Here is a 53301-nt window from a genome sequence, read left to right on the forward strand (position 1 = left end):
CTCGCGGTGCCCATGCTGGCGCTGGCGGTCACGGTGCCGCAGGCGGCGGCGATCCTGATGCCGGTGCTGCTCCTGATGGACCTGCTGGGCCTGGCCGCCTTTCGCCGCGACTTCGATCGGTCGCTGCTGTATTTCCTGATCCCCTTCGGCCTGGTGGGCACGGTGGTCGGCACGGTGCTGTTCCGGGCGCTGCCCGCGCACACGGTGGCCGGCGTCGTCGGCGTGTTCACGCTGCTGTTCCTGGCGCAGCGGCTGCTTTTCCCGCCGCGCGCGGACGCACCGCCGCCTTCCAAAACCACCGGTGCCGTTTTGACGGCCATCGGCGGCTTCACCAGCTTTATCGCGCATGCGGGCGGCCCGCCGGTCAATGCCTACGTGATCCCGCTGCGCCTCACGCCGGTGGCCTACACCGCGACGCTCGCCTACTTTTTCTTCGTGGTGAACCTGAGCAAGTGGCTTCCGTATGCCTGGCTCGGCCTGCTCGATTGGCGCAACATGGCGACCTCGCTGGTGCTGCTGCCCATCGCGCCGCTGGGCGTCTGGGTCGGTATCCGCATCGCGCGCCGCATCGATGCGGTCTGGTTCTACCGCTTCGTCTACCTCGGCATGCTCCTGACCGGACTCAAGCTGAGCTGGGACGGATTCATGCCCTGACCAGGAAACACAGCTTTTGACATAGGCCTAATCGGCCATGTAATGCAAAGCTCTACGATTGCCGCGTGCTCCTCGGGTGTGCAAAATTTCACACATGTCCGAATCGATGACGACGCCCGCCGCACTCGAGGATTCCGAGCTGCAAACCCTGGCTGCCGAGTGGCGCATCCGCGCCATGCAGGGCGACCAGCTGGCGCATCGCATGGCGCAGGCCCTCGAGGCCGAGCAGCGCCGCCGCATTCGCGACACCGGCCTGCAGCCGCTGCCTCCGGCACGTTCCTCCGCTTCGGGGCCGTGGTGGAAATTCTGGTGAGCTCGTCGCACGCATTTTCCTGACGGCTGCTGGGCGATTCGATCTCGCCGCCTCGGCGTGCGGCCGGGCGCGCGTCCCGGTCAGTGGTAGATCTTCTGAAGCAGCCGGATCAGCGTCTCGCGCTCGCGCGTCGTGAGCTTGGCGCTGGCATCGGCCTCCAGTTCGACCACGGTTCGCTCGGCGTCACGCACCAGCGTTTCGCCGGCCGGCGTCAGGTACAGGCCGATGGCGCGGCCGTCGTAGGGGTGGGGGCGCCGCTCGATGAGGCCGCGGCTGTCCATCGCGGAGATCAGGCTGACCAGGTTGGGCGGCAGGATGTCCAGGGTGGCGCAGAGCTGGCGCGAGGTGGCGCCGGGATTGTGGGCGAGCAGCGAGAGCACGGAAAAGTCCACCTGCTTGAGCCCGTAGACCGCCATGCGCTCCGCGAACACCGTGCTCACCGCCAGCCAGGCGCGCCGGGCGTTGTAGCCCACCAGGGCTTCGAGGACGCGGGTGTCGAGCCGGTCGGGGCGCGACGGCGGGACGGAGACGGGGACGGCGGCTTTCTTGCGCGGAGCTGGCATGGCCCCGAGGGTAACTGCGTTTGCGCGGGCCGGCGTAGGGGCGTGCCCCCTACGCTGCGGCGCCGGGCGACAGGACGGCCTCGCAGGCGCGCTTGACCATGCCCAGGCGCATCTCGAACTCCGGCAGCACGAAGCGGCGAAAGGCCGCCGCAGGTGCCGTCCAGCGCGGGATCTCCGGCGCGACGTTGCCGATGCGTGCGCAGGCCCAGGCCATCAGGGCGATCGCCACGACCCGCAGGTAGTCGTCGGCCACCTCGTGCGCCAGCGCAGGGTCGCGCTGCGCCGCGAGGGCGATCGTGGTGCCGAGATAGCGAAGCTGGGCGAAGCGGCGCTGCACCTCGGCGTCGAACTCGCGGGAGGCATCGAGCTCGTCGCGCAGCTCGACCAGCAGGCCCGCCATGGCGGCGCCGCCGTCGGGCAGCAGCTTGCGCACGACCAGGTCGATGGCCTGGATTTCGTTGGTGCCCTCGTAGATCATCGTCACGCGGGCGTCGCGCAGCACCTGCTCGATGCCCCATTCGCGCACGTAGCCGTGGCCGCCGAAGACCTGAAGGCAGGCGCTGGCGCCATCGAAGGCCTGCTGCGTGCAGGCGGCCTTCAGCACCGGCGTGATCAGCGCGCATGCGCGTTCGGCGCGCTCGCGGCGCGCGGGGTCGGCATCGTGGCGCGCGATGTCCAGTTGCAGCGCGGTGCGGTAGGCCAGCAGGCGGGCGCCGTCGATCCAGGCGCGCTGCGTCTCGAGGATGCGCCGCACCGCCGGGTGCTCGGCGATCAGGTCGGCGCTCTCGGCGCCGCGGCTGGCCGGTGCCGGGCCGGGCGCGCGCATCTGCCGGCGCTCGCGGGCATAGGCGTCGGCCTTCTGCCAGGCTGCGTCCAGCAGGCCGATGCCCTGCAGTGCCACATGCAGGCGCGCCGCGTTCATCATCACGAACATGGCGGCCAGGCCCCGATGGGCCTCGCCGACCAGCCAGCCGGTGGCGCCGTCGAAGCGCATCACGCAGGTGGGGCTGCCGTGCAGGCCCATTTTTTCCTCGATGCGCTCGCAGTGCACGGCGTTGCGCGCGCCGTCCGGCAAGAGTTTTGGCACGAGGACCAGCGACAGGCCCTTGGGCCCGGCCGGTGCCTCGGGGAGCCGGCACAGCACCAGATGAACGATGTTCGGCGTGAGGTCGTGCTCGCCGCCGGAGATGAAGATCTTGCCGCCGCTGACTTGAAAGCTGCCGTCCGGCTGCGGCACCGCGCGCGTGCGCACCTGGCCCAGGTCGCTGCCGGCATGGGCTTCGGTCAGGCACATGGTGGCCAGCCACTCGCCGCTCGCGATTTTCGGCAGGTAGCGTGCCTGGAGGGCCTCGCTGCCGTGGTGCCTGATGCATTCGTAGGCGCCGTGCAGCAGGCCGGGCGCCATGGTGAGGCCGTGGTTGGCGGCGCTGAGCCATTCGAAGAGGATGGCTTCGAGGACGGCCGGCAGCCCCTGCCCGCCGTCTTCCGGCGCCGCGGAGAGCGCGAGCCAGCCGCCTTCGACCAGGCCCGCATAGGCCTCGCGGAAGCCCGGCGGCGTCTGCACCTCGCCGTCGCCGAAACGGCAACCCGTCTCGTCGCCCGTGCGGTTCAGCGGCGCGATCACCTCGGCCACGAACTTGCCGGCCTCGTCCAGCACCTGGGCCTGCAAGGCGTCGTCGAATTCGGCGAAAGGGCCGAGCGCGCGCAGGCGTGGGGTGGCGCCGAGCACGGCCTCGAGCAGGAAGCGCTGATCGTCGGGGTGGGGCTGGTAGTTCATCGGCAGGCGAAGCTGGAAGCGGCTTCGGTATCGCCGCCGGTGTAGGTCGCGACACGCGGATAGGGGCACAGCGGGCGGGTGCGGCGGGGCGACCAGTCGGCCGGCACCTCGGCATTGACCACGGGAGCGCCCGGTCCGCGCGCGCTGGCGGTGACGGACTGCGGCGCCCGGCCTTGCTCGACCCAGTCCACCAGGGCGCTCAGCATGTCGAACTGGTCGGCGGCGGGGCCGCCCGAGCAATGGTTCATGCCGGGCACCGGGAAGTAGCGGGCGAACGAGGCCGCATCGCCGCCGTGGGTCGCCTGCAGGCGCTCGTACCAGCCGGCCGTGTCGTCGGAGGAGAACACCGGGTCGCTGGTGCCGTGATAGACGATCATCTTCGCGCCGCGCTCGCGCAGCCGCTCCAGCTTCGTCGCTTCCGGCGGTGCCATGAAGGCCATGGACGACTCGCGGTAGCCGCCGCTCGCGGCCTCGATCAGGGGCGCATCGCGGTCCATGTCGAAGCCCAGCGCGAAGGGCAGGCCGCCCGGCCGCTCGGCCAGCGGCGGCGTGCTGAAGATGAAGGCCACCGCACCCGCGTCGCGTGTCTGCGGGCTCGCGAACTTCCACTCGCGCCAGTTGGCGCCCGAGATGCCGGCGTCGAAGGGAAAGCTGCTGTAGAGCGGCTTGCCGGCGCTGTTGCGCGCACCGGCATGAACGTTGGCGAGCGCGCTCTTCTGCGCCGGGGCGAGGCAGCTGCCGTCGCGCGCGCCGGTGCAGGTGGGCACGTCGGTGTCGAGGCGAAAGCGGGCCTGGCAGGCCTTCACGTCGGAGACGATGCCGTCGGCCAGCCCGTCGAGGGCATCGCAGCGCGCGAGCACGCGGCGCGCCACCAGCTGCAGCTCCGCGGGCGTGAAGGCGCTCTGCAGATCGGGCTGGCCGGCGCTCGTCGTGGCGCTCGCCACCTTGGCGTACTGCTGCGCGCCGTAGAGCTGCGCCACCGCGGCCTTCGGCAGCTGGAAGCCGGGGTTGCCGGCGAGGATGCCGTCGTACTGGGCCGCCGAGCGGGCGGCTGCCACCATCGCATGCCGGCCGCCGTTGGAGCAGCCGCCGATGTAGGAGCGGTCCGGGCCGCGGCCGTAGGCCTGCGCGATCAGGTTCTTGGCCATGGGCGTGAGCTGGGCGACGGCGTTGTAGCCGTAGTCCTGCCGCGCCTGCGGATCGAGGCCGAAGCGCGGGCCCATCGAGCCCGCATGGCCGGCGTCCGAGCTGATGACGGCGAAGCCCCTCTGCAAGGCGGTGCTCGCGGGACCGCCGCCGCCGATGCCGCCCATGGCCGGCACCACGGCGCCGTCCAGCCCGCCATTGGCCTGGTGGAAGAAGCGGCCGTTCCAGGCGCGCGGCAGGCGCATCTCGAAGCCGATGGCATAGCGCTGGCCGTCGACCGCGCTCACGCGCTCGTTCATGCGGCCCTGCACCAGGCAGTGCGCCGGCGCGGGCACGCCGGCGTTGCCGACGGTGACGGGGCCGGCGGCGACTTCCACCGCGCTCGTGTAGACCGTGTCCGGCCGGGCCGCCTTGGCGGCGAGCTCGGTGCAGGACAGCAAGGGGCCCGGCTGTGCCGCCGACAACTGCGGGGTCCGCGCGCCCGGGCCGGAGGAGGTGCAGGCCACCAGCGCCGCGGCGAGGCCCAGGACGCCCCGGCGCAGTGCGCCTTCGAAAGCGCCGCCGGCGATCATGACTCTGCGGTGAAGCCGATTTGCTTGACCAGCGGGCCCCAGCGCTCGTACTCCGCCTTCTGGTCGGCCGCCATTTCCTGCGGCGTGCTGCCGTTGGCCACCAGGCCGACCAGTGCCAGGGCGTCGATCACCGACTTGTCCTTCAGCGCGGCGGTGATCGCGGCATTGGCCGACGCGATGGTGGCGGCCGGCGTCTTGGCGGGGGCGTAGAAGCCGAACCACTCTTCCGAGGTCACGTCCGGGTAGCCCAGCTCGGTGAAGGTGGGCACATCCGGCAGATAGGGCGAGCGCTTGCGCCCGGAGGTGGCCAGCACGCGCACGCGGCCGGTCTTCATGTACTGCAGGTAGTCGCCGCTGGGGTTCATGGCGGCGGCGATCTGGCCGCCCACCAGGTCGGTGATGCTGGGCACGGTGCCGCGGTAGGGCACGTGCTTGAGCTCCACGCCTGCGCGCAGGCCGAGCAGCGCGCCCAGCAGGTGCGGCATCGAGCCGGCGCCGGGCGAGCCGTAGCTGGCCTGCGCAGGGTTGGCCTTGGCCCAGGCGAGGAAGTCCTTGAGCGTCTTCACCTCCGCCGGCACCGCCGGGCCGACCGCCAGGCCGTGGAACATGATGGCGCCGATGGACACTGCGGTGACGTCCTCGGGCTTGTAGGCGAGCTTGGGATAGATGTAGGGATAGACCGCGAGCGCCGACACCGGGGCCAGCGTGAGCACCGAGCCGTCGGCCGGCGAGTTCTTCAGCGTCTCGACCGCGATGCGGCCGCCCGCGCCGGGCTTGTTCTCGACGAAGCCGGGGTTCTTGCTGTAGGGCGTGCCGCCCAGCTTCTCGGCCACGCGGCGAGCCACGCTGTCGCCGGCGCTGCCTGCCGGAAAGCCGTACATGATCTTGACCTGGTCCAGCCCCTGCGCCAGGGCCGAGAGGGGCGACAGCCCGCCGAGGACGGCGGCGCTGCCCAGGGTGTGCAGGAATTGGCGACGGTGTTGCATGGCAATGTCTCCTTGATGAATTCGGAATGCGGGAGCCGAGGACGCGAAGCCTTCACGTCCCCTGCCTCCGGATGTTCGGATGGCCGTCTTCTTCAGCGCGGCGCCATGCGCAACGCGCCGTCGAGGCGGATCACCTCGCCGTTCAGGTGGCCGTTGGTCACGAAGTGGCAGGCCAGCTCGGCGAACTCCGAGGGCTTGCCCAGGCGCGGCGGGAAGGGGATCGAGGCGGCCAGCGACTGCTGGACGGTCTCGGGCAGCTCCTTCAGCAGCGGCGTGGCGAACAGGCCCGGCGCGATGGTGCAGACGCGAATGCCGTGCTGCGCGAGGTCGCGCGCCATCGGCAGCGTCATGCCCACCAGCCCGCCCTTGGAGGCGCTGTAGGCCTGCTGGCCGACCTGGCCGTCGAAGGCCGCGACGGAGGCGGTGAACATCAGCACGCCGCGCTCGCCGCCTTCCAGCGGGTCGAGCTTCGCGCATTGCGCCGCGTAGAGGCGGCTGATGTTGTAGGCGCCGATCAGGTTGACGTTGACCACGCGCACGAAGTCTTCCAGCGGCGCCGGGTTGCCGTCCTTGCCGACGATGCGCTTGGCGCTGCCGATGCCGGCGACGTTCATCAGGATGCGCGCCGGGCCGTGCGCGGCGGCGGCCTTTTCGAGCGCGGCGTTCACGCTGTCGGTGTTGGTGATGTCGCAGGGGCATGCGATGCCGCCGATCTCGCCCGCGACCTTCTCGGCCAAAGCGGCGTTGAGATCCAGCACCGCCACCTTGGCACCCAGGCGCGCGAGCTCGCGCGCGGTCGCCTCGCCCAGGCCCGATGCGCCGCCGGTGACCAGCGCGGCTTGTCCTTCGATCTTCATGGTTTGTCTCCTCGAGGTGTGAGCGTGAAAGGCAGGCTGCCGGCGTGGAAGGCCTCCACGGTATCGGCGCGGTGCTTGAGCACGGAGCGCTGGTTGACGGAGCCCTTGTCGGTGACTTCGCCCCGGTCGATCGAGGGCGGCTCGTGCTCCAGGTGCAGGCGCGCGATGCGGTTGGCGCTGCCGGTGGCGGTCTTGGCCAGCGCGTCCAGCACGTTCTGAAAATGGGCCTGGACGGGCGCGCTCTCGACGACCTCGCGCATACCGGCATCGGCGGGGAGGCCGGCCAGTTCCCGGACCTTCTGCGTCGGGAAGATCAGCGCGCCGACCTCCTTGAGGTTGAGCCCGGTCAGCACCGCGTCCTGCACATAGGGCGCCCCGGCCGCGATGATCTTCGCGCGCAGCGGGCCCACGCTCACGAAGGTGCCGGTGGCCAGCTTGAAGTCTTCCGCGATGCGGCCGTCGAAGCGCAGGCCGCGGTGGATGTTGTTCTCGTCGATCCACTTCACCGCATCGCCGGTGCAGAAGAAGCCTTCCTCGTCGAAGGCCTCGGCCGTGGCCTCGGGTGCGCGCCAGTAGCCCGGCGTGATGTTGGGGCCGCGGTAGCGCACTTCGGTCTTGCCGTCGGTGTCGATCAGCTTGATCTCGATGCCGGCCGCCGGCAGTCCCAGGTCGCCCGACTTGACCTCGGGGCCCGTGACGTAGAGCGCGAAGGGGCCCGATTCGGTCATGCCCAGGCCGGTGCCCATCACGATGCGCTCGCCGATTTCGGCCTCCTGCGTGCGGTGCAGGCTGTCCCACACCGGCTGTGCCAGGGCAGCGCCCGAGTAGAAGAACATCTTCACGCGGGACAGCAGGTTGCGGCGCAGCACTGCGTCGCTTTCCATGGCGTGGGCGATGGCCTCGAAGCCGGTCGGCACGTTGAAGTAGATGGTGGGCGCGATCTCGCGCAGGTTGCGCAAGGTCTCGGCCATGCCGGCGGAGGTGGGCTTGCCGTCGTCGACGTAGAGCGTGCCGCCGTTGTCCAGCACGATCCCCACGTTGTGATTGCCGCCGAAGGTGTGGTTCCAGGGCAGCCAGTCCACCAGCACCGGCGGCTCCTCGCCCAGCGCCGGGATCGACTGGCGCAGCTGCTGCTGGTTGGCGCACCACATGCGATGGGTGTTGATCACCGCCTTGGGCAGCTTGGTCGAGCCCGAGGTGAAGAGGAACTTGGTGATGGTGTCGGGGCCGGTGGCCTGCATCGCGGCGTCGATGGCGGGCGTGGCCGGGGTGGCGGCCAGCTGCGCGAGGCTGGTGGCAGGGCGGCCCTCGATCTCGCCCTCGCCGAACACCAGTTCGATCTCGGCCGGCACGGTGGCCTTGATGGCGCGCTCGAAGCGCTGGGCGTCGGCGGCGAACACCAGGCCGGGCGTCAGCGTGTCCAGCACGTGGCGCAGCTTGTCGAAGTCCTGGCTCACCAGCGAGTAGGGCGGCGAGACCGGACAGTAGGGCACGCCGGCGTAGAGGCAGCCGAGGGCCAGGAGCGCATGCTCGATGCCGTTCTCGCTGAGGATCGCAACCGGGCGCTCGGGGCCCAGGCCGCGCTCGAGCAGGGCCTGGCCGATGCTGCGGGCCTGCCGGTGCGCCTCGGCGTAGCTCACGCGGATCCAGTCGCCCGTGCCGCCGCCGGGCAGGCGCTCGCGGCGGGCAATGAAGGTGCGATCGGGCGCCGCCTCGGCCCAGTGGCACAGGCGATCGGTCATGCGCTCGGCGTAGGGCGCAAGCTGCGTTTCGGCACGCAGGTAGCGCGTGCCCGGTGCGCCTTCGCGCAGGACGGCCCGCGTCACGCCGAAGGCGAGGGGGCGATAGCGGACTGAGGTGTTCATTCCTTCGTCACCTTGTTGGCGCGGCCTTCGAGGAAGGCGCGCACGCGTTCCTTGGCCTCGGGTGCGGCCTGGACGATGCCGGAGATCAGCGCCTCGGTGAAGAAGCCATGATCGGCCGGCTGCTCGCTGATGCGCGGCAGCGCATGCATCAGCGCGTAGTTGGTCAGAGGCGCATTGCCGGCCACCTTCTGCGCGAGTTCGAGCGCCTTCTCGTAGGAGCGGCCCTCGGCCACCAGGTACTGCGCGAAGCCGGCACGCTCGCCGGCCTCGGCGTCGTAGACGCGCCCGGTCATCATCATGTCCATCATGCGCGCGGTGCCGATCAGCTTGGGGATGCGCACCGAGCCGCCGCCGCCGACGAAGATGCCGCGCGAGCCCTCGGGCAGTGCGTAGAAGGTGGTGCTGTCGGCCACGCGGATGTGGCAGGCGCTCGCCAGCTCCAGCCCGCCGCCCACCACCGCGCCGTGCAGTGCCGCGATCACCGGCACCGGGCCGCTTTGGATGACGTCGAGCGCCGCGTGCCAGAGACGCGAGTGCTGCAGGCCCTGGCCGGCGTCGCGCTCCTTCAGCTCGGAGAGATCGAGGCCGGCGCAGAAATGCGGGCCCTCGCCGTCGATGACCGCCGCCCGTACCGTCGAAGGCAGGTTCTGGAAAGTGTCTCGCAGGGCGAGGATGAGGGAATCCGACAACGCATTGCGCTTCGCGGCGCGCGTCAGGCGGATGATGGCGATCTGGTCGCGGATTTCGAGTCGAAGGTCTGTGGTGGTCATGTTGCGCTCCCGGTTAGGATCGATTATGGTTATGGAAGATAACTAATTCAAGCCGAGACTACGGGCTCGGCACCCGGACTTACCCTTAGTTGTTAGCAGCCTGGAGACAAGCCCATGGACCACCGCAACCTGATCGCCATCGACACCCACACGCACGCCGAAGTGAGCTGCTGGAATCCCTTCGACAACTACGGCGAGGAGTACGACCGCGCGGCCGACAAGTATTTCAGGTCCAGCCGGCGCCCGACCATCCAGGAAAGCATCGACTACTACCGCGAACGCAAGATCGGCCTGGTGATGTTCATGGTCGACGCGGAGTCGAACCTCGGCCGGCGCCGCATCCCGAACGAGGAGATCACCGAGGCGGCGCAGAAGAACAGCGACATCATGATCGCCTTCGCCAGCATCGATCCGCACAAGGGGAAGATGGGCGCGCGCGAGGCGCGGCGGCTGATCGAGGAGCACGGCGTCAAGGGCTTCAAGTTCCATCCGACGGTGCAGGGCTACCACCCCTACGACAAGATGGCCTGGCCGATCTACGAGGTGATCGCCGAGCATGGCCTGCCGGCCGTGTTCCACACCGGCCACAGCGGCATCGGCTCGGGCATGCGCTGCGGCGGCGGCTTGAGGCTGGAGTACAGCAACCCGATGCACCTGGACGACGTGGCGATCGACTTCCCCGACATGCAGATCGTCATGGCGCACCCCAGCTTCCCCTGGCAGGACGAGGCGCTGAGCGTGGCCACGCACAAGCCCAATGTCTGGATCGACCTGTCGGGCTGGAGCCCGAAGTATTTCCCGAAGCAGCTGGTGCAGTACGCCAACACGCTGCTGAAGGACCGCATCCTGTTCGGCAGCGACTACCCGCTGATCACGCCGGACCGCTGGATGAAGGACTTCGAGGAGGCCGGCTTCAAGCCCGAGGTGATGCCGGGCATCCTCAAGGGCAATGCGGTCCGGCTGCTGAAGCTGGACGCTTGAGCCGGTACCCGCGGCGCACGGCCCTTCACGAAACGGGCTCCTCCTCTTCCGCCGCCAGGTTCCAGTCCTGCCCCGAGCGCCGCTTGCGCTCGTCGCGCTCGCGCGCGATCTGGTCCTGGAACTGCTGGCGGCCTTCCTTCGAGACCGCGATCAGCTTGGCGCGGTCCTTGTAGTGGGGATAGAGCTCGTGCATGAGCTCGATGTTGCGGCGGCGAAAGCGCATCGCGGCCTCGCGCGCCTCGTACGCCGGCCAGCCCAGGCCTTCCAGCACCGAGCGGGCGCTGCGCAGCGAGGACTCGAAGAGCTCGCGCTCGATGAACTCGACCTTGCGGTCCAGCAGCTGGTAGAGATGCCCCACGTTGCGCGCGCGGGCGATGATGCGCGCGTTGGGGAAATGCTCGCGCGCCATGTCGACGATGGCGAGCGACTGCTCCACATCGTCGACCGCCACCACCAGCACCTTGGCGGTGCCGGCTCCCGCGGTGCGCAGCAGGTCCAGCCGCGTCGCGTCGCCGTAGAAGACGCGGAAGCCGAAGTCGCGCAGGTTCTCGATGGTGTCGGGATCGTGGTCGAGCACGGTCAGCTTCAGCCCCTGGGCGCTCAGCATGCGCCCGAGGATCTGGCCATAGCGGCCGAAGCCGCAGATCAGCACCTTGGCGTCCTGCTGCTCGGAGATTTCCTCCATCGTGACCGGCTGGCCGGCGCTGTGGCGCGGCAGCACCCACTTGTCGAGCGCGACCAGCAGCAGCGGCGACAAGAGCATCGACAGCGCCACCGCGCCGACGAGGAAAGAGGCCACGCCGGCCGGCAGCACCTGCGGGCCGGCCGCCTGAAAGACCACGAAGGCGAACTCGCCGCCCTGCGCCAGCAGCAGCGTGAACACCGGCCGCTGCTGGTAGGGCAGGCCCATCAGCTTCGCCAGCGTGAAGATCACCACCGCCTTCAGCAGCATGAAGCCGAGCACGACCAGCGCCATCAGGCCCGGGCGGGCGAGCAGCACGCCGAAGTCGATGCTCATGCCGACGGCGATGAAGAACAGGCCCAGCAGCAGGCCCTTGAAGGGCTCGATGTCGGTCTCCAGCTCGCGCCGGTACTCGCTCTCGGCCAGCAGCACGCCGGCAAGGAAGGCGCCCAGCGCCATCGACAGGCCGACGAACTGCATCAGCGCGGCGATCGCCACCACCAGCAGCAGCGAGGCGGCGGTGAAGATCTCGGGCGTGTCGCTGCGCGCGATCCAGCGCAGCAGGGGCCGCAGCACCAGCCGGCCGCCCAGCACGATGCCGCCGATCACCGCGACGATCTTCAGGCCCTCGAGCGCCCGGTCGGCGCCTGTGAGGGCGGGCCCCGTATCGGAACCGACGGCCAGGAGGGGCAGCAGCGCGAGGATCGGGATCGCCGCCACGTCCTGGAACAGCAGGATCGAAAAGCCGGCCTGGCCGCTGGGCGTGGGCAGCAGGTTGCGCTCGCCCAGCACCTGCAGCGCGATGGCGGTGGAGGACAGCGCCAGGCCCAGCGCCGCGACCAGGGCCACGCGCCAGCTCGCGCCGCCGGCCCAGCCGGCCAGGAAGAGCACGACCGCGCAGCCGAGGACCTGCGCCGAGCCCCAGCCGAAGATCGGCCGGCGCAGGCTCCACAGGCGCTTGGGCTCCAGCTCGAGGCCGACCAGGAACAGCATCAGCACCACGCCGAACTCGGCGAAGTGCAGGATGTCCACGACGTTGGTCACCAGGCCCAGGCCCCAGGGGCCGATGACGATGCCGGCCGCCAGGTAGCCGATGATCGAGCCCAGGCCGAGCGCCTTCGACAGCGGCACCACCAGCACGGCGGCGCCCAGGTAGATGAGGGAATTGACGAGCCAGGCCGGTGCGTGTTCCATCAGGCCTCCTCGGGTTCGTGCGGCCGGTCGGTGGCCGGAACTTCGCAGGCGACGCACTCGGCGATGTCCTCCAGCTCCGGCCAGTCGGGGTAGCTGGAAAGGCGCTGGCCGAAGACCTCGACGTGCGCTGCCAGCGTCTCGGGGCTGGCGCTGCGCGCGCCGTGCAAGAGCAGCGGTGGCAGGAAGCGCATGCCGCACAAGGCGGCCGTCTGTTCGTACGGGGGCAGGAAGGCGTCGAAGAAGTAGCGGTTGTAGCTCTGTGGGTGGTAGCTGCGCTCGGGGCCGCCGGTGGTGGCGACCAGCCAGCAGTCCTTGCCCTGCAGCGCCGTGCCGCCGCCGCCATAGGCCCAGCCGTAGCTCAGCACCTCGTCGATCCAGAGCTTCTGCAACGCGGGCATCGAATACCACTGGATCGGGTGCAGCAGCACCAGCAGCTCGGCGCGCGCGAGGCGGGCCTGCTCGGCCTGCACGTCGATCGCGAAGTCGGGGTAGCTGGCATAGAGGTCATTGACCTCGATGCCGGGCAGGCTGCGCGCGGCCTGCAGCAGTTGCCAGTTGACGCGCGAATCGCGCCAATGGGGATGGGCGGCGAGCAGGTAGATCCCGCCTGCAGGACGGCCGGGACCGGTGGTTGTCGTTGTCATGGTCCGGGAACATAGCGCAACTCGGACGGCGGGCGGGCGCAGCTACCATGGCGCCTGTTGTCTCATCAGCTGGGAAGGAGCCTGTCATGCCGGTGGTCCTGGTCGCCAATCCCAAGGGCGGGGTCGGCAAATCCACGCTCGCAACCAATATTGCGGGCTACTTCGCGAGCCGTGGCCATGCGGTGATGCTGGGCGACATCGATCGGCAGCAATCGGCCCGGATGTGGCTCGGGCTGCGCACGCCGGCTGCTCGCGAAATCAGGACCTGGGAGGCCTCGGAGGACGGCAACGTGGTGCGGCCTCCGCGCGGCACCACCCATGCAGTGATCGACACGCCGGCCGGCCTGCACGGCTCGCGCCTCAAGGAGGTGGTGCCGCTCGCCGACAAAGTGCTGGTGCCGCTGCAGCCCAGCATCTTCGACATCTACGCCACGCGCGATTTCCTCGACAAGCTGATGGCCAACCGCCATGTCGGCAAGACGCAGGTCGGCGTGGTCGGCATGCGCGTCGACGGCCGCACGCTGGCGGCCGAGCGCCTGCGCGAGTTCGTCGCCGGGCTGGGCGTGCCGGTGCTGGGCGAGCTGCGCGACACGCAGAACTATGTTCAGCTGGCGGCGCGCGGGCTGACGCTGTTCGACATCGCGCCCGGACGGGTGCAGCGGGATCTGGAGCAGTGGGAGCCCATCCGCCAGTGGCTCGAGGCCTGACGCCCGACTGCGGTTTACCCGCAGTCGCCTTGTCGCGGCAGCTACAGCCGCGGCGCTTGCAGCCCGATACAGTGAACGCATGAAGAAGACATTCCAGACCCTTCAGGATCTCGCCGCCTGCGTCGGCCAGGAAGTCGCGGTGAGCGACTGGATCACCGTCACGCAGGAGCAGGTCAACCAGTTCGCCGAAGCCACCGGCGACCACCAGTGGATCCACGTCGATGTGGAACGCGCCAAGGCCGGGCCTTTCGGCGGGCCGATCGCGCACGGCTTCCTGACGCTGTCGCTGCTGCCGCGCTTCTACGAAACGGCCTTCGAGGTGATCGAATCGCGCATGGGCGTGAACTACGGGCTCAACCGCGTGCGCTTCATGACCCCGGTGCCGGTGGGCGGCCGGCTGCGCGGGCGCATGAAGCTGCTGAGCTGCGAGCCGATCGCGAACGAGGGCGTCCAGATGGTCTGGGAAACCACCATCGAGCTCGAGGGTGCCCCCAAGCCGGCCTGCGTGGCCGAATCGGTGGTGCGCCGCTACCGCTGACGAATCCGCCGCGCCGCCCGGCGCGTCAGCCGAAGCCGTTTTGCCGCCAGGCCTCGAACACCGTCACGGCCACCGCGTTCGACAGGTTCAGGCTGCGCTGGCCTTCGCGCATCGGCAGCCGCAGACGCTGCGGCGGCGGGAAGCGATCGCGCAGTTCGGGCGCGAGCCCGCGCGTCTCGGAGCCGAAGACCAGCCAGTCGCCGGGACGGAAATCGACCTCGTGCACGGTGCGCGTGCCTCGGGTCGTGAGCGCGAACAGGCGTTCGGACGATGGTTGCTCGGCGGCCAGCAGCGCTTCCCAGCCGGCGTGGCGCCGGACCTCGGCGTACTCGTGGTAGTCGAGGCCGGCGCGCCGCAGCAGCCGGTCGTCCATCGAGAAGCCCAGCGGCTCCACCAGGTGCAAGGTGCAGCCGGTGTTGGCGGCCAGCCGGATCACGTTGCCGGTGTTGGGCGGGATTTCGGGTTCGACCAGGACGATGTGGAACATGGGCCCGATTGTCTTCATGCGGGCGGATCGGTCCGTGCCAGCACGAGCGCCGTGATGTGCGCGGCCCCGCCGGTGCGCAGCACCTGCGCCGCCGAGAACAGCGAGGCGCCGCTGGTCATCACGTCGTCCACCAGCACGATGCGCCGCCCGCGCACCGCCTCGGCGCGCAGCGGCTCCAGCGCGAAGGCGCCCTGCAGGTTGCGCAGCCGCTCGGCGCGTGCGAGGCCGCTTTGCGCCGGGGTTTCCCGGGTGCGCAGCAGCAGCCGGGCATCGGTCTTCTGCGGGGCCAGCCGGCGCGCCAGCTCGTGCGCCTGGTTGAAGCCCCGCTCGCGCAGCCGGCCCGGCGCCAGCGGCATCGGCAGCACCAGTTCGGCTTGCTCGAGAGCCGGCTCGACCCAGGGGGCGCTGCGCAGCAGGGTCGCCAGCGGCGCGGCCCAGCCCGCGCGGCCCTGGAACTTGAACTGCGCGATGCAATCCGGCCAGGGCCAGACATAGGCGCAGGCCGCCAGGCAGGCGTCCAGCGGCGGCGGATGGGCAAGGCACTCGCCGCAACGGGGCACGCCCTGCGGCACCGGCAGGGCGCAGCCGAGACAGCGTGCGGCGGGCGGGGCGAAGCGCGTCACGCAGGCGTCGCACACCGGCCTCGAGGGCCAGGCCCGGCAGACGGCGCACTGGCTCGGCACGCGTTCGAGCAGTGAAGAGAGCAGAGAAGGGCGCCCGCGCCAGAGGTTGGACATGCCTCAATATACTGAGCCCCCCATGGCCACCGATCCCCCTCAGCGACCGCCGACCATCGATCCGGCGGCAGCTGCACGGTGGGGCCGGCTCGTGCCCGATGGCAACTCGCCCTGGCTGCATGAAGAGATCGGCCGGCGCATGGAAGACCGGCTGCAGTGGATCAAGACCCAACCGCGCCATTGGGCCGACTGGTCCCCCTTGCGCGGCGGCATGGAGGCACACGCGCTGCTCGCGCGCCGCTACCGCGACGCCGCCGCCTTCGTGATCGAGCCGGAACCGGCGCTGCTCGCACCCACCCGCGAGGCGCTCGCCGCGCCCTGGTGGAGCGCGCGGCGCTGGCAGGGCGCGCGGCCGAGCTTCGCGGCGCCGCCCGAGGAGGGCGTGGACCTGCTGTGGGCCAACATGGCGCTGCACATGGCGGCCGACCCGCAGGCCCTGATCGCGCGCTGGCACCGGCTGGTGGCGACCGACGGCTTCCTGATGTTCTCCTGCTTCGGCCCGGACACCGTGCGCGAGCTGCGCGTGCTGCACGAGCGCCTGGGCTGGCCGCCGGCCAGCCACGAGTTCACCGACATGCACGACTGGGGCGACATGCTGGTGCATGCCGGCTTCGCGGAGCCGGTGATGGACATGGAGCGCATCGTGCTCACCTGGCCCACTGCCGAGGCCGCACTGGCCGAGCTGCGCACCTTGGGGCGCAACCTCCATCGGGGGCGCTTTCCCGCGCTGCGCGGGCGGACCTGGCACCGCAACCTGCGCCGCGCCCTGCCCGATGTGGCGCTGTCCGCGGAAGGGGCGGGGCGGATCGCGCTGACCTTCGAGATCATCTACGGCCATGCCTTCAAGCCGGCACCGCGCGTGGCCCTGGCCGCCGAAAGCGCGGTCTCGCTGCGCGAAATGCGTTCGATGCTCCAGCGCGGCGGGCGCCCGGGCGGCTGAGCCCGAGGCGAGGGCCGCAGAGCCTTTCGGATCACCCGCTACAATCCGCCGTTGCGTGAACTCCGGGTATTGTCCCGTGATCGAGGCCTGTCGGACATGGGTTTGACGGCGATCGACGCACCGATTTGCTGAACTCGCTCGCCCGTGTCGAATTCCGTGTTTCGTTTTGCCACCGTTTCAGGCCAGAACATCCACTGGTTCCTGAAGCGCAACTGCTCGGTCACGCCGAGCCAGCTCGGCTGGCTCTACGCATCCTTGTGCGTGATCTCGCTGGGCATCGGAACCGTCTTCTGGCTGCACGGCGCGCTGCTGGTGCTGCCCTTCGCCTGGCTCGAGCTGGGCGCCGTCGGCTTCGCCTTCCTGCTGTATGCGCGCCATGCCGCCGACGGCGAGCGCATCGCGCTGCAGGGTGGCCGGCTGGTGGTCGAGCTCGAGAACGGCGGGCATTACGAGCGCACTGAATTCTTGCCGCACCAGGTGCGGGTCGAGCCGCAGCTCAGCGACCGGTCGCTGATCGAGGTCTCGGGACAGGGTCGTTCGGTCAGGGTGGGGCGCTATGTGCGTCCGGAGCTGCGCGCGGCGCTGGCGCGCGAGATTCGAATGGCATTGCGCGGCGCCTGAAGGCGCGGCGCGCTGCGGCACCGCGGAGACCGGTGGGTTACTTGAAAATTGAAGAAGTGAACACGATGAAGAGCAATTGGTGCAACAACAAGTGGCCGGCGAATCTGCTGCTGGCGGCCGGCGCGGTGTGGGGCGGCACGGCGCATGCAGTCAACGATCTGGCCGGCGGCCCGTCGGTGCGCCAGCTGAATCTGCCGGTAGGCGTCACCAAGATCGCGGAAGAGCAGCACTTTCTGCACACCGTGATGCTGGTTCTGTGCACGGTGATCTTCATCGCCGTCTTCGCGGTCATGTTCTATTCGATCTGGAAGCACCGCAAGTCGGTGGGCCACAAGGCCGCCAACTTCCACGAGTCCGTGGTGGTCGAAGTCCTCTGGACCATCGTGCCCTTCATCATCGTGATCCTGATGGCGCTGCCGGCCACCAAGGTGCTGGTGGCCCAGAAGGACACCACCAACGCCGACCTCACGATCAAGACCACCGGCTATCAGTGGAAGTGGGGCTACGACTACATCAAGGGCGAGGGCGAGGGCCTGGCCTTCATCTCCACATTGGACAGCTCGCACCGCGCCCTGTCGGACGCCGGCGCCAAGGGCGATGTGCCGGACGACTACCTGCTGAAGGTCGACAACCCGATGGTGGTCCCGGTCGACACCAAGGTCCGCATCATCACCACCGCCAACGACGTGATCCACGCCTTCGCGGTGCCGCAGCTGGGCGTCAAGCAGGACGCCATTCCCGGCTTCGTGCGCGACACATGGTTCCGCGCCGAGAAGGTCGGCGACTACTACGGCCAGTGCCAGGAGCTCTGCGGCAAGGAGCACGCCTACATGCCGATCCACGTGAAGGTGGTCTCCAAGGGTGACTACACCGCATGGGTCGACGCCAAGCGCAAGGAGGCTGCGGCCAGGCAGGACGACCCGAACAAGGTCTGGACCCTGCCCGAGCTCCTGGCACGCGGCGAGAAGGTCTATGCGGCCAACTGCGCCGCCTGCCACCAGGCCAACGGCAAGGGCGCAGGCCCGATCAAGCCGCTGGACGGCTCGGCCATCGTGGTGGACGCCGACCACAACAAGCAGATCCACATCGTCCTCAACGGCGCGAACAACGGCGCCATGCCCGCCTGGAAGCAGCTGAGCGACACCGACATCGCCGCCGTGGTGAGCTTCACCAAGAACAGCTGGTCGAACAAGACGGGCCAGCTGGTGCAGCCGGCCGAGGTGCTGGCGCAGCGCGGCAAGTAAGCCGACGCCGCCCACGACGCCACGACGAAGAGTTTGCAAGGAATATCACAATGAGCGCAGTCATCGATCCCCACGGCCACGCCCCCGGCCACGGCGACCATGCCCACGACGATCACCACCACGGCGCGCCGACCGGCTGGCGCCGCTGGGTGTTCGCCACCAACCACAAAGACATCGGCACGCTGTACCTGCTGTTCTCCTTCACCATGCTGATGGTGGGCGGCGTGCTCGCGCTGCTGATCCGCGCCGAGCTGTTCCAGCCCGGGTTGCAGGTGGTCAATCCGGAGCTGTTCAACCAGTTCACCACCATGCACGGCTTGATCATGGTGTTCGGCGCGATCATGCCGGCCTTCGTGGGCTTCGCGAACTGGATGATTCCGATGCAGATCGGCGCTTCCGACATGGCCTTCGCGCGGATGAACAACTTCAGCTTCTGGCTGCTCATCCCCGCGGCCATCATGCTGGTGGGCTCCTTCTTCATGCCCGGCGGCGCACCCGCAGCGGGTTGGACGCTCTATGCCCCGTTGACGCTGCAGATGGGTCCCTCGATGGACGCCGGCATCTTCGCGATGCACATCATGGGCGCCTCTTCGATCATGGGGTCGATCAACATCATCGTCACCATCCTCAACATGCGCGCCCCCGGCATGACGCTGATGAAGATGCCGATGTTCTGCTGGACCTGGCTCATCACCGCCTACCTGCTGATCGCCGTGATGCCCGTGCTCGCCGGCGCCATCACCATGACGCTGACCGACCGCCACTTCGGCACCAGCTTCTTCAGCCCCGCCGGCGGCGGCGACCCGGTGATGTACCAGCACATCTTCTGGTTCTTCGGCCACCCCGAGGTCTACATCATGATCCTGCCGGCCTTCGGCATCATCAGCCAGATCGTGCCGGCCTTCTCGCGCAAGCGCTTGTTCGGCTACGCCTCGATGGTGTATGCGACCTCCTCGATCGCGATCCTGTCCTTCATCGTGTGGGCGCACCACATGTTCACCACCGGCATGCCCTTGACCGGCCAGCTTTTCTTCATGTACGCGACCATGCTGATCGCGGTGCCGACGGCGGTGAAAATCTTCAACTGGATCGCCACCATGTGGCAGGGCTCGATGACCTTCGAGACCCCGATGCTCTTCGCGGTGGGCTTCATCTTCGTGTTCACCATGGGCGGCTTCACCGGCTTGATCCTGGCGATCGCGCCGATCGACACCCAGTTGCAGGACACCTACTACGTCGTCGCCCACTTCCACTACGTGCTGGTGGCCGGCTCGCTCTACGCCATGTTCGCGGGCTACTACTACTGGGCGCCCAAGTGGACCGGCGTGATGTACGACGAGACGCGCGGCAAGATCCACTTTTGGTGGTCGCTGATCTCCTTCAACATCACCTTCTTCCCGATGCACTTCCTCGGCCTGGCCGGCATGCCGCGCCGCTATGCCGACTACCCGATGCAGTTCGCCGATTTCAATGCCGTGGCCTCGGTCGGCGCCTTCGCCTTCGGCCTGGCGCAGGTGTACTTCTTCTTCTTCATCGTGCTGCCCACGATGATGGGCAAGGGCGAGAAGGCTTCGCAGAAGCCCTGGGAAGCTGCCGAGGGCCTGGAGTGGGAAGTGCCGTCGCCGGCGCCTTTCCACACCTTCGAGACTCCGCCCAAGCTGGACGCCACCGCCACCAAGGTGATCGGCTGAAAGGATGCACGCGATGACGCCTGAACAGAAGAGGAACAACCGCCGCATGGGGCTCACGCTGGCCTCCATCGCGGTGATGTTCTTCATCGGCTTCGTCGTCCGCATGGTCTGGGTCGGACGCTGACCGGGCAGGAGGCGAAGCGAACATGGGCATCGGTCAACGCATCCGGCGCGAGAACGTCCGCATGGTGGGCAAGCTCGCCGTGGTCGCGGCCGGCATGTTCGCCTTCGGCTATGCGCTGGTGCCGCTGTACCGCGCCATCTGCGAGATGACCGGCATCAACATCCTGGCGCTCTCCGAACTCGTGGTGCCGGGTGGCGCCAGCGGCGGCAAGAACGTGCGGCTGCCCGACAACACGCAGGTCGACACGAGCCGCACCATCACGGTCGAGTTCGATGCCAACGTGCGCGGCCTCTGGGACTTCAAGCCTGCGCAGCGATCGATGCAGGTCCATCCGGGCCAGCTCAACACGGTGATGTACGAATTCCAGAACGTGCAGAACCGCCGCATGGCCGCGCAGGCCATCCCGAGCTATGCGCCGCAGCAGGCCGCGCCCTATTTCAACAAGCTCGAGTGCTTCTGCTTCAACCAGTACACGCTCGACGCGGGCGAGAAGAAGCAGTGGCCGGTCGCCTTCGTGATCGATCCGAAGATCTCCAAGGACGTCAAGACGATCACGCTGTCGTACACCTTCTTCGAAGTTGGCGGCAGGACGCCGCCGGCGCCCGTGGCCGCCAACACCGCCACGCCCGCGCCGGCCGCGGAGCCGCGCTCATGATCATGGCCCAGACGCCGCCCAAGAAAGGCTCCCTCTGGCGTACCGTCAAGGCGGTGGCCTGGGGTTTCTTCGGCGTGCGCAAGAACAGCGACTACCAGGAAGACATCGCCAAGCTCACGCCGCTGCACATCGTCGCTGTGGGGCTGGTGGCTGCCGTGCTTTTCGTCGTCGGCCTGATCCTGCTGGTGAAGTTCGTCGTCGCGCCCTGACAGAGACAAGTGCCCCACAGATTTGAATCGAGAGAAGAGAACCAGGACCTGATATGAGTTCAAGCACCCACGGCACCACGCCCTACTACTTCGTGCCCTCGCCGTCGCCGTATCCGGTGATGGCGTCGATCGGCCTGCTTTTCGTGATCTTCGGCGCCGCGCAATGGATCAACGGCCACCAGTGGGGCGCCTGGTCGCTGCTGGTGGGCATGGTTTGGTGGCTGGGCACGCTGTTCGTCTGGTTCCGCCGCGCCATCGGCGAGAGCGAGAGCGGCCAGTACGGCCACAAGGTGGATCTCTCCTTCCGCTGGAGCATGAGCTGGTTCATCTTCTCCGAAGTGATGTTCTTCGGCGCCTTCTTCACCGCACTCTGGTGGGCCCGCACCCATGCGCTGCCTTCGCTCGGCAGCCTGGACAACGCCCTGCTGTGGCCCGACTTCAAGGCCGTGTGGCCAACGCTCGCGCCGGGCGCCACCGGTTCTCCGGCCGACACCGTCGAGCCCTTCCAGACTGTCGGGCCCTTCTGGCTGCCGACCATCAACACCGCGCTTCTGCTGAGCTCGGGTGTCACGCTGACCATTGCGCACCATGCGCTGCGCGCGAACCACCGGGCTCAGGCGATCCGCTTCATGTGGCTGACTGTGCTGCTGGGCGCCATCTTCCTCGGCGTGCAGGGCTACGAGTACTACCACCTCTACACGGACCTGAACCTCAAGCTCAGCTCCGGCGCCTACGGCTCCACCTTCTTCATGCTGACCGGCTTCCACGGCCTGCACGTGTTCATCGGCATGCTGATGCTGCTGTTCATCACCCTGCGCCTTCGCGCGGGCCATTTCACGCCGGACCGCCACTTCGGCTTCGAGGGTGCGGCCTGGTACTGGCACTTCGTCGACGTGGTGTGGCTCGGCCTTTACTTCCTGGTCTACTGGCTTTGAGCTTGCAAGACGGCACAAAAAGAAAGCGCCGCAAGGCGCTTTTTTCATGGGGGTTGTGGAACGAGCACGACCTACTTGCTGATGGGCAGCCCGCCGGGCTGGATGTAACCGAACTTCCAGGCCAGCAGCAGGCACAGGAACAGAACCACCGAGAGGCCGATCCGAACGGTGAGCGCGCGCACCATTCCGCCGCTCTTGGCGCGGCCCTCGCGCCCATCCCTCAGCATGAAGAACAGCGCGACACCGAGGCTCGCCAGGATGCCGATGAAGGCCAGCGCGACAAGGTATTTCATGACTCCGATTATCGGCCGCAGCGGCCGGCCCATGGCGTGAACGATGGCTCGGTGCCCGCCGCGCGCCGCGCGCGCGGTGGACGCTTCTGGTTGATCACCATGGCGGCCCTGGTCATGCTCGCAGCGACGATTTCGCTGGGGCGATGGCAGCTGTCGCGTGCCGCCCAGAAGGAGGCCTTGCAGGCCGAGATCGAGGCGCAGAAGACCCTGCCGGCGCTCGACCAGGACCAATTCCTCGGGCTCGAACCGGCGACTTCCGCCATGCACCGTCCGGTGCGGCTGCACGGGCTCTGGCTGGCGCCGCACACGGTCTACCTGGACAACCGCCAGATGCACGGCCTGCCCGGCTTCTACGTGCTCACGCCTTTTGCGATCGAAGGCAGCAACCAGACCGTACTGGTGCAGCGCGGCTGGGTGCAGCGCAATTTCACCGACCGCGCGCAGCTCGCCCCGGTCGAGACGCCGAGCGGCCTGGTCGAACTGGTCGCCAGGGTCGCGCCGCCGCCGGCGCACCTGCTCGAACTGGGCAAGGAAAGCCCGCCGCCCGCCGCGGCGCCGGGGTCTTCGCCCATCCGGCAGAATCTCGATCTCGAAGCGTTCCGCGCCCAGACCGGGCTGCCCCTGCGGACCGATGTCTCGCTGCTGCAGACCGGCCCGGCGTCCGAGGGCCTGCAGCGGGACTGGCCGGTCCCGGCGCTGGGCATCGAGAAGCACTACGGCTATGCGTTCCAGTGGTTCGGGCTCGCTGCCCTCGTCGTCATCCTTTATGTCTGGTTTCAACTCATCGCCCCCTTCCGCAGCGCGCGCCGCCTCCGCCGTGGCTGACGAGCCGCTCGGGTTGACGGTGCACTCGATGCCCTCGCCGCGCCAGGCGCTCGATGGTGCCGAGGGCAGGCGCACCGTGCTCGGCCGCTGGAAGATGATCCTGGTCATGCTGTGCTGTGCGGCGCCGGTGATCGCCTCGTACTTCACGTACTACGTGATCCGGCCCGAGGGGCGGCGCGTCTACGGCGAGCTGATCGATCCGCAGCGCACCATGCCCGAGCTGACGGCGACCACGCGCGCAGGCGCGACGGTGCGACTCTCTTCGCTCAAGGGCCAATGGCTGCTGGTCGCGGTGGCCGACGCCGGCTGCGATGCCCTGTGCGAGCAGCAGCTCTACCTGCAGCGCCAGCTGCGCGAGAGCCTGGGCCGCGAGAAGGACCGCCTCGACCGAGTCTGGCTGGTGAGCGACACGGCGCCGGTGCCCGCTCGGCTGGACAACGGCCTGCAAGGCGCGATCGTGCTGCGCGTGCCGGCGGCGCAGCTGGCGCAATGGCTTGCTCCCGAACCGGGCCATGCGCTGGCGGAGCACTTCTACGTGGTCGACCCCATGGGCAACTGGATGATGCGCTTCCCCGCCCGCATGGACACCGCCGGCGCGGCCCGCGCCAAGCGCGACCTCGAGCGTCTCCTGCGCGCCTCGGCCTCCTGGGACGAGCCCGGCCGCTAGCCGGGCATCTCACACCGCATGGACACGAACTCGCTCTACGACCTGACCCCCATCGCCTGGCTCCTGGCGGTCGGGGTGCTGCTCGCCCTCGGGCCGCTGCTCTGGGTCTGGCGCCGCAGCGCCGGCCATGGCGCGGCCCGGCGCCTGCACGTGCTGACCGTGCTCACCCTGTTCCTGACCTTCGACCTGACGCTGTTCGGCGCCTTCACGCGCCTGACGGATTCCGGCCTGGGCTGCCCCGACTGGCCCGGCTGCTACGGCAACGCGAGCCCCTTCGGCGCGCGCCACGACATCGCGGTGGCGCAGGCCGCGCAGCCCACCGGCCCGGTGACGCACAGCAAGGCGTGGGTGGAGATGGTGCATCGCTATCTGGCCACGGGCGTCGGTTTCCTGATCCTCGTACTCGCGGTGTCCACCTGGGTTGCGCGGAGGAACCAGCGGCAGGCCGAGCATGCGCGCGAGAGGCCGCTGAGCGCCTGGTGGCCGGCGGCCACGCTGGTGTGGGTCTGCCTGCAAGGCGCCTTCGGTGCGCTGACCGTGACCTGGAAGCTTTACCCTGCGATCGTCACCCTGCATCTTCTGGGCGCCGTGGTTTTGCTCGCGCTGCTCTGCATCCAGGCCGTGCGCTACCGGCAGGCGGCGGCGGAGCGGCTGCCCACGGCCATCCCTTCGGCGCTGCGCACGCTGCTGATCGTGGTGACGGTCCTGCTGCTGTTGCAGATCGCGCTCGGCGGCTGGGTCAGCACCAACTACGCGGTGCTGGCGTGCACCCAGTTCCCGACCTGCCAGGGCAGCTGGTGGCCCCCGATGAACTTTGCCGAGGGCTTCCACCTCTGGCGCTCGCTGGGCGAGGGTGCCGACGGTGCGCCCATCGACTTCGCGGCGCTTACCGCCATCCACTACGTGCACCGCCTCATGGCTTACCTGGTGTTCGTCGCGATCGGCCTGCTTGTTTGGCAGCTGCGCCGCATCGCACCGTTGCGGCCGCAGGCCCGATGGCTGGCAGGGCTGGCGCTGCTCCAATTGGCGACCGGCCTCGGCAATGTGCTGCTGGGCTGGCCCCTCGTGGCGGCCGTGCTGCATACCGGCGGCGCCGCGGCGCTCGCGGTGGTGCTGACCTGGACGCTGTGCGAAAGCCGGGGCGCGCGACGCGCCGTGTCCGCCGCTGCGCAGGAACGCCGCCGCGGGATGGAGGCTGCATGACCACGCCAGCCTCGGTCCACAGCCACAGCACCGCCAACGTGCTGCGCCAGTTCTACGCGCTGACCAAGCCTCGCGTGGTGCAGCTGATCGTGTTCTGCGCCCTGATCGGCATGGTGCTGGCCGTCCCCGGCCTGCCCAGCCTGGCCGCGCTGCAGCGCATCGTGGTGGCCTGCATCGGCATCTGGCTGGTGGCCGGTGCCGCGGCCGCCTTCAACTGCCTGGTCGAGAAGGGCATCGATGCCAAGATGAAGCGCACGGCCTGGCGGCCCACCGCCCGCGGCGAGCTCAGCGATCGTCAGGCCCTGCTGTTCTCGGCGGCACTGTGCGGGGCCGGCTCGGCGCTCCTGTGGTTTGCGGTGAATCCGCTCACCATGTGGCTCACTTTCGCGACCTTCGTCGGCTATGCCGTGATCTACACCGTGATCCTCAAGCCGCTGACGCCGCAGAACATCGTGATCGGCGGCGCCTCCGGCGCGATGCCGCCGGTGCTGGGCTGGGCCGCGATGACGGGCGAGGTGGGACCCGAGGCGCTGATCCTCTTCCTCATCATCTTCCTGTGGACGCCGCCCCATTTCTGGGCGCTCGCGCTCTACCGCGTGGAGGACTACCGCAAGGCGGGCCTGCCCATGCTGCCGGTGACGCACGGCAACGAGTTCACGCGGCTGCAGGTGCTGCTCTACACCTTTATTCTCTTCGCCGCCTGCCTCATGCCTTTCATCTACGGCATGAGCGGCTGGCTCTACCTGGCGGTCGCGGTGGCCGTGAGCATCGGCTTCACCGGCTATGCCCTGGCGCTCTGGCGCAAGTACTCGGACACGCTGGCGCGCAAGACTTTCCGCTTCTCGCTGATCCACCTGAGCGTGCTCTTTGCCGCGCTGCTGATCGACCACTACCTGCGATGAACAAATCCATGAACAAGCGGCACGCACTTCGACTGCTGGCCTGGACCGGGCTGGCGGCTGTCGCCGGCACGGCTCTCACGGCCTGCACGGACAGGAAGCCCAGCTTCAATGCCGTGGACATTACCGGCGCCGACTATGCCAAGGGCTTTACCCTGGCCGATGCCGACGGCCGGCAGCGGACGCTGGCCGACTTCAAGGGCAAGGTGGTCGTGATGTTCTTCGGCTATGCGCAGTGCCCCGACGTCTGCCCGACCACCATGACCGAGATGGCGCAGGTGAAGCAGCAGCTGGGCAGCGACGGCGACAAGCTGCAGGTGCTCTTCGTCACTGTCGATCCGGAGCGCGACACGCCCGCCGTGATGAAGGCCTACATGGGTGCCTTCGACCCGGCCTTCGTCGCGCTGATCCCGACGCCCGAGCAACTGGCCGCGCTGGCGAAGGACTACAAGGTTTACTACAAGAAGGTCGAGGGCAAGACGCCGACCAGCTATTCGATGGACCACTCGGCGGCCAGCTTCGTCTACGACACCGAGGGCCGGCTGCGGCTTTACGCGCGCTACGGCGCGGGCGTGCCGGCGATGGTGTCGGACCTCAGGGCCTTGCTGAAATCCGACTGAAGCGCCGGGCGCCGGACTCCGGGCAAGCGCCGGGCCCAAAGAAAAAGCCCGGGCGACGCCGGGCTTCGATGGGAAGAGGCGAACCGAGGCTCAGGCGAATTCCGCCAGCGCCTTCTTCATCTTCTTCATGGCCGCAACCTCGATCTGGCGGATGCGCTCGGCGCTCACGCCATAGACCGCGGCCAGGTCGTGCAGCGTCATGCCCCCCGAGCCGTCGTCGTTGACCTTGAGCCAGCGCTCTTCCACGATGCGGCGGCTGCGGTCGTCCAGCGTCGCGAGGGCGGTGGAGATGCCATCGGTCGACAGCCGGTCGCGCTGCCGCGATTCGATCTGCGCCGTGGGCTCCTGCGAGGCGTCGGCCAGGTAGGCGATAGGGCCGAAGGCGTCGTCGCCGTCGTCCGAGGGGCTGGGATCGAGCAGCACGTCGCCGCCGGACATGCGCGTTTCCATCTCGAGCACTTCCTCGGGCTTCACGTTCAGCCGGGTCGCCACCTGGGAGACCTCGTCCGCGCTCAGCGTGTCGCGGTGCGTGTCGCCGTCGGCGGAGTCGGCCTTGAAGCCCTGCTTCATGGAGCGCAGGTTGAAGAACAGCTTGCGCTGGGCCTTGGTCGTCGCGACCTTGACCATGCGCCAGTTCTTCAGGATGTACTCGTGGATCTCGGCCTTGATCCAGTGCATGGCGTAGCTCACCAGCCGCACGCCCTGGTCCGGGTCGAAGCGCTTGACGGCCTTCATCAGGCCGACGTTGCCTTCCTGGATCAGGTCGCCGTGCGGCAACCCGTAGCCCAGGTACTGGCGGGAAATCGAGATCACCAGGCGCAGGTGCGAGAGCACCAGCGCGCCCGCGGCTTCCAGGTCGTTGTGGTCGCGCAGCCGGCGCGCATAGCGCTGCTCTTCCTCCTGCGTCAGCAGGGGGAGCCGGTTGGCTGCGGAAATGTAGGCGTCCAGGTTACCCAGCGAAGGCACCATCGACCATGGATTGGCGAGGGCGAGCTGGTTGGCGGGGGCTCCGGACATTGCTGTCATTGGGCAAACTCCTTGGTTCAGGGGCATATTAGCACTCGGTTGGAGTGAGTGCTAAGCTAAGGGTTCCCCCTAATTTCAATGGCGTGAATAGGCTCAGCCTATCCTGCGCGGCTCCCACGCCAATAGGACGGCGCCGATTCCGCAGGCCCGGAAAGCAGGAATTACCAGCGGATGCCCAGGCGCAGGAAAAGCCTGGACAGCACGAACAGCGGCCCGACCCACAGGTACTGGATGTCTTCGAAGAAGGACGGCTTCTTGCCTTCGATCTTGTGGCCAATGAACTGGAAGATCCAGGCCACGACGAAGATGGCGGCAGAAATCGGGAGCACAAGGTCTCCCATCGCGTGCACGGCGGCGAGCGCCACGACGATGCAGACCCCCATCGCGATCAAGAAGGTCGCGGAGCGCAGCGTCAGGTAATAGACCCCGCTGGCCGCCACGAAGGCGTAGGCCACCCACGGATGCAGGGCATAGAGCAGGCCGACCAGGCTCAGCATGATCGCCGGGATGGCCATCATGTGGATCGCCTCGTTGGTCGGGTTCTGGTGGCTTTCGCCGTAGTGGGCGAGCAGGCGGTCGACCTTGCGGTCGGTGCCCGGCAGGGGCGTGGCGGCGCTGTGCATGGCGGTCTCCTGGAGGGCTCTGCGGCCCACGATGATGATGCCAGAAGCACCGGCGCCGGCGCTATCCCATGAGCGCCTGGGCGAATTCCCGCGCCTTGAAGGTCTCCAGGTCTTCCAGCTTCTCGCCGACGCCGATGAAATACACCGGAATCGGCCGCTCGCGCGCAATGGCGCAGAGCACGCCGCCCTTGGCCGTGCCGTCCAGCTTGGTGATGATCAGGCCTGTCAAGCCGAGCGCCTCGTCGAAGGCCCTGACCTGTGCCAGAGCGTTCTGGCCCGTGTTCCCGTCGATGACCAGCAGCAGCTCGTGCGGCGCCGTGGCGTCGGCGCGCGTGACCACCCGCTTGATCTTCTTGAGCTCGTCCATCAGGTGCAACTGGGTCGGCAGGCGGCCGGCGGTGTCGACCAGAACCACGTCCTTGCCGCGCGCCTTGCCGGCATTCACCGCGTCGAAGCTCACGGCAGCCGGATCGCCACCTTCCTGGCTCACGATCTCGACCGTGTTGCGGTCGGCCCAGACCAGCAGCTGTTCCCGCGCCGCGGCGCGAAAGGTGTCGGCCGCTGCCAGCAGCACCGAGGCGCCCTCGTTGGACAGGTGCTTGGTCAGCTTGCCGATCGAGGTGGTCTTGCCGGCGCCATTGACGCCCGCCACCATGATCACCGTGGGCGTGTGCTCGCCGATCACCAGCGCCTTTTCCAGCGGGCGCAGCAAATCGGCGATGGCGTCGGCCAGCAGCACCTTGACCTGCGAGGCTTCGGTCGCCATGTTGCTGCGCACGCGGCGGCGCAGATCCTCCAGGAGGTATTCGGTGGCCTTGACGCCCGTGTCGGCCATCAGCAGGGCTTCTTCGAGCTCCTCGTACAGGGTGTCGTCGATCTGGGCGTTGACGAAGGCGGCGGTGATGCTGTTGCCGGTCTTGCGCAGGCCAGTCTTGAGCTTGCTGAGCCAGCCACTGCGTTCGGGCGCCGGAGCGTCCGCGGGCGGTGGCGGTGGCACCGGCACCGGCACCGGCACCGGAACCGGCGTCTCGGCGATCGGGACGGGTACATCGACGGGCGAGGCGACGGCCGGCGCGGCGGGAGCGGGAGCGGGAGCGGGGGCGGGCGGCTCGGCCGGCCTGCCGCCGAACCAGCTGGATGGCGAGAGCAGCGACCTGGCGGGCGCCGACGGCTCCGCGGGCGTCTCGGCCGGCGCGGCGGCCGGTGTGTCGCTGTCGGCTGGCGGCTTTTTCTTGAAGAAACTGAACATCGGGGGGTTTTTACAATCCGACCCATTCTATGAAACACCCCTCGCCACGCCGCGCTGCGTCTGGTGCGGTGCTGGCCTCGGTGCTGATGGCGCCCTGGGCCGGGACCGCCCAGGCGCAGACACTCCCATTGGACGCTCCCGCCGCCGCTTCTGCGGCCGTCCAGCCGATCCAGGCCCGCCAATTCACCCTCGCCAACGGCATGACGCTGATCGTCAAGCCCGACCGCCGCGCGCCGACGGCGGTGCAGATGCTCTGGGTGCGGGTCGGCTCCTTCGACGAGGTCGACGGCACCTCGGGCGTTGCGCATGTGCTCGAGCACATGATGTTCAAGGGCAGCAAGGCGTTGAAGCCCGGCGAGTTCTCGCGCCGCGTCGCGGCGCTGGGCGGGCGCGAAAACGCCTTCACCACGCGCGACTACACCGGCTACTACCAGCAGATCCCGGCCGACAAGCTGGAGCAGGTGATGGCCCTGGAGTCCGATCGCTTCGCCAGCAACCAATGGCCCGACGAGGAGTTCAAGCGCGAGATCGAGGTCGTCAAGGAAGAGCGCCGCCTGCGCACCGAGGACCAGCCCCGAGCGCTGCTCGGCGAGCAGCAGAACGCCGCCATCTTCATCGCCTCGCCCTACCATCGCCCGATCGTCGGCTGGATGAGCGACCTCGACGCGATGACGCCGGCCGACGCGCGCGCCTTCTTCCAGCGCTGGTACGTGCCCGCCAATGCGGCGGTGGTGATCGCCGGCGATGTCGATGTGGAACGCGTGCGCGCCCTGGCCGAGAAGTACTACGGCCGCATTCCCGCCCGTGCCGTGCCCGAGCGCAAGCCGCGCATCGAGCCGGCGCAGCGCGGCATCCGGCGCATCGAATTCAAGGCCCCGGCCGAGCAGGCCTACGTCTCGCTGGCTTTCCGCTCGCCGCAGATCCCGGCCACCGACCAGTTCGACGGCGCGAGCGATGTCTATGCGCTCACGGTGCTGTCGGCCGTGCTCGACGGCTATCCCGGTGCGCGGCTCGACCGCGCGCTCACCCAGGGCCCGGGCCGCGTCGCCGATTCGGCCGGCGCGTATGCCGGCTTCGTCGGCCGCGGCCCGCAGCTTTTCGTGCTCGATGGGGTGCCTGCCGACGGCAAGACGCCGGAGGTGGTGGAGGCCGCGCTGCGCGAGCAGGTGGCGAAGATCGCCCGCGAGGGCATCGGCGCGGCCGAGCTGGCCCGCGTCAAGACCCAGTGGACGGCCAGCGAGACCTACAAGCTCGATTCGGTGATGGCGCAGGCGCGCGAGCTCGGCAGCCACTGGGTCCAGGGCCTGCCGCTCGATGCCAGCGCACGAATCATCGCGCGCCTGCAGAAGGTGACGGCCGAAGAAGTGCAGGCGGTGGCCGCGAAATACTTCGGCGACGACCAACTGACGGCTGCCATCCTGCGGCCGCTGCCGCCCGATCCCCAGCGGCGCGCGCGCGGCTTCGCGGCGCCTGCGGGCGATTTGCGTTGAAGACCCGGAGCGGCCCCACCATGCTGAGCTTCAAGAACACCCGAACCCTGCTGTGCCTCGCATTGGCACTGGCCGGCGCTGCGGCGCAGGCGGCCGTGCCGATCGAGCACTGGACGCTGCCCAGCGGCGCCAAGGTCTATCTGGCGGCCACCGACGCCTTGCCCATCGTCGACGTGCAGATCGATTTCGATGCCGGCAGCCGGCGCGATCCACCGGCGCAATCCGGCCTGGCCGGCGTGACGGCCGGCATGGTCGAGAAAGGAATCCGCGCCAACGGCAGCGACCCGGCCATGGACCAGAACGCCCTGGGCGAAGCCTGGGCCGATCTGGGCGCCGACTTCGACGCCAGCGCCGGCGCCGACCGCATGAGCTTCTCGCTGCGCACGCTGTCCGAGCCGACCCTGCTGCACAAGGCGGTGCAGCTCGCGGCGCGCGAGATCGGCGAGCCGGCCTTCCCCGACGACGTATGGCAGCGCGAGCGCGAGCGCATCAACGCCTCGATCCGGGAAGCCAACACCAAGCCCGCGACCCTGGCGGCACGCACCTTCTCGCAGAACGTGTTCGGCGACCATCCCTATGGGCTGGACACGACCGAGGCCACCCTGGCGCGCATCGACACCGCGGCGATGCGGCAACGCTACGAGCAGCTGATCCTGCCTTGCCGCGCCAAGCTCAGCATCGTCGGCGCGGTCACGCGCGCGCAGGCGGAAACGATCGCGAACACGCTGCTGTCGCGCCTGCCTGCACCGGCGCGCGGCTGCGCCGCGCTGCCGCCGGTGCCCGATGTCGTCCCCCTCGCCGCGCCCAAGGACGTGCGCCTGCCTTTCGATTCGGCGCAGGCCCACGTGTGGATCGGCCAGCCCGGCTACCCGCGCCGCGATCCGGACCATTTCGCGCTCACCCTCGGCAACTACATCCTCGGCGGCGGCGGCTTCGTCTCGCGCCTGACCGAGCAGGTGCGCGAGAAGCGCGGGCTGGCCTACAGCGTCTACAGCAGCTTCTCGCCGGGCCTGCACGCGGGCTCCTTCCGCATCGGCTTCCAGACCCGGCCCGACCAGGCGGCCGAGGCGGTGAAGGTCTCGCGCGAGGTGCTCGCCAGCTTCGTCGCCGAAGGGCCCACCGAGGCCGAGCTCAAGGCGGCCAAGGACAACCTGATCGGCGGCTTTCCGCTCCTGCTCGACAGCAATCGCAAGCTGCTCGGCAACGTGTCGAACATCGCCTGGAACGACCTGCCGCTCGACTACCTCGAGACCTGGACCGCGCGCATGAATGCGGTCACGGCGGCGGACGTCAAGGCCGCCTTCGCACGCAAGCTGCAGCCCGATCGCATGGTGACGGTGGTGGTCGGCGGCAAGCCCTGAGACCGCGCGCCGCCGCTTGGCTACCATCCTCGCCTCACAGCGCAACACGAGGAGCGACGAGATGGCGATGGATGTGGTGGACTACGAGATCCGCGGCGCGGAGATGCAGTTCGTCGAGGTCGAGCTGGACCCCGGCGAAGCGGCCATCGGCGAGGCCGGCAGCCTGATGTTCATGGACGGCGGTATCGGCATGGACACGGTCTTCGGCGACGGCTCGGCGCAGCAGGGCAGCGGCCTGTTCGGCAAGCTGCTGGGCGCGGGCAAGCGGCTGGTGACAGGCGAATCGCTCTTCACCACCGTCTACACCAACAACGCGCAGGACAAGCGCCGCGTGGCCTTCGCTGCGCCCTATCCCGGCAAGATCCTGCCGATGGACCTGAAAGCGCTGGGCGGTACGCTGATCTGCCAGAAGGATGCGTTCCTCTGCGCCGCGCGCGGCGTGAGCCTGGGCATCGCCTTCCAGCGCAAGCTCTCGGTCGGCTTCTTCGGCGGCGAGGGCTTCATCATGCAGAAGCTCGACGGCGACGGCCTGGCCTTCGTGCACGCCGGCGGCACGGTGGTCGAGCGCGAACTGGTGCCGGGCCAGACATTGATGGTGGACACCGGCTGCGTGGTGGCCTTCACGCCCAACGTCAACTTCGAGATCGAGTACGTGGGCAAGATCAAGACTGCCCTGTTCGGCGGGGAGGGCCTGTTCTTCGCCAAGCTCGGCGGCCCCGGCACCGTCTGGCTGCAGAGCCTGCCCTTCTCGCGCCTCGCCTCGCGCGTGTTCGCCGCTGCACCGCAGCGCGGCGGTTCGCGCGAAGAGGGCTCGGTGCTGGGCGGCTTCGGTGCCGGCGGGCTGCTGGGCGGCGTTCTGGGCGGTGACGATGAATAAGCGGGCACCGGCGCGCAGCGGCGTGAAATCGGCACCGAAGTCCGGCGAGCCGCGCCGCAACGAGGTCCGCATCATCGGCGGCCAGTGGAAGCGCACCCGCCTCGCGGTGGCCGACAAGCCCGGCTTGCGCCCCACGCCGGATCGCGTGCGCGAAACCCTGTTCAACTGGCTCGCCAGTCTTGCCGGGGCCGGCGGCGGCGAGCTGCCGGACTGGCACTGCATCGATGCCTTCGCGGGCACCGGAGCGCTCGGCTTGGAGGCCGCCTCGCGCGGCGCGGCCTCCGTGCTGCTGTGCGAGCAGGACGCAGCGCTGGTCGCCCAATTGCAGGCGTTGAAGACAAAGCTGGAGGCGGCCGCCGTGCGCATCGAACGCGGCAATGGCGTCACCGCCCTCGAACGTGCGGCGCCGGGCAGCCTGCATGTCGTGTTCCTCGACCCGCCATTCGAGAACACGGCCCTCTACGGGCCCGCGCTGCGCGCCGCGGCGCGCGCGCTGCGGCCTGGAGGCGTGGTCTACCTCGAAGCGGCGCGCCGCTGGCCCGACGACGAACTGGCCGCCCTCGGCCTCGGCGTGTTCCGGTATCTCAAGGCCGGCGCGGTCCATGCACATCTCTTGATACTTGCGACTGACAGCACTGCATAATCCGGCCGAAGCAGGCCGCACCAGGAGGAAGCAACATGTCCAGCAACGTCATCGCGGTGTACCCCGGCACCTTCGACCCCATGACGCTCGGCCACGAGGACGTGGTGCGACGGGCGACCCAGCTGTTCTCGAAGGTCATCGTCGCGGTGGCCGCGGGCCATCACAAGAAGGCGATGTTCACGCTGCAGGAGCGCATGGACATGGCGCGCCAGGCGGTGGCGCCTTTCAGCGACCAGGTCACGGTGGAGAGCTTTTCGGGACTGTTGCGCGACTTCGTGGTGGCGCGCGGCGGCAAGGCCATGGTGCGCGGCCTGCGCGCGGTGACCGACTTCGACTACGAGTTCCAGCTCGCCGGCATGAACCGCTCGCTGATGCCCGAGGTCGAGACCGTCTTCCTCACGCCCAGCGACAAATACCAGTTCATCTCCAGCACCTTCGTGCGCGAGATCGCAGTGCTCGGCGGCGAGGTCGACAAGTTCGTCTCGGCCAACGTGCAGGACAACCTGCTCGCCAAGGTACGCAGCCTGGGCCGCGAATGACCGCGGGGCCGCGCCTGCACCCCTTGGGCGACGCGGCATTGCTGTGCGAGCTGCCGGCGCCCGCGACACTGGCGCAGCAGCAGCAGATCTGGGCCCTGGCGAACCAGGCCCTGCAATGGCGCGGCGTGCGCGAGGTGCTGCCCGGCATGAACAACCTGAGCCTGCTCTTCGATCCCGAAGAGGTCGACGCGGCCGAGCTCGAGATGCAGGTCCTGTCGGCCTGGCCGCAGCTCGCGGGCACTGCGATCGAAGGGCGCGAGATCCGCATCCCGGTCGCGTATGGCGGCGAGGCCGGCCCCGACCTGGCCGTGGTGGCAGCCCACACCGGGCTCGCGCCGGCCGAGGTGGTGCGGCGCCACAGCGGGGCCGAGTACGTGGTCTACCTGCTGGGCTTTTTGCCGGGCTTCGGCTTTTTGGGCGGCCTGCCGCCGGAGCTGGCCACCCCACGGCGTGCCGAACCCCGCGTTGCGGTGCCGGCCCGCTCGGTCGGCATCGGCGGTGCGCAGACCGGCATCTATCCGCTGGTTTCACCGGGCGGCTGGCAGCTGATCGGCCGCACGCCGCTCGAGCTCTTCGATCCGCGCGCCGCCGAGCCCACCCTGCTGCGGCCGGGCGACCGCGTGCGCTTCGTCGTCGAAAGCGCCGAGCTGTGAGGGCCGACGGCGCCCTCACGATCTTGCGCGCCGGCTTGCTGGCTTCCGTGCAGGACCTGGGCCGCTACGGGCATCGGCAGCAAGGCATCTGCCCGGGCGGCGCGCTCGATGCGCTCGGGCTCACGCTGGCGAACCGGCTGGTGGGCAACGGCGACAACGCGGCCGGCCTCGAGCTCACCCTGGGCGGGTGCGAAATCCGCTTCGAGGTGCCCACCCGCATCGCCCTGGCCGGCGATGATTTCGGCGCACGGCTCGATGGTGCGCCCCTGTGGCCCTGCTGGAGCGTTCCGGTGCAGCCGGGCCAGGTGCTGCGGCTCGGACCAGCGAACGAATGGAGTGCGAAAGCGGGTCTGCGCAGCTGGCTCGCCATCGCAGGGGGCATCGACGTGCCGCCGGTCATCGGCTCGCGCAGCACCGACCTCAAGGCCGGCTTCGGCGGCCATCTGGGGCGCGCACTCAGAAAGGGCGATCGCCTTCCCCTGGGCGTGCCGAGCCTGGATGCGGCGTGCCTGGCGCGGCGCGCCTTCGGCCTGCGCGCACCCGCCTGGGAGCAGGAGGCGGACGGCGCCGTCGTCCTGCGCGTCATGCCCGGCCCCGAGTTCGAGCAGTTCACGCTCGCTGCGCGCGAACAGCTGTGGGGCGCCGCCTGGCGCATCACGCCCCAGAGCAATCGCATGGGCAATCGCCTGGAGGGCCCCGAGCTCAAGCGCAAGCGCAATGCCGACATGCTGTCCTCGGCCGTGATCCCGGGCACGATCCAGGTGCCGCCCTCGGGGCAGCCGATCATCCTGATGGGCGATGCCCAGACCACCGGCGGCTACCCGCGCATCGGCGTGGTGATCCGCGCCGATCTGTGGAAGCTCGCGCGGGCGCCGCTCAACGGGCGCCTGCGCCTGGCGGAGGTCGATGCCGCGGCCGCCCTGCAGGCCTGGGCCCAACTGCGGCACTACCTCGCTCAGCTCGGGCAATCCCTGGCGGCTGCGGGCTGGCCGCTGCCGGCGCAAAATCCGGCCGAAGGAGAAAGCCACCATGCGGATTGACCTCAACGCCGACCTCGGCGAAGGCTGCGACAACGACGAGGCGCTGCTCAAGCTCGTGAGCTCGGCCAACATCGCCTGCGGCTGGCATGCGGGCGATGCGAAGACCATGCGCCAGTGCGTGCGCTGGGCCCTCGACAACGGCGTCGCGATCGGCGCGCATCCCAGCTTCCCGGACCGCGAGAACTTCGGCCGCAGCGAGATGCAGCTGCCGCCCGAGGAGATCGTCGCGGGCGTGCTCTACCAGGTCGGCGCGCTGGCCGCCATCGTCAAGGCCGAGGGCGGCACGCTGGCGCATGTCAAGCCGCACGGCGCGCTCTACAACCAGGCGGTGAAGGAGCCGGCGCTGGCCGAGGCCTTGTGCGAGGCGGTGCGGCGTTTCGACCCCGGCCTTCGCTTCTTCGGCCTCGCCGGCAGCGGGATGATCGGCGCCGCCGAACGCGCGGGCCTGAAGCCGGTCGAGGAGGTGTTCGCCGACCGCGGCTACATGCCCGACGGCAGCCTGGTGCCGCGCAGCCGTCCCGGCGCCCTCATCGAAGACGAAGAGCAGTCGCTGGCGCAGACGCTGTCGCTGGTGCGCGATCACCGCGTCACCGCGATCGACGGCACGGTGGTGAAGGTCAACGCGCAAACCGTCTGCCTGCACGGCGACGGCGCGCATGCCCTGGCCTTTGCCCGCCGCATCCGCGAGCGCCTCGAGAGCGAGGGCATCACCGTCGCCGCGACGGCCTGAGCACGCTTTGCAGTGAACGTGCTGCTGACGGGCTTCGAGCCCTTCGACAAGGAAGCGCTCAATCCCTCGTGGGAAGCAGTGAGTGCGCTCCAGGGCTGGCGCTGCGAAGGCGCCGTGGTGCACGCCCGCCGCGTTCCCTGCGTCTTCGGCGCCGCGCTGCGCGAGCTCGACGCGGCCATCGACGCGCTGCAGCCGCAGCTGGTCATCGGCGTCGGCCAGGCCGGCGGGCGCAGCGAGATCACGCCGGAGCGCGTGGCGATCAACGTCGACGATGGCCGCATCTGCGACAACGCGGGCTGCCAGCCCATCGACGTGCCGGTGGTGGCCGGCGCGCCGGCGGCTTACTTTTCCACGCTGCCGATCAAGGCCATGGTGCGCGACTTGCGCGCGGGCGGCATTCCTGCTGCGGTGTCGAACAGCGCCGGCACCTTCGTGTGCAACCATCTCTTCTTCGGCCTCATGCACCGCATCGTGACGCGGCCCGTGGCTGCGGGCGTGCGCGGCGGGTTCATCCACATCCCCTACCTGCCCGAGCAGGCGGCGCGCTTTCCCGGGGCGCCGAGCATGGCGCTCGACACCGTGATCGCCGCGTTGCGCATCGCCGTCGCCACGGCGCTCGTGGTGCGCGAGGATGTGCGCGAGACCGGCGGCCAGTTGAGCTAGAGCGACTGCAGCTGCCGCTGCAGCCACGGCACCAGCGCGGCGTTGACCTCTGCGGGCTTCTCCATCGTCAGCATGTGGCCGCAGGTCCGGATCCACACCAGCTCGGCTTGCGGCACCAGCTCCGCGATCTCCTGCGAGCATTCGGGCGGCGTCAGGCGATCGCCGTCGCCGCAGATCACGAGCACCGGGCAGCGCAGCGACGGGAGCGACGGACGCTGATCGGGCCGCTCCATCAGCGCGCGGTTCTGCCTGATGAGCTGCCGCGCGCCCGCGTCCAGCACCAGCTCCACATAGCGCCGCACCAGCGCCGCATCGCCCGCCTGCTCGGGATGAAAGGCGAAGCCAGCATTGAACTGGATCACGTCGCGCGCCTCGCCTTGCTCGAAGAGTTCGATCGCCGAGCTGCGCAGCTCGTACATCTCGGGCGTCTCGGGCCGCGGATTGGTGCCCAGCAGCGCGAGGCCCACGATGCGCTCGGGTGCCTGGCGCGCGGCCTCCATCGCGATCATGCCGCCCATCGAGGCGCCGCAGAGGATCAGCGGGCCTTCGTGTTCGCTCAGCACGGCCGCGGCCATGGCCTCGATGCGCTCGTGGCGCATGTGGGCGTCGCTCACGCGAACGTCGATACCGGAGGGCAGGGCGGGCAGCTGCGCTTCCCAGAGGCGCTCGTCGCAGGCGAGCCCGGGCAACAGGACAAGACGGGGCATGGGCCGATTCTCTGCGATCGGCGCGCCGATGCCCGATGCCGCTGCGCCGACATCTATTGCGAAGACAATAGCCCCACTCCATGTCCACCGAACTCATCCTGATCCGCCACGGCGAAACCGACTGGAATCGCGAGCTGCGCTTCCAGGGCCACATCGACGTTCCCCTCAACGACACCGGCCACGAGCAGGCACGCCGGCTCGGCCTGCGGCTCGCGCGCGAATCGGTCCAGTTCCTCGTCAGCAGCGACCTCATGCGCGCGCAGCAGACCGCCGCGCCGGCCGCGCAGCAGCTCGGGCTCGACATCGTCGGTTCGGTGGCGCTGCGCGAGCAGAGCTTCGGCATCGTCGAAGGCATGAACGCCGAAGAGATCCAGCGCCTGCATCCGCGCGCATGGGAAGACTGGCTCCAGTTCAACGAGGACCATCGCATGCCCGAGGGCGAGTCGCCGCGCGAGTTTCACGCACGCGTCATCGAAGTCCTGGGCCGCATCGCAGCCGCGCACCAGCAGCAGACCGTGATGGTGGTGACGCACGGCGGCGTGCTCGACATGGTCTGGCGCACGGTGAAGGGCCTGGGCCTCAACGGACCGCGCCAGAGCGCGATTCCCAATGCAGGCTTCAACCGCATCCGCATCGCCGACGCCGCGAGGCCTGCGCAGATCGAGATCATCGACTGGGCCGACACGGCGCACCTCGACGGCCTGCCGGCACAGCCCAGTTACGACCAGGGGCGCCATCTGCGCAAGTCATGAACCTCGATCGGCGGCGCAGCCCTCGCGCAGGAGCACCGGCAGCAGCTGCGGCGCCATCGACTTCAGCAGCTGCACCGGCAGCGCACTGGTGAAGCGGTAGCGCGCCGCATGCGGCTCGCGCACGTAGGCCACGAGCGTGCCGAAGTAGCGGTCGCCCAACGTGAAGACGAAGGTGGCCGTGCGTTCGACCTTGCGCTCGGCGATCACGCGTCCGCCGCGTCCGATCACCTGGAAGCGGTGGTCGCCGGTGCCGGTCTTGCCGGCGATCTCGATGGCCTGCCCCTTCGCATCCCGGACTGCCTCCTTGAGGCGGCGTGCGGTCCCGTTGTTCACCACGTCGAGCAGCGCGCGGCGCGCGGCCTGCGCCACCTCCGGCGCCAGCAGCTGTTGCGGCGCCTCGCCGCGCTGCTCGAGGCGTGTCTCGTAAGGCATGTCGCGTGCGAAGTGCAGCGCGCTCACGCGTTGCTGCGGCAGCCGCCGGCCGTCGTTGGCCAGGATGCCCATCAATTCGGCCAGGGCCCCCGGCCTGTCGCCCGAGGCGCCGATCGCGCTCGCGTACGAAGGCGTCAGCGAGGCGAACGGATAGCCCAGGCGCTGCCATGAGCGGTGGATCTGGGCGAAGGCATCGCGCTCGATCAACTCGCGGATGCGCCGATCCTGCGCACTCTTGTGGCGCGTCCTGAAGAGCCAGGCGTAAGCGTCCTGCCGCTCCTGCACGCTTGCGTCCAGCGCCTCGGCCAAGCTCGCGCCGGGGTGGCGCCGCAGGTAGCCGACCAGCCAGAGCTCCAGCGGATGGACGCCCGCCACGTAGCCGCGATCGGCCAGGGAGAGGGCCGCGTAGGTCTTGTGCATCGTGCGCAGCGCGCGCGGCGAACCGGGCCCGCGTCCGAGGCGCTGCGTGAGCAGTTCTTCGAGCTGCGCCTCGCTGGCCTGGGGCTCGAGGGTGAACAGCACGCTCGCGAGGCGCGGCGCCGAGGGGCGCACGCCCTTCAGCAGCAGCCTTTCGGCCTCGGCAGGCGACTTGCCCGCGTACTTCCGATAAAAGCGCGTCAGATAGGCCGAGCCTTCGCGGTCGGCGAAGAACACCAGCATCTCCCGCCGGCCCGGGTCCGAAGGATCTTCCAGCATGCTGCGCCCGGCCGCCTCGTCGCCGTACATCCGGTGGCGCACGATGTCGCGCATCACGCGGATGAACACCAGGTTGACCGAGTGCCTGAAGGCTTCCTGCACCGTCATCGGCCCGCCGCGTGTGCGATCGAAATTGCTGAAGCTGTGCAGGCCGCCGCCGGTGAAGAAGGCCTCTCCCTCGCCTGCCGAGTAGCGGCGCTGCATGGCCGCCTCCAGCATCGCAGCGAGGCTGCGATCCCGGGTGCGCAGCAGGTAGTCGCGCGCCCAGGCGCCCAGCGGATCGCGCTTGCTCGGCGTCCATGCGGCGATGGCGGACGCATCGCGCCCGGCCCAGCGCTCGTGCAGCTCGGCGACGAGCTCGAGGTAGCTCACCAGCGTGCGCAGCTTGGCCGTGGAGCCGAGGTCCAGGCGCGCGCCCTGGTTCACGTCGAAGGGCTGGTCGATGTTGTCGGCCTGGATGCGCGGCAGGTTGGCGTGCGCGCCGCGCTCGTACAGCGTGAAGCTGTAGACCAGGTGGCGCGGGTCGTCGCCGGGGTCGAGCAGGTGATGGCCGTACAGCCCCGCCGCCTTGGCGCCTGCCGGCGTGCGCAGTGCGGCGAGCGCGCCTGCCGCGATCGCCTGCGCCTCGCTGTCCATGCTGCCGTCCACCTCGAGGTCGAGCCGCTCGAGATCGTAGGCACGCGGCACGCCGAGCAGGGCGGACACTTCGCCGCGCACGGCGTTCAAGCCCTTGCGCTCGACGAAGTCGGGCCGCGGCGTGGCCGGCCGCCCGGCCTGCCGCTGCAGGGTGACTTGCAGCGCCGCATCGCGCAGGGAGGGCGCGATCACGCCCGCCTCGGCCATCAGCCGCAGGTAGCTGTCGGTGAGCCGCGCCAGGCTCTCGCCGTTGTTCAGCAGGTGCTGGGAGGGCCGGCGCTGCGCGATCATCAGCGACAGCGCCTGCTTGAAGGCCTCGGCCTGGCGCCGCAGCACCTCGTCGGAGGGGGGCGCTCCCTCCGCGTTGTCGGACAGCAGCCGGTTGACTTCGCGCACGTCTCGGCCGTACCAGGCCCACAGGCCGTCGCCAAGGCCATGCACCTCGCCGAAACCGGGCCGCGCGGCCAGCGGCACCGTGTCCAGATAGTCGACCACCACCTGGCGCCGCCGCGCCTGCGTGTCCTCGCCTTCCTGGTAGGCGCGCAGCGAGGCCGACGCCATCTGGCGCAGCTTGTCGCCGATCGACTGGGTGCGGCCCTGGGGCGAGTGGCGGTACTTCTCGATCTGGGTGGCCAGCGTGCTTCCGCCGGACGCCGATTGCCGCGCGCCGACCGCCCGGTGCAGCTGCTCCAGCGTCGCCTTCGCGAAGCGCTCCGGGTCGACCGCCGGATTGCGCTGGGCCGGTTGCGCGTCCAGCAGGTGGCGGTCTTCGACGAAGAGCAGCGCGTCCACCAGCAGCGGCGGGACCTCCTCGAAACGCTCGTACACGCGCTCGGGCACGCGCGTTTGCGACAGGGTGCGGGCGCGGCAGTCGCGCACCGTCAGGCCGGCCTGGTTCTTCTCGCGGTACGGGCCGTAGAGGCTGTGTTCGTGCAGCTCGATCAGCCGCGGCGACATGCGGGCCTGCTGCGTCACCTCGTAGCCGCGGGCCTCCAGGCGCTCGATGAACCGGGGCAGCTGGCGATAGCCGAGCCGCTCGTCGTAGGGTCCTGAACGCGGGAAGCGGATGGTGTCGCTGGGACCGGCCTCCATGCTGAAGCGTGCATCGCGCCCCAAGTCGCGCCAAAAGGCCGACTGCAGCCTCGAAGTCCTGAGCTCGTCCACGGTGACGGCGACGAGCGCAGCCATCGCGGCGAGCCCCGCGCCGAGCCAGAAGACCGTCCTGAGCCTTGCCACGCCTGCCTCGCTGTGAGCCCGTACCGTGGGTTCTTCAGCCCGGATGATGCTCCTTTCGCGACGATTTGTGGGGGAACGGACGCGCCCGGAACCTGCGAATGGGCGCAACGCTCCAAGCAGGACCGGCTTCCGCCGGCAGGAGGTATGAACCATGTTCCAGCTGAAACATTGGCAAGACCCTGTGAACGGGGCGCTGGGTGTCTGGCTGCTTCTTTCACCGTGGATCCTCGGCTATGACGGCCACGCGGCCGCGATGCCCAATGCGGTGATCGTCGGCATCGCGCTGATCGCCGCCGCACTCGGCGCCATGCTGCTTCCCCGCGCCTGGGAAGAGTGGACCGAAGCGGCGCTCGGCCTGTGGCTGATGGCATCGCCCTGGGTGCTGCGCTTCAACGGCAATGCCGACGCCATGCTCACCGCGGTCATCACGGGCCTGGTGGTGCTGGTGCTTGCGGCGTGGACGCTGTTGACCGACGAGGAATACAGCCGCTGGTGGCACCGGGCCGCGCACTGAGCGCAGTCCGGGGTTTTAGGCGGGGCGCACCAATCGCCCAGCGCCACGGCCACGAGGGGATGGGCCCCTCGGGAGATCAGGCGGGCGTGGCATTGGAAACCAGTTGCGGCAGTCGCAGTGCCGCGTAGACCGCGTCGGCTTGGCGCCGCAGGCGCAGCGACTCCGGCTGGGCGTTGACCTGCTGCTGCAGCAGCCCCTGGGCGCTCGCCAGCGCGGCTGGGGTGCCGCTGGCGATCAGTGCATCGAGGTACAGCTGCTCGAAAAGGTCCCGCTGCGCATGGCTGCCGCCGATTTCCATCAGGCGCGGCAGCGCCAGGCCTAGCCCTTCGATGGCGCCGGCGGCGTCGCCGCGCGCGTGGGCCAGCAGGCCGCGCGCAGCCGGCACGGCGACGCGCTGCCAGGCGGCCCGCGTCGAAAGCGGGGCCCGCGGCGCGAAAGCCTCGATATGGAGAAGCAGGCGTTCGGCCTCGGGCTGGCCGGCGCGTGCCAGTCCGTAGAGGTATTGCAGGTCGAGGAAGGGCAGCACGTGATCGTCGAGGCGTTGCGCCAGGTAGCCGGCCAGCGCCTGCCAGCGCTCGCCCACGTCGATGCCCGCGAGCTCGAGCCGCGCCAGCAGCGACACGGCACCGATCTGGTCCTGCGAATACTCCTTGACCACGCCCCAGACCTGCTCGTCGTAGACCGCGAGCGCCTCCGCATCGCGGCCGAGGTCGATGAGGAACAGCGCCACGTGCCACCAGTTGTGGGTGACCATGAAGGAGTTGAGGCCGACCCAGGTATCGCTCACGCCCCGCATGAAATCCAGGCCCTCGGCGAGCCGGCCCTCGGTCAGCATCACATGGCCGAGCGCATGGTGGGCCCAGGGCTCCTTGCGCTCCATCGCGATCGCACGGCGCGCGCTGGCCTCGGCCTCGCGCATCCGGTGGCATTGCTCATAGCCGAAGGCCGCCATGCCGTGCAGGTAGGGCACGTCTGCGGCGGTCGGCAGCGCCGCCAGCGCGAGCCGCAGCATGCCGGGACAGTCGCCGATGTTGAAGCAGTGGTACTGCCCCAGCTTGAGCGAGGCCAGGTCGCGCGGGTGCTCGCGGGCCTGCTCCTGATGCAAGGCGATCGCACGCGCGATGTCGCCCTCGGCCCAGGCCGCGATCGCCTCGATGTAGCGCCGCTCGCGTGGGGTGGCGCGCACGGCGCCGGCCTGCGCGCGTTCGATGAAGGGGCGCGCATTGGCGGCTGCATCGCGCGACTCGGCGAAGAGGTGCAGCGTCGCGCAGTAGGCCTGCACGAGGGGGCTGTCGTCCTCCGCTGCCGAGAGGACGTCGGCGGCGCGCGCCTCGCAGGCGATGAAGCCCTCGACGAAGTCGTTGACCGCGCGTTGGCTGGCTGGGTCGGCGAGGGTGATCGGATTGCCCAGGCTGTCTTGCATGGGCGCATTGTGCCCAGACACCGGCCTCGCGTTCGCGATGCGTGCACGCGAACTGCTGGCTCCCAGCCCGTTTTGGAATGCCGGACGCGCTTCAGGCGCCGGGCGGCTGCGGCCAGGGCCGTTGCGGTCCGCGGATCAGCTCGAAGGCCCGCGAGACCTTCAGCACGCCCAGGTCGTCGAAGCGATGGCCCGCGATCTGCAGGCCGATCGGCAGGCCTGCGCGGCTGTAGCCGCAGTTGATCGACGCCGCCGGCTGCTCCGACATGTTGAAGGGCACGGTGAAGCCGATGTGCTCCAGCGGCCGCAGCGGATCGTTGGTGGGCGAGGGCAGTTCGGCGTCGGACGGCAGGTTGGGCGCGGTGGGCGAGATGACGTAATCGACCTTCGCACAGGCCGACACCGCCGCCACGCGCGTCGCGTGGAACTGGCTGAAGGCCCGGAACACATGCTCGCCGCTGAAGCCGGCTGCGCTCTCGGCCCAGGCGCGGACGTAGGGCAGCACCTTGGCACGCCGCTCCGCCGGCAAGGCATTGATGTCCACCAGCGAGCGCATGCGCCAGAGGTGGTCCATCCCGTCGAGCATGGCCTGCGACATGAAGGGCTGCAGGATCTCCACGGCGGCACCAGCCCGCTCGAAGAGGCGGGCCGCTTCCTCGACGGCCGCACGGATCTCGGCGTCGACAGCGAGGCCGCAGCCCGCGTCGAGCAGCAGGCCGACGCGCAGGCCGCGCAGATGCTCCGCGCCCACATCGAAGGACGACCAGGCGATGTCCTGCGCCGGCAGGCTCATGCTGTCGCGCGCGTCGGGCTGGGCCAGCACCTGCATCATGAGTGCGGCGTCGGCGACGCTGCGCGTCATCGGACCGGCGGCGCGGCCCATGTAGGGCGGGTCGATCGGGATGCGGCCCAGGCTGGGCTTGAGCGTGAAGATGCCGCACCAGCTGGCCGGCAGCCTGAGCGAGCCGCCGATGTCGGTGCCGATGTGCAGCGGGCCGTAGCCGGCCGCCGCGGCGGCGCCGGCGCCGGCGCTCGAACCTCCCGGCGTCTTCGTCAGGTCCCAGGGGTTGCGCGCCAGCGTGTGGAAGCTCGAAAGGCCGGAGGACAGCATGCCGTAGTCGGGCATGGTGGTCTTCGAGACGATCACCGCGCCCGCTTCCTTCAGCCGCGCGGCCGGCGGCGCGTCGGTGGCTGCAGGCCGCAGCTCGACCGCTGCCGTGCCGGCGGGCATCGGGTCGCCGCGGGTGGCGATGTTTTCCTTGATCGTGGTCGGCACGCCGTCGAGCAGGCCCAGCGGCTCGCCGCGTCGCCAGCGCGCCTCGGAGGCGCGCGCCTGCTCGAGCGCGGCCTCGGGACGCAGCAGCCAGGTGGCCTGCAGCTTCGGTTCCCAGCGCGCGATGTGGTCGAGCACCGCGCGCGTGACCTCGACCGGCGAGAGGCTGGCGTTGCGGTAGGCGTCGAGCAGCTCCCGTGCCGACAGGTCGTGCAGCGCCTTGCTCACGACCAGGACAGCGCGGCAAGGTCGTTGACGAAGATCGGGCTTTCCTTCCAGAGCCCCTTGACGCCCTTCTTGGCGACGCTGGGAAATTGGGGCTGATAGAGGAATCCGTTCGCTGCGTCGGTGGCCAGCAGCTTCTGCGCATCCCCCAGGAGCTTGTTGCGCTCGGCCTCGTTGGCGGTGCTCTTGATCTTCGCGTAGAGGGCCGTGAATTCCTTGGAGTCGTAGCCCCAGTAGTAGTCCGGCTTGGCGTAGTTGCCCAGATCGAAGGGCTCGACGTGCGACACGATGGTGAGGTCGTAGTCGTGTGCGCCGCCGTAGGTGTTGCTGAGCCATTGCGCCCATTCGACGTTCTGGATCTTCACGTTGATGCCGATCTTGGCAAGCTCGGCCGCGATCACTTCCCCGCCTTGGCGCGCATAGGGCGGCGGCGGCAGCGTCATCGTGAGCTCGAGCGGCGTCTTCACGCCCGCTTCGGCCAGCAGTTTCTTGGCCTTCTCGACGTCGTAGGGGTTGATGGCAGTGGTATCCACATAGCCGGGCGCGCCGGGCACGTAGTGGCTGCCGATGGGTGTGCCGAAGCCGTCTGCGGCGCCCTCGATCACCGCCTTGCGGTCGATCGCGGCGAGGATGGCGCGGCGCACGCGCACATCGTTGAGCGGCTTCTTCTTGCTGTTGATCGCCAGGATGGTCTTGGCGCGCGAGCCGCCCTGGATGACCTGGAACTGCGGATTGTTCTTGAACTGCGCCACCGCGCGCGTGCCGATGGGCTTGAACACGTCGACATCGCCCGCCATCAGCGCTGCCGCCTGCGCGGCGGTGTCGGAAATGAACCGGAAGGTGACGCGCCGGAGCTTGGCCTCAGCGGGATTGCGATAGCCGTCCCACTTGCTCACGACGACCGAGGAGCCCTTGGCCCAGCTGTCGAGCTTGTACGGCCCGGTGCCGACGGGCTTGGTGGCATTGGTGTCCGCGCTCTTGGGCTCGACGATGATGGCCGTCGCCTGGCCCAGCAGGAAGGGCAGGTCGGGATCGATCTCCTTGTTGATCAGCACCACCGTGTGGTCGTCGACCACCTGCGTGCTCAGGTTGGCGAAGGTGCGCTTGTCCTTGTTCGTGCTCTTTTCGGCGCCGGCGCGATCGAAGGAGAACTTGACGGCCTGCGCGTTGAACGGCTCGCCGTTCTGGAACTTCACGCCGCGGCGCAGCTTGAAGGTGTAGGTCCTGAGGTCGGGCGAGACCTCCCAGCTCTCGGCCAGGAGTGGCGTCACCTTGCCGTCGGCATTGATCTTCGTCAGCGTCTCGTAGATGTTGTAGTGGGTGATTTCCGCGATGGCGGATGCCGCGCCGGTGGTCGGGTCCAGGCCCGGCGGCTCGAGCGTCATGCCGATCACCAACGTGTCCTTGCGGCCCTGGGCCAGCGCGCCCTGCGGCAGGGAGAGCGGCACGGCAGCGAGCGCGGCGGTGGTCAGGAGGGTACGGCGTTTCAACATGGTCGAGGCTCCAGGCAAAAGCTGAGAAGGGGAAAGACGACGTTACATCATGCGCGGGCGGCGCGTGCTCGGGGGAAGCACCTGCTCAGGCGAGCGCCGCGGGCTCGGCGCGCGGCACCGCCGCGAGCAGGGCCTGCGTGTAGGGGTGCTCTGCATGCGCGAACAGCTGTTGCGGTGCGCCGCGCTCGACGATGAGGCCGCGGTGCAGCACGCAGACCTCGTCGCACAGGTGGTTGACCACCGCAAGGTCGTGGCTGATCAGCAGGTAGCTGATGCCGAACTTCTGCTGCAGCTCCTGCATCAGGTTCAGCACCTGGGCCTGCACCGAGACGTCGAGCGCGCTCACCGGCTCGTCGGCAACGATGAGCTTGGGTCGCGTGATCAGCGCGCGGGCGATCGCGATGCGCTGGCGCTGGCCGCCGGAGAACTCGTGCGGGTACTTGTCGAGGTCGCCGCTGCGCAGCCCCACGGCAGCCAGCGATTCGCCGGCGCGCTCGCGCTGCTCGGCGCGGCTGGTCTCGGCCAGCGCTTCCAGCGGCTCGGCGACGATGCGTGCCACGGTCTGGCGCGGGTCCAGCGAGCCGTAGGGGTCCTGGAACACCATCTGCACATCGCGGCGCGCGGCGCGCAACTCTTGTCTGGGCAGGGCATGCAGGTCGCGTCCGAGGAGCTTCACCTTGCCCGCCGTCGGCGCGTCGAGCGCCATCACCAGGCGCGCGATGGTCGACTTGCCCGAGCCCGACTCGCCGACGATGCCCATGCTGCGCCCCGGCTGCAGGCTGAAGCTCACGCCGTTGAGTGCCTTGACCGTGGGCGGTGGACCGAAGAGTCGCTCGCGCGGCAGGTTGTAGTGCCGGACCAGGTCGTCGACTTCGAGAAGCAGGCTCATGCGGGCGCTCCCTGCGCGATCACCTCGCCCAGGCGGATGCAGCGCACCTCATGCCCGTGCGGCATGGGCGTGGGCGGCGGTCGCGTGGCGTGGCACTCGTCGATGGTGAAGCGGCAGCGTCCGGCAAAGGGGCAGCCGCCCGGCAGGTCGACCAGATCGGGCACGCTGCCGCGGATGGTGGACAGCTTCTGCCCACGCGCCGCGCCGAGCGCCGGCCGGGCGGCGAACAGGCCCTGCGTGTAGGGGTGGGCGCGCTCGGCAAAGACGGCCGCCGTCGGCCCGCTCTCGACCACGCTGCCGCCGTACATCACCAGCATCTTCGAGACGTTCTGCGCGATCACGCCCAGGTCGTGCGAAATCAGGATCAGCGCCATGCCGCGCTCGTCCACCAGGCCCTGGATCAGCTCGAGGATCTGCTTCTGGATGGTCACGTCCAGCGCGGTGGTGGGCTCGTCGGCGATCAGCAGGTCCGGCCCGCAGGCCAGCGCCATCGCGATGCCGATGCGCTGGCGCTGCCCGCCCGAGAACTGGTGGGGGTAGGCATCGAGGCGCGAGGCCGCGTCGGGGATGCCGACGCGCTCCAGCAGGGCGAGCGCCTCCTTGCGGGCGTCGGCGCGCGACAGGCCGCGATGCAGCCGAAGAGGCTCGCCGACCTGGCGCGCGATGGTGTGGACCGGGTTCAGCGCCGTCATCGGCTCCTGGAAGATCATGCCGATGCGATTGCCGCGGATCTCGCACATCGCGCGCTCCGGCAGGCCGACGAGCTCGGTGCCGTCGAAGCGGATGCTGCCGGTGACCTTGGCGGTGGAAGGCAGCAGGCCCATCAGCGACTGCACCGTGATCGACTTCCCGCAGCCAGACTCGCCGACGATGCCCAGCGTCTCGCCGCGCTCGAGCATGAAGCCGATGCCGCGCACCGCCTCGGCCGGGCCGCGCTGCGTCTGCAGTTGGACATGGAGGTCATCGACTTCGAGCAGGGGCATGGGGGGCGAAGGTCAGCGGGCGCGTGCGAGGCGCGGGTCGAGCAGATCGCGCAGGCCGTCGCCGAGCAGGTTGAGGCCGAGCACGGCGAGCGCGATCGCCATGCCCGGGAACACGGCGAGCAAAGGCGCCTGGAACATCATGGTCTGGGCCTCGCTGAGCATGCGGCCCCACGACGGCTGGGGAGGCTGCGTGCCCAGCCCCAGGTAGGACAGCGCGGCTTCGGCCAGGATCGCGATTGCGAAGCGGATGGTGGACTGCACGATCAGCACCGCCGAGATGTTGGGCAGCACATGCTGGATCGTGATCGCGAAGGCTCCCTTGCCGCAGGCACGCGCGGCGGCCACGTACTCGCGCGACCAGATGGCATTGGCCGAAGCCCGCGTGATGCGCGCGAAGGTCGGGATGTTGTAGATGCCGATGGCGATGATCGCGTTGACGATGCCGGCGCCGAACACGGCCGTCATCATGATGGCCGAGAGGATGGCGGGGAAGGCCATCGAGAAATCGGCGAAGCGCATGATGGCTTCTTCCACCCAGCCGCGCCGCGCGGCCGCCAGCAGGCCCAGCGCGGTGCCCACCACCAGGCCGATGCCGACCGCGATCACGCCCACCAGGATGGACGCGCGCGCGCCCACCAGCAGCAGCGAGGCCACGTCGCGGCCGAACGTGTCGGTGCCCAGCCAGTGCGCGGCCGTGGGCGGCTTGAGCTTGTCGGCCATGTTCATCTCGTAGGGCGACCAGGGCGTCCAGACGAGGGAAACGGTGGCGGCCAGGACCAGCAGCAGCGTGAGCACGCCGCCGATGACGAAGCTGCGGTGATGCAGGGCGCGGCGCCAGAAGCCGGGGACCTTGAAGGCTGCCGCGCTGGGTACGGTGCTGGGAACGGCGCTCATATGTCGGAGGCCTTGATGCGTGGATCGATGACCGCATAGAGCACATCGACCACGAAGTTGACGATGACCACCATCGCCGCCAGAAGCATGACGCAGTTGCGCACCACGATCAGGTCGCGGTTGCTGATGGCCTGAAAGATCAGCCGGCCGAGCCCCGGCAGGTAGAACACGTTCTCCACCACGATGGTGCCGGCGAGCAGCTCGGAGAACTGCATGCCCATCACGGTGATCACCGGAATCAGCGCGTTGCGCAGCACATGGGTCCACAGCACGGCGCGTTGGGAGACGCCTTTGGCGCGCGCAGTGCGGACGAAGTCCTCGCGCATCACCTCCAGCACCGCCGAGCGGGTGATGCGCGCCAGGATCGCGGCCTGCACCACCGCGAGCGAGAGGGCGGGCAGCAGCAGCGCCTTGAGCCCGGCGAGCACGCCGTCATCCCAGCCCTCGAAGCCGCCGGCCGAGAACCACTGCAACTGGACGGAGAAGACCAGGATCAGCAGGATGGCGAACCAGAAGTTGGGGATCGCGATGCCCACCTGCGTCAGCCCCATCAGGCCGACGTCGCCCAGCTTGTTGTGGCGCGCCGCGGCGGTCACGCCCACGAGCAGCGCCAGCACGGTGGTGAAGGCCATTGCGAGCAGGGCCAGGGGCACGGTCAGCGTGAGCCGCTCGAGGATCAGCTCGACCACCGGGGCGCTGTAGGCGTAGCTGTCGCCGAGGTTGCCGGTGAGCAGGCCGCCGACCCAGTGCCAGTAGCGGGTCCAGGCGGGCTGGTCCAGTCCCAGCTTGGTGGCCAGGGCCGCGACCGCTTCAGGCGAGGCATCGGGGCCCATGAGCATCTGCGCGGCGTTGCCGGGCAGGATCTCGAGCACGAGGAAGACGATGACGGAGGCGCCGATCAGCGTGGCGATCAGCGTCACGAAGCGCTTGAACAGAAAGAGGCTCATGGGGCGGGCCGCAGCATAACCCGACAGACGCAATGACCATGCCCGGGGCCGATAATGCGACCCTATGGCCCTCATGATCACCGACGAATGCATCAACTGCGACGTCTGCGAACCCGAGTGCCCCAACGATGCGATCTACATGGGCGAGGAGATCTACGAGATCGATCCGCACAAGTGCACCGAATGCGTGGGCCACTTCGACGAGCCGCAGTGCGTGCAGATCTGCCCCGTGGCTTGCATTCCCAAGAACCCGGACCACGTCGAGTCCCGAGAGACGCTGTGGCAGAAGTTCGAGCGGCTGACGGCGGCCAAGGCGGCCGGCGCTGAAGGCAAGCCGCCTGCGGCCGCGAAGGCCTAGCTTTTTTCTGCGCTGCGGCGAGCGGCTTTTCCGGCCTTCTCCGCCTTCTTCTTCGCCGTCGCCACCGGGTCGTGGGCGCTGAAGTAATCGGGCTCCTTCTTGCCCTTCTTCTTTTTCTTGGCGCTGTCGGCCTCCGGCTTCGGCGCCGCAGGCCTGCTGTCGATGAGGGTGGGCTGGCGGCCGGCCTGCGCCTTTTCCTGGCGCAGGCGCTCGCGTTCCAGCCGGTCTCCGGCGGATTGCGCCTCGCGGATCGTGCGATCCGCGTCCCGTTTTTGCGCGGCGTCGCGCGCATCGTCGAGGGCGAGGGGCTTGCCGTCCGGGCAAGGCCGGTCGGAGTAGGTGTTGCCACAGCGCCAAGCGGCGGGGCCGGACGCGGCTGCGGTCGGCGCCCACAAGGCGCAGGCCGCCATGGCCAGGATGGCGATGCCGGATGTCGAGTTCTTCATTCTTCTGTCTCTCCCTTTCCTTTTGGAGGTGGCGCTCAGGCCGGAGCGGGCGGTCCGCCTTCGCCCGGCTCGCGCCGCGGCGGTTTGGGGCGTGGCGGCTTGCTCGTGTGGATGAGCAGGGTCGCCTTGTCCATCTCGCCGGCGACCAGGGCCGGGAAGGCGTGCAGCGTGCGGGCGATCGCGTCCTCGATCGCCTCGCGCTGTTCTTTCAGGGGCTTCTTCAGCACCCAGCCGATCACCTCGGACTTCACGCCCGGATGCCCGATGCCCAGGCGCAGGCGCCAGTAGTCGCCGGTGCCCAGCTGCGCATGGATGTCGCGCAGGCCGTTGTGGCCGGCGTGGCTGCCGCCGCGCTTGAGCTTGGCCTGCCCCGGCACCACGTCGAGCTCGTCGTGCACCACCAGGATCTCGTGGGGCTCGATCTTGAAGAAGCGGGCGAGCGCGGCCACGGACTTGCCCGAGAGGTTCATGAAGGTCTGGGGCTCGAGCAGCCACACCGGCTGGCCGCCCACCTGCATGCGGGCCACCAGCCCGTGGTAGCTGCGCTCCGGCATCAGCGTGAGCTTGCGCTCGCGCGCCAGCGCGTCGATCCACCAGAAGCCGGCGTTGTGCCGCGTGGCTTCGTACTCGGGACCGGGATTGCCGAGGCCGACGAACAACTTGATCATGGGGCGGGATTATCGGGTCGCCGCTCGCCAAAATAAAAACGGCCCGCGCGAGGCGGGCCGTGAGGGCGAAGCAGGCTCGCTGCGCGATTACTTCTTCTTGGCGGGCGCCTTGGCGGGCGCTTTGGCGTCCGTCTTGGCGGCGGCCGGGGCGCCTTCGGCGGCACCTTCCGCAGGCGCGGCTTCTTCGGCCACCAGCGGCGACACGGCCGACACCACCACCGGGTTGCCCCTGCCGTGGCTGATGTACTTCAGGCCCTTGGGCAGCTTGATGTCGCTGACGTGCAGCGTCGCGTTCTTGGTCAGGCCGGTGAGGTCCACCTCGATGAACTCGGGGAGGTCGGCGGGCAGGCAATTGACCTCGAGTTCGGTCATCACGTGGTTCACGAGGTTGTGGTCCAGCTTGACGGCGGTGGACTCTTCCTCGCCCTTGAAGTGCAGCGGCACCTTGACGGTCATGCGCGTGCGGGCATCGACCCGCTGGAAGTCCACGTGCTGCACCAGCGGGCGGAAGGGGTGGTACTGCACGTCGCGCAGCAGCACCTTGCTGGTGGCGCCGCCCAGTTCCATCTCGAGGATGGACGAGTGAAACGCTTCCTTCTTGAGCGCATGCCACAGCGCGTTGTGATCGAGCTCGATCAGCTGGGGCTGGCCGTCGCCCCCATAGACGATACCGGGCGTCTTGCCCGAAATGCGGAGACGGCGGCTCGCACCCGTGCCCTGCTTGGCGCGCTCGTAAGCGACGAATTTCATGACTCACTCCTGTGGAAGTCGACCGCGACCAGTGCGACTCCGGTTTCAAAAAGGGCGCCGCGGAGGGCGCCCGGCTTCTTGCTCAGGCCTGAAGAACCCTCAGAAGAGGTTCTCCTGGTCCGAGAACAAACTCATGACGGACTCGCCCTTGGCGATGCGCTGGATCGTTTCCGCGATCAGCGGCGCCACGGAGAGTTGGCGGATCTTGGTGCAGCCCGTTGCGCCGTCGTTGAGCGGGATCGTGTTGGTCACGACCACTTCGTCGAGGGCGCTGCCCTTGGCGATGCGCTCGATCGCGGGGCCCGAGAAGATCGGGTGCGTGCAATAGGCGTAGACCTTCTTGGCGCCGCGTTCCTTCAGCACCTCGGCCGCCTTCACCAGCGTGCCGGCGGTATCGATCATGTCGTCCATGATCACGCAGTTGCGGCCATCGATTTCGCCGATCACGTGCATGACCTCGCTCACGTTGGCGCGAGGGCGTCGCTTGTCGATGATGGCGAGGTCGCAGTCGAGCTGCTTGGCCAGTGCGCGGGCGCGCACCACACCGCCGACGTCCGGCGAGACCACGATCAAGTCCTCGTAATTCTTCAGGCGCAAGTCGCCCAGCAGCACGGGCGAGGCGTAGATGTTGTCGACCGGGATGTCGAAGAAGCCCTGGATCTGGTCGGCGTGCAGGTCCATGGTCAGCA

Annotated in this window: 58 protein-coding genes (2 of these 58 running past the window's edge); 30 read left to right on the forward strand and 28 right to left on the reverse strand. The window is 69.2% G+C overall.

Going from position 1 to position 53301, the window contains the following annotated elements; all coding sequences use genetic code 11:
- Both AC3A6Y_RS09445 and AC3A6Y_RS09450 read left to right on the forward strand, forming a co-directional pair.
- Positions 1-654 carry the 3' portion of a sulfite exporter TauE/SafE family protein gene (locus AC3A6Y_RS09445; RefSeq protein WP_487867972.1) on the forward strand. It extends 105 nt beyond the left edge of the window, so the window shows 654 of its 759 coding nt (coding positions 106-759); its start codon lies beyond the left edge, outside the window; the stop codon is at positions 652-654.
- Between the two features lie 94 nt (positions 655-748).
- The gene (locus tag AC3A6Y_RS09450; protein WP_487867973.1) at positions 749-967 is read left to right on the forward strand and encodes a hypothetical protein; all 219 of its coding nucleotides are present in this window, start codon (positions 749-751) and stop codon (positions 965-967) included.
- Between the two features lie 80 nt (positions 968-1047).
- On the opposite strand, the gene AC3A6Y_RS09455 is transcribed toward AC3A6Y_RS09450, so the two are convergent.
- The 7 genes from AC3A6Y_RS09455 to AC3A6Y_RS09485 form a co-directional block, all read right to left on the reverse strand.
- Positions 1048-1530 carry a MarR family winged helix-turn-helix transcriptional regulator gene (locus AC3A6Y_RS09455; protein ID WP_487867974.1) on the reverse strand — a complete coding sequence of 161 codons (483 nt, stop codon included), beginning with the start codon at positions 1528-1530 and terminating at the stop codon, positions 1048-1050.
- A 49-nt stretch (positions 1531-1579) separates the two neighbouring features.
- Positions 1580-3307: an acyl-CoA dehydrogenase family protein gene (locus AC3A6Y_RS09460; protein ID WP_487867975.1), complete on the reverse strand. Its 1728-nt coding sequence runs from the start codon at positions 3305-3307 to the stop codon at positions 1580-1582.
- The gene (locus tag AC3A6Y_RS09465) at positions 3304-5025 is read right to left on the reverse strand and encodes a tannase/feruloyl esterase family alpha/beta hydrolase (protein WP_487867976.1); all 1722 of its coding nucleotides are present in this window, start codon (positions 5023-5025) and stop codon (positions 3304-3306) included. Before AC3A6Y_RS09465 ends, AC3A6Y_RS09460 begins: the two co-directional genes overlap by 4 nt.
- Positions 5022-6011, reverse strand: a complete 990-nt coding sequence (locus tag AC3A6Y_RS09470) for a tripartite tricarboxylate transporter substrate-binding protein (protein WP_487867977.1) — start codon at positions 6009-6011, stop codon at positions 5022-5024. Before AC3A6Y_RS09470 ends, AC3A6Y_RS09465 begins: the two co-directional genes overlap by 4 nt.
- A gap of 92 nt (positions 6012-6103) precedes the next feature.
- A complete protein-coding gene (locus tag AC3A6Y_RS09475; protein WP_487867978.1) occupies positions 6104-6868 on the reverse strand; it encodes an SDR family NAD(P)-dependent oxidoreductase in 765 nt (254 codons plus the stop codon).
- Positions 6865-8733 (reverse strand): feruloyl-CoA synthase, encoded by a 1869-nt coding sequence (locus AC3A6Y_RS09480; protein WP_487867979.1) that lies wholly within the window; start codon positions 8731-8733, stop codon positions 6865-6867. Before AC3A6Y_RS09480 ends, AC3A6Y_RS09475 begins: the two co-directional genes overlap by 4 nt.
- Positions 8730-9503: a crotonase/enoyl-CoA hydratase family protein gene (locus AC3A6Y_RS09485; RefSeq protein ID WP_487867980.1), complete on the reverse strand. Its 774-nt coding sequence runs from the start codon at positions 9501-9503 to the stop codon at positions 8730-8732. Before AC3A6Y_RS09485 ends, AC3A6Y_RS09480 begins: the two co-directional genes overlap by 4 nt.
- Positions 9504-9617: 114 nt before the next feature.
- On the opposite strand from AC3A6Y_RS09485, the gene AC3A6Y_RS09490 reads away from it, so the two are divergent.
- Positions 9618-10484 (forward strand): amidohydrolase family protein, encoded by an 867-nt coding sequence (locus AC3A6Y_RS09490; protein WP_487867981.1) that lies wholly within the window; start codon positions 9618-9620, stop codon positions 10482-10484.
- Between the two features lie 25 nt (positions 10485-10509).
- Here the strand turns inward: AC3A6Y_RS09490 and kefC are convergent, their stop codons facing one another.
- Positions 10510-12360, reverse strand: coding sequence for a glutathione-regulated potassium-efflux system protein KefC (kefC, locus tag AC3A6Y_RS09495; protein ID WP_487867982.1), 1851 nt, complete (start codon positions 12358-12360; stop codon positions 10510-10512).
- Positions 12360-13004 carry a glutathione-regulated potassium-efflux system oxidoreductase KefF gene (gene kefF, locus AC3A6Y_RS09500; protein WP_487867983.1) on the reverse strand — a complete coding sequence of 215 codons (645 nt, stop codon included), beginning with the start codon at positions 13002-13004 and terminating at the stop codon, positions 12360-12362. The genes kefC and kefF overlap by 1 nt, the downstream gene beginning before the upstream one ends.
- Positions 13005-13090: 86 nt before the next feature.
- Between kefF and AC3A6Y_RS09505 the strand changes: the two genes are divergently transcribed.
- Both AC3A6Y_RS09505 and AC3A6Y_RS09510 read left to right on the forward strand, forming a co-directional pair.
- Positions 13091-13711 carry a nucleotide-binding protein gene (locus AC3A6Y_RS09505; protein WP_487867984.1) on the forward strand — a complete coding sequence of 207 codons (621 nt, stop codon included), beginning with the start codon at positions 13091-13093 and terminating at the stop codon, positions 13709-13711.
- 79 nt (positions 13712-13790) lie between these two features.
- Entirely contained in the window at positions 13791-14249 is a 459-nt protein-coding gene (locus tag AC3A6Y_RS09510) for a MaoC family dehydratase (RefSeq protein ID WP_487867985.1), read from the forward strand.
- 25 nt (positions 14250-14274) lie between these two features.
- Here AC3A6Y_RS09510 and trmL read toward each other — a convergent pair whose 3' ends face one another.
- Both trmL and AC3A6Y_RS09520 read right to left on the reverse strand, forming a co-directional pair.
- Entirely contained in the window at positions 14275-14736 is a 462-nt protein-coding gene (gene trmL / locus AC3A6Y_RS09515) for a tRNA (uridine(34)/cytosine(34)/5-carboxymethylaminomethyluridine(34)-2'-O)-methyltransferase TrmL (protein WP_487867986.1), read from the reverse strand.
- A gap of 14 nt (positions 14737-14750) precedes the next feature.
- A complete protein-coding gene (locus AC3A6Y_RS09520) occupies positions 14751-15473 on the reverse strand; it encodes a ComF family protein (RefSeq protein WP_487867987.1) in 723 nt (240 codons plus the stop codon).
- A gap of 22 nt (positions 15474-15495) precedes the next feature.
- Here AC3A6Y_RS09520 and AC3A6Y_RS09525 point away from each other — a divergent pair, with 22 nt between their 5' ends.
- The 8 genes from AC3A6Y_RS09525 to AC3A6Y_RS09560 all read left to right on the forward strand — a co-directional run bounded on the left by AC3A6Y_RS09525 (position 15496) and on the right by AC3A6Y_RS09560 (position 21892).
- Positions 15496-16413 carry a biotin synthase gene (locus tag AC3A6Y_RS09525; protein WP_487867988.1) on the forward strand — a complete coding sequence of 306 codons (918 nt, stop codon included), beginning with the start codon at positions 15496-15498 and terminating at the stop codon, positions 16411-16413.
- A 144-nt stretch (positions 16414-16557) separates the two neighbouring features.
- A complete protein-coding gene (locus AC3A6Y_RS09530; protein ID WP_106557492.1) occupies positions 16558-17034 on the forward strand; it encodes a DUF2244 domain-containing protein in 477 nt (158 codons plus the stop codon).
- 65 nt (positions 17035-17099) lie between these two features.
- The gene (gene coxB / locus AC3A6Y_RS09535) at positions 17100-18278 is read left to right on the forward strand and encodes a cytochrome c oxidase subunit II (RefSeq protein ID WP_487867989.1); all 1179 of its coding nucleotides are present in this window, start codon (positions 17100-17102) and stop codon (positions 18276-18278) included.
- 50 nt (positions 18279-18328) lie between these two features.
- Positions 18329-19969, forward strand: coding sequence for a cytochrome c oxidase subunit I (ctaD, locus tag AC3A6Y_RS09540; RefSeq protein WP_487867990.1), 1641 nt, complete (start codon positions 18329-18331; stop codon positions 19967-19969).
- A 13-nt stretch (positions 19970-19982) separates the two neighbouring features.
- Positions 19983-20093 (forward strand): cytochrome oxidase small assembly protein, encoded by a 111-nt coding sequence (locus AC3A6Y_RS09545; protein ID WP_487867991.1) that lies wholly within the window; start codon positions 19983-19985, stop codon positions 20091-20093.
- A 22-nt stretch (positions 20094-20115) separates the two neighbouring features.
- The gene (locus AC3A6Y_RS09550; protein WP_487867992.1) at positions 20116-20748 is read left to right on the forward strand and encodes a cytochrome c oxidase assembly protein; all 633 of its coding nucleotides are present in this window, start codon (positions 20116-20118) and stop codon (positions 20746-20748) included.
- Positions 20745-20957, forward strand: a complete 213-nt coding sequence (locus AC3A6Y_RS09555) for a DUF2970 domain-containing protein (RefSeq protein WP_487867993.1) — start codon at positions 20745-20747, stop codon at positions 20955-20957. Before AC3A6Y_RS09550 ends, AC3A6Y_RS09555 begins: the two co-directional genes overlap by 4 nt.
- 53 nt (positions 20958-21010) lie before the next feature.
- Positions 21011-21892 (forward strand): cytochrome c oxidase subunit 3, encoded by an 882-nt coding sequence (locus AC3A6Y_RS09560; RefSeq protein ID WP_487867994.1) that lies wholly within the window; start codon positions 21011-21013, stop codon positions 21890-21892.
- Between the two features lie 71 nt (positions 21893-21963).
- On the opposite strand, the gene AC3A6Y_RS09565 is transcribed toward AC3A6Y_RS09560, so the two are convergent.
- Positions 21964-22185, reverse strand: coding sequence for a twin transmembrane helix small protein (locus AC3A6Y_RS09565; protein ID WP_487867995.1), 222 nt, complete (start codon positions 22183-22185; stop codon positions 21964-21966).
- 36 nt (positions 22186-22221) lie between these two features.
- Here AC3A6Y_RS09565 and AC3A6Y_RS09570 point away from each other — a divergent pair, with 36 nt between their 5' ends.
- The 5 genes from AC3A6Y_RS09570 to AC3A6Y_RS09590 are packed head-to-tail and all read left to right on the forward strand — an operon-like array spanning position 22222 to position 26399.
- Positions 22222-23010, forward strand: coding sequence for an SURF1 family protein (locus AC3A6Y_RS09570; RefSeq protein ID WP_487867996.1), 789 nt, complete (start codon positions 22222-22224; stop codon positions 23008-23010).
- Positions 22952-23677, forward strand: a complete 726-nt coding sequence (locus tag AC3A6Y_RS09575; RefSeq protein WP_487867997.1) for an SCO family protein — start codon at positions 22952-22954, stop codon at positions 23675-23677. Before AC3A6Y_RS09570 ends, AC3A6Y_RS09575 begins: the two co-directional genes overlap by 59 nt.
- 18 nt (positions 23678-23695) lie before the next feature.
- Positions 23696-24880, forward strand: a complete 1185-nt coding sequence (locus tag AC3A6Y_RS09580; RefSeq protein WP_487867998.1) for a COX15/CtaA family protein — start codon at positions 23696-23698, stop codon at positions 24878-24880.
- Positions 24877-25782 carry a heme o synthase gene (cyoE, locus tag AC3A6Y_RS09585; RefSeq protein ID WP_487867999.1) on the forward strand — a complete coding sequence of 302 codons (906 nt, stop codon included), beginning with the start codon at positions 24877-24879 and terminating at the stop codon, positions 25780-25782. The genes AC3A6Y_RS09580 and cyoE overlap by 4 nt, the downstream gene beginning before the upstream one ends.
- A gap of 8 nt (positions 25783-25790) precedes the next feature.
- Positions 25791-26399 (forward strand): SCO family protein, encoded by a 609-nt coding sequence (locus tag AC3A6Y_RS09590; RefSeq protein ID WP_487869038.1) that lies wholly within the window; start codon positions 25791-25793, stop codon positions 26397-26399.
- A 90-nt stretch (positions 26400-26489) separates the two neighbouring features.
- On the opposite strand, the gene rpoH is transcribed toward AC3A6Y_RS09590, so the two are convergent.
- The 3 genes from rpoH to ftsY form a co-directional block, all read right to left on the reverse strand.
- Positions 26490-27425, reverse strand: coding sequence for an RNA polymerase sigma factor RpoH (rpoH, locus tag AC3A6Y_RS09595; protein ID WP_487868000.1), 936 nt, complete (start codon positions 27423-27425; stop codon positions 26490-26492).
- Between the two features lie 161 nt (positions 27426-27586).
- Positions 27587-28048, reverse strand: coding sequence for an Mpo1 family 2-hydroxy fatty acid dioxygenase (locus tag AC3A6Y_RS09600; protein WP_487868001.1), 462 nt, complete (start codon positions 28046-28048; stop codon positions 27587-27589).
- Positions 28049-28109: 61 nt separating this feature from the next.
- Complete coding sequence (ftsY, locus tag AC3A6Y_RS09605; RefSeq protein WP_487868002.1) at positions 28110-29297, reverse strand: signal recognition particle-docking protein FtsY; 1188 nt, start codon at positions 29295-29297, stop codon at positions 28110-28112.
- A 29-nt stretch (positions 29298-29326) separates the two neighbouring features.
- Here ftsY and AC3A6Y_RS09610 point away from each other — a divergent pair, with 29 nt between their 5' ends.
- The 9 genes from AC3A6Y_RS09610 to pcp all read left to right on the forward strand — a co-directional run bounded on the left by AC3A6Y_RS09610 (position 29327) and on the right by pcp (position 37293).
- Positions 29327-30787 (forward strand): M16 family metallopeptidase, encoded by a 1461-nt coding sequence (locus AC3A6Y_RS09610; RefSeq protein ID WP_487868003.1) that lies wholly within the window; start codon positions 29327-29329, stop codon positions 30785-30787.
- Positions 30788-30807: 20 nt separating this feature from the next.
- Positions 30808-32148, forward strand: coding sequence for a M16 family metallopeptidase (locus AC3A6Y_RS09615; RefSeq protein WP_487868004.1), 1341 nt, complete (start codon positions 30808-30810; stop codon positions 32146-32148).
- A gap of 61 nt (positions 32149-32209) precedes the next feature.
- On the forward strand, positions 32210-33025 hold the full coding sequence (locus tag AC3A6Y_RS09620) for a TIGR00266 family protein (RefSeq protein WP_487868005.1): 816 nt from the start codon (positions 32210-32212) through the stop codon (positions 33023-33025).
- Positions 33018-33668 (forward strand): RsmD family RNA methyltransferase, encoded by a 651-nt coding sequence (locus tag AC3A6Y_RS09625; RefSeq protein ID WP_487868006.1) that lies wholly within the window; start codon positions 33018-33020, stop codon positions 33666-33668. The genes AC3A6Y_RS09620 and AC3A6Y_RS09625 overlap by 8 nt, the downstream gene beginning before the upstream one ends.
- Before the next feature lie 35 nt (positions 33669-33703).
- On the forward strand, positions 33704-34207 hold the full coding sequence (gene coaD, locus AC3A6Y_RS09630) for a pantetheine-phosphate adenylyltransferase (RefSeq protein WP_487868007.1): 504 nt from the start codon (positions 33704-33706) through the stop codon (positions 34205-34207).
- On the forward strand, positions 34204-34860 hold the full coding sequence (pxpB, locus tag AC3A6Y_RS09635; RefSeq protein ID WP_487868008.1) for a 5-oxoprolinase subunit PxpB: 657 nt from the start codon (positions 34204-34206) through the stop codon (positions 34858-34860). Before coaD ends, pxpB begins: the two co-directional genes overlap by 4 nt.
- Entirely contained in the window at positions 34857-35900 is a 1044-nt protein-coding gene (locus AC3A6Y_RS09640; protein WP_487868009.1) for a 5-oxoprolinase subunit C family protein, read from the forward strand. The genes pxpB and AC3A6Y_RS09640 overlap by 4 nt, the downstream gene beginning before the upstream one ends.
- A complete protein-coding gene (gene pxpA, locus AC3A6Y_RS09645) occupies positions 35890-36630 on the forward strand; it encodes a 5-oxoprolinase subunit PxpA (protein WP_309968056.1) in 741 nt (246 codons plus the stop codon). The genes AC3A6Y_RS09640 and pxpA overlap by 11 nt, the downstream gene beginning before the upstream one ends.
- 12 nt (positions 36631-36642) lie before the next feature.
- A complete protein-coding gene (gene pcp, locus AC3A6Y_RS09650) occupies positions 36643-37293 on the forward strand; it encodes a pyroglutamyl-peptidase I (protein WP_487868010.1) in 651 nt (216 codons plus the stop codon).
- Here the strand turns inward: pcp and AC3A6Y_RS09655 are convergent.
- On the reverse strand, positions 37290-38000 hold the full coding sequence (locus AC3A6Y_RS09655; RefSeq protein WP_487868011.1) for an alpha/beta fold hydrolase: 711 nt from the start codon (positions 37998-38000) through the stop codon (positions 37290-37292). The two genes, pcp and AC3A6Y_RS09655, sit on opposite strands and share 4 nt — an antisense overlap.
- A gap of 80 nt (positions 38001-38080) precedes the next feature.
- Here AC3A6Y_RS09655 and AC3A6Y_RS09660 point away from each other — a divergent pair, with 80 nt between their 5' ends.
- Positions 38081-38752, forward strand: a complete 672-nt coding sequence (locus tag AC3A6Y_RS09660) for a histidine phosphatase family protein (protein WP_487868012.1) — start codon at positions 38081-38083, stop codon at positions 38750-38752.
- Here the strand turns inward: AC3A6Y_RS09660 and AC3A6Y_RS09665 are convergent.
- Positions 38747-41704 carry a transglycosylase domain-containing protein gene (locus AC3A6Y_RS09665; protein WP_487869039.1) on the reverse strand — a complete coding sequence of 986 codons (2958 nt, stop codon included), beginning with the start codon at positions 41702-41704 and terminating at the stop codon, positions 38747-38749. The genes AC3A6Y_RS09660 and AC3A6Y_RS09665 overlap by 6 nt on opposite strands.
- Before the next feature lie 199 nt (positions 41705-41903).
- Between AC3A6Y_RS09665 and AC3A6Y_RS09670 the strand changes: the two genes are divergently transcribed.
- A complete protein-coding gene (locus tag AC3A6Y_RS09670) occupies positions 41904-42266 on the forward strand; it encodes an SPW repeat protein (protein ID WP_487868013.1) in 363 nt (120 codons plus the stop codon).
- 76 nt (positions 42267-42342) lie between these two features.
- On the opposite strand, the gene AC3A6Y_RS09675 is transcribed toward AC3A6Y_RS09670, so the two are convergent.
- The 7 genes from AC3A6Y_RS09675 to AC3A6Y_RS09705 all read right to left on the reverse strand — a co-directional run bounded on the left by AC3A6Y_RS09675 (position 42343) and on the right by AC3A6Y_RS09705 (position 50390).
- A complete protein-coding gene (locus AC3A6Y_RS09675) occupies positions 42343-43689 on the reverse strand; it encodes a tetratricopeptide repeat protein (RefSeq protein WP_487868014.1) in 1347 nt (448 codons plus the stop codon).
- Positions 43690-43780: 91 nt separating this feature from the next.
- Positions 43781-45187, reverse strand: coding sequence for an amidase (locus tag AC3A6Y_RS09680; RefSeq protein WP_487868015.1), 1407 nt, complete (start codon positions 45185-45187; stop codon positions 43781-43783).
- Positions 45184-46677 carry an ABC transporter substrate-binding protein gene (locus AC3A6Y_RS09685; protein WP_487868016.1) on the reverse strand — a complete coding sequence of 498 codons (1494 nt, stop codon included), beginning with the start codon at positions 46675-46677 and terminating at the stop codon, positions 45184-45186. The genes AC3A6Y_RS09680 and AC3A6Y_RS09685 overlap by 4 nt, the downstream gene beginning before the upstream one ends.
- Before the next feature lie 85 nt (positions 46678-46762).
- Positions 46763-47566, reverse strand: a complete 804-nt coding sequence (locus tag AC3A6Y_RS09690; protein WP_487868017.1) for an ATP-binding cassette domain-containing protein — start codon at positions 47564-47566, stop codon at positions 46763-46765.
- On the reverse strand, positions 47563-48549 hold the full coding sequence (locus AC3A6Y_RS09695; RefSeq protein WP_487868018.1) for an ABC transporter ATP-binding protein: 987 nt from the start codon (positions 48547-48549) through the stop codon (positions 47563-47565). The genes AC3A6Y_RS09690 and AC3A6Y_RS09695 overlap by 4 nt, the downstream gene beginning before the upstream one ends.
- 12 nt (positions 48550-48561) lie before the next feature.
- Positions 48562-49443 (reverse strand): ABC transporter permease, encoded by an 882-nt coding sequence (locus tag AC3A6Y_RS09700; protein ID WP_487868019.1) that lies wholly within the window; start codon positions 49441-49443, stop codon positions 48562-48564.
- Positions 49440-50390 (reverse strand): ABC transporter permease, encoded by a 951-nt coding sequence (locus tag AC3A6Y_RS09705; RefSeq protein ID WP_487868020.1) that lies wholly within the window; start codon positions 50388-50390, stop codon positions 49440-49442. Before AC3A6Y_RS09705 ends, AC3A6Y_RS09700 begins: the two co-directional genes overlap by 4 nt.
- A 64-nt stretch (positions 50391-50454) precedes the next feature.
- Here AC3A6Y_RS09705 and AC3A6Y_RS09710 point away from each other — a divergent pair, with 64 nt between their 5' ends.
- Entirely contained in the window at positions 50455-50748 is a 294-nt protein-coding gene (locus AC3A6Y_RS09710) for a YfhL family 4Fe-4S dicluster ferredoxin (RefSeq protein ID WP_487868021.1), read from the forward strand.
- Here AC3A6Y_RS09710 and AC3A6Y_RS09715 read toward each other — a convergent pair.
- From AC3A6Y_RS09715 to AC3A6Y_RS09730, 4 genes are all read right to left on the reverse strand, one after another.
- Positions 50745-51194 (reverse strand): hypothetical protein, encoded by a 450-nt coding sequence (locus AC3A6Y_RS09715; protein WP_487868022.1) that lies wholly within the window; start codon positions 51192-51194, stop codon positions 50745-50747. The two genes, AC3A6Y_RS09710 and AC3A6Y_RS09715, sit on opposite strands and share 4 nt — an antisense overlap.
- Positions 51195-51229: 35 nt before the next feature.
- Positions 51230-51862 carry an aminoacyl-tRNA hydrolase gene (pth, locus tag AC3A6Y_RS09720; RefSeq protein ID WP_487868023.1) on the reverse strand — a complete coding sequence of 211 codons (633 nt, stop codon included), beginning with the start codon at positions 51860-51862 and terminating at the stop codon, positions 51230-51232.
- Positions 51863-51949: 87 nt separating this feature from the next.
- Positions 51950-52612, reverse strand: coding sequence for a 50S ribosomal protein L25/general stress protein Ctc (locus tag AC3A6Y_RS09725; RefSeq protein WP_487868024.1), 663 nt, complete (start codon positions 52610-52612; stop codon positions 51950-51952).
- A gap of 99 nt (positions 52613-52711) precedes the next feature.
- Positions 52712-53301 carry the 3' portion of a ribose-phosphate pyrophosphokinase gene (locus tag AC3A6Y_RS09730; protein WP_106557455.1) on the reverse strand. The gene runs 385 nt beyond the window's last position, so 590 of the gene's 975 nt are visible here — the last part of the coding sequence; its start codon lies off the right edge, out of view; it ends in the stop codon at positions 52712-52714.

The organism is Variovorax sp. Soil_C_17 (assembly GCF_057657265.1).

Excerpts from the sequence above, each read along its gene's own strand:
- AC3A6Y_RS09450 (WP_487867973.1), top strand. The coding sequence starts at position 749 with ATGTCCGAATCGATGACGACGCCCGCCGCACTCGAGGATTCCGAGCTG.
- AC3A6Y_RS09455 (WP_487867974.1), bottom strand. The coding sequence starts at position 1,530 with ATGCCAGCTCCGCGCAAGAAAGCCGCCGTCCCCGTCTCCGTCCCGCCG.
- AC3A6Y_RS09460 (WP_487867975.1), bottom strand. The coding sequence starts at position 3,307 with ATGAACTACCAGCCCCACCCCGACGATCAGCGCTTCCTGCTCGAGGCC.
- AC3A6Y_RS09465 (WP_487867976.1), bottom strand. The coding sequence starts at position 5,025 with ATGATCGCCGGCGGCGCTTTCGAAGGCGCACTGCGCCGGGGCGTCCTG.
- AC3A6Y_RS09470 (WP_487867977.1), bottom strand. The coding sequence starts at position 6,011 with ATGCAACACCGTCGCCAATTCCTGCACACCCTGGGCAGCGCCGCCGTC.
- AC3A6Y_RS09475 (WP_487867978.1), bottom strand. The coding sequence starts at position 6,868 with ATGAAGATCGAAGGACAAGCCGCGCTGGTCACCGGCGGCGCATCGGGC.
- AC3A6Y_RS09480 (WP_487867979.1), bottom strand. The coding sequence starts at position 8,733 with ATGAACACCTCAGTCCGCTATCGCCCCCTCGCCTTCGGCGTGACGCGG.
- AC3A6Y_RS09485 (WP_487867980.1), bottom strand. The coding sequence starts at position 9,503 with ATGACCACCACAGACCTTCGACTCGAAATCCGCGACCAGATCGCCATC.
- AC3A6Y_RS09490 (WP_487867981.1), top strand. The coding sequence starts at position 9,618 with ATGGACCACCGCAACCTGATCGCCATCGACACCCACACGCACGCCGAA.
- kefC (WP_487867982.1), bottom strand. The coding sequence starts at position 12,360 with ATGGAACACGCACCGGCCTGGCTCGTCAATTCCCTCATCTACCTGGGC.
- kefF (WP_487867983.1), bottom strand. The coding sequence starts at position 13,004 with ATGACAACGACAACCACCGGTCCCGGCCGTCCTGCAGGCGGGATCTAC.
- AC3A6Y_RS09505 (WP_487867984.1), top strand. The coding sequence starts at position 13,091 with ATGCCGGTGGTCCTGGTCGCCAATCCCAAGGGCGGGGTCGGCAAATCC.
- AC3A6Y_RS09510 (WP_487867985.1), top strand. The coding sequence starts at position 13,791 with ATGAAGAAGACATTCCAGACCCTTCAGGATCTCGCCGCCTGCGTCGGC.
- trmL (WP_487867986.1), bottom strand. The coding sequence starts at position 14,736 with ATGTTCCACATCGTCCTGGTCGAACCCGAAATCCCGCCCAACACCGGC.
- AC3A6Y_RS09520 (WP_487867987.1), bottom strand. The coding sequence starts at position 15,473 with ATGTCCAACCTCTGGCGCGGGCGCCCTTCTCTGCTCTCTTCACTGCTC.
- AC3A6Y_RS09525 (WP_487867988.1), top strand. The coding sequence starts at position 15,496 with ATGGCCACCGATCCCCCTCAGCGACCGCCGACCATCGATCCGGCGGCA.
- coxB (WP_487867989.1), top strand. The coding sequence starts at position 17,100 with ATGAAGAGCAATTGGTGCAACAACAAGTGGCCGGCGAATCTGCTGCTG.
- ctaD (WP_487867990.1), top strand. The coding sequence starts at position 18,329 with ATGAGCGCAGTCATCGATCCCCACGGCCACGCCCCCGGCCACGGCGAC.
- AC3A6Y_RS09545 (WP_487867991.1), top strand. The coding sequence starts at position 19,983 with ATGACGCCTGAACAGAAGAGGAACAACCGCCGCATGGGGCTCACGCTG.
- AC3A6Y_RS09550 (WP_487867992.1), top strand. The coding sequence starts at position 20,116 with ATGGGCATCGGTCAACGCATCCGGCGCGAGAACGTCCGCATGGTGGGC.
- AC3A6Y_RS09555 (WP_487867993.1), top strand. The coding sequence starts at position 20,745 with ATGATCATGGCCCAGACGCCGCCCAAGAAAGGCTCCCTCTGGCGTACC.
- AC3A6Y_RS09560 (WP_487867994.1), top strand. The coding sequence starts at position 21,011 with ATGAGTTCAAGCACCCACGGCACCACGCCCTACTACTTCGTGCCCTCG.
- AC3A6Y_RS09565 (WP_487867995.1), bottom strand. The coding sequence starts at position 22,185 with ATGAAATACCTTGTCGCGCTGGCCTTCATCGGCATCCTGGCGAGCCTC.
- AC3A6Y_RS09575 (WP_487867997.1), top strand. The coding sequence starts at position 22,952 with ATGTCTGGTTTCAACTCATCGCCCCCTTCCGCAGCGCGCGCCGCCTCC.
- AC3A6Y_RS09580 (WP_487867998.1), top strand. The coding sequence starts at position 23,696 with ATGGACACGAACTCGCTCTACGACCTGACCCCCATCGCCTGGCTCCTG.
- cyoE (WP_487867999.1), top strand. The coding sequence starts at position 24,877 with ATGACCACGCCAGCCTCGGTCCACAGCCACAGCACCGCCAACGTGCTG.
- AC3A6Y_RS09590 (WP_487869038.1), top strand. The coding sequence starts at position 25,791 with ATGAACAAGCGGCACGCACTTCGACTGCTGGCCTGGACCGGGCTGGCG.
- rpoH (WP_487868000.1), bottom strand. The coding sequence starts at position 27,425 with ATGACAGCAATGTCCGGAGCCCCCGCCAACCAGCTCGCCCTCGCCAAT.
- AC3A6Y_RS09600 (WP_487868001.1), bottom strand. The coding sequence starts at position 28,048 with ATGCACAGCGCCGCCACGCCCCTGCCGGGCACCGACCGCAAGGTCGAC.
- ftsY (WP_487868002.1), bottom strand. The coding sequence starts at position 29,297 with ATGTTCAGTTTCTTCAAGAAAAAGCCGCCAGCCGACAGCGACACACCG.
- AC3A6Y_RS09610 (WP_487868003.1), top strand. The coding sequence starts at position 29,327 with ATGAAACACCCCTCGCCACGCCGCGCTGCGTCTGGTGCGGTGCTGGCC.
- AC3A6Y_RS09615 (WP_487868004.1), top strand. The coding sequence starts at position 30,808 with ATGCTGAGCTTCAAGAACACCCGAACCCTGCTGTGCCTCGCATTGGCA.
- AC3A6Y_RS09620 (WP_487868005.1), top strand. The coding sequence starts at position 32,210 with ATGGCGATGGATGTGGTGGACTACGAGATCCGCGGCGCGGAGATGCAG.
- AC3A6Y_RS09625 (WP_487868006.1), top strand. The coding sequence starts at position 33,018 with ATGAATAAGCGGGCACCGGCGCGCAGCGGCGTGAAATCGGCACCGAAG.
- coaD (WP_487868007.1), top strand. The coding sequence starts at position 33,704 with ATGTCCAGCAACGTCATCGCGGTGTACCCCGGCACCTTCGACCCCATG.
- pxpB (WP_487868008.1), top strand. The coding sequence starts at position 34,204 with ATGACCGCGGGGCCGCGCCTGCACCCCTTGGGCGACGCGGCATTGCTG.
- pxpA (WP_309968056.1), top strand. The coding sequence starts at position 35,890 with ATGCGGATTGACCTCAACGCCGACCTCGGCGAAGGCTGCGACAACGAC.
- AC3A6Y_RS09655 (WP_487868011.1), bottom strand. The coding sequence starts at position 38,000 with ATGCCCCGTCTTGTCCTGTTGCCCGGGCTCGCCTGCGACGAGCGCCTC.
- AC3A6Y_RS09660 (WP_487868012.1), top strand. The coding sequence starts at position 38,081 with ATGTCCACCGAACTCATCCTGATCCGCCACGGCGAAACCGACTGGAAT.
- AC3A6Y_RS09665 (WP_487869039.1), bottom strand. The coding sequence starts at position 41,704 with ATGGCTGCGCTCGTCGCCGTCACCGTGGACGAGCTCAGGACTTCGAGG.
- AC3A6Y_RS09670 (WP_487868013.1), top strand. The coding sequence starts at position 41,904 with ATGTTCCAGCTGAAACATTGGCAAGACCCTGTGAACGGGGCGCTGGGT.
- AC3A6Y_RS09675 (WP_487868014.1), bottom strand. The coding sequence starts at position 43,689 with ATGCAAGACAGCCTGGGCAATCCGATCACCCTCGCCGACCCAGCCAGC.
- AC3A6Y_RS09685 (WP_487868016.1), bottom strand. The coding sequence starts at position 46,677 with ATGTTGAAACGCCGTACCCTCCTGACCACCGCCGCGCTCGCTGCCGTG.
- AC3A6Y_RS09690 (WP_487868017.1), bottom strand. The coding sequence starts at position 47,566 with ATGAGCCTGCTTCTCGAAGTCGACGACCTGGTCCGGCACTACAACCTG.
- AC3A6Y_RS09695 (WP_487868018.1), bottom strand. The coding sequence starts at position 48,549 with ATGCCCCTGCTCGAAGTCGATGACCTCCATGTCCAACTGCAGACGCAG.
- AC3A6Y_RS09700 (WP_487868019.1), bottom strand. The coding sequence starts at position 49,443 with ATGAGCGCCGTTCCCAGCACCGTACCCAGCGCGGCAGCCTTCAAGGTC.
- AC3A6Y_RS09705 (WP_487868020.1), bottom strand. The coding sequence starts at position 50,390 with ATGAGCCTCTTTCTGTTCAAGCGCTTCGTGACGCTGATCGCCACGCTG.
- AC3A6Y_RS09710 (WP_487868021.1), top strand. The coding sequence starts at position 50,455 with ATGGCCCTCATGATCACCGACGAATGCATCAACTGCGACGTCTGCGAA.
- AC3A6Y_RS09715 (WP_487868022.1), bottom strand. The coding sequence starts at position 51,194 with ATGAAGAACTCGACATCCGGCATCGCCATCCTGGCCATGGCGGCCTGC.
- pth (WP_487868023.1), bottom strand. The coding sequence starts at position 51,862 with ATGATCAAGTTGTTCGTCGGCCTCGGCAATCCCGGTCCCGAGTACGAA.
- AC3A6Y_RS09725 (WP_487868024.1), bottom strand. The coding sequence starts at position 52,612 with ATGAAATTCGTCGCTTACGAGCGCGCCAAGCAGGGCACGGGTGCGAGC.